Genomic DNA, 57,285 nt, shown 5'->3' on the forward strand with positions numbered 1-57,285 from the left:
GATCGCGCTCAACATGCTGTCGACGCTCGCGGCCATCCATCTCGGCCATGTGCATGACGGCTACATGGTCAACCTCACCGCCGACAACATCAAGCTGCGCGAGCGTGCCATCCGGATGGTCGCCGCCATCAGCGGGCGCAGCCGCGACGACGCGGCGCGCCTGCTCGAAGAGAGCGGCGGCGGCGTCAAGACTGCCATTCTGCTCGCCGCAGGCGCTGCCAACGCCGACGCGGCCGAGAAGATACTGGAAGGAGCCGGCCAGAAGCTAAGGCCGGCGCTTTCCGCGATCGAGGGGAGCAAGGGGCGCTAGCCGCTGTTCTCATCAGAACCGAACCTGAAAAAGGTCAACAGGGAGACTGAACATGACGACCAAACTACTGACGGCACTGCTGCTCGGCACGAGCATTCTCGGCACCACCGGGATGGCGCTCGCCGAGGATGTCACACTCAACATCGAGAGCTGGCGCGGCGACGACCTGACCATCTGGAAGGACAAGCTGATCCCGGCCTTCGAGGCCAAGAACCCCGGCATCAAGGTGGTGTTCGCGCCGTCGGCGCCGACCGAGTATGACGCCGCGCTCGGCGCCAAGCTCACCGCCGGCTCGGCTGGCGACCTGATCACCTGCCGGCCGTTCGACAAGTCGCTCGAGCTGTTCAAGAAGGGCAACCTCGCCGACCTCACTTCGCTGCCCGGCATGGAGAACTTCTCGCCGGTCGCCAAGGCGGCCTGGCAGACCGACGACGGCAAGTCGAGCTTCTGCGTGCCGATGGCCTCGGTCATCCACGGCTTCATCTACAACAAGGACGCCTTCGACAAGCTCGGCCTCAAGGTGCCGACCACGAATGAAGAGTTCTACGCCGTGCTCGACAAGATCAAGGCGGACGGCACCTACATCCCGATGGCGATGGGCACCAAGGACCTCTGGGAAGCCGCGACCATGGGCTACCAGAACATCGGCCCGAACTACTGGAAGGGCGAGGAAGGCCGCCAAGCGCTGATCAAGGGCGAGCAGAAGCTGACGGATCCGCAGTGGGTCGAGCCTTACAAGGAACTGGCCAAGTGGAAGCCCTATCTCGGTGACGGCTTCGAGGCGCAGACCTATCCGGACAGCCAGAACCTGTTCACGCTCGGCCGCGCCGCCATCTATCCGGCCGGCTCGTGGGAGATCGGCCTGTTCAACACACAGGCGCAGTTCAAGATGGGCGCCTTCCCGCCGCCGGTGCAGAAGGCCGGCGACACCTGCTACATCTCCGACCACACCGACATCGGCATGGGCCTGAACGCGGCCTCGAAGCATCCGGAAGAGGCCAAGAAGTTCCTGGCCTGGGTCGCCTCGCCGGACTTCGCCACCATCTACGCCAACGCGCTGCCGGGCTTCTTCAGCCTGAACAGCACGCCGGTGAAGATGGAAGACCCGTTGGCGCAGGAATTCGTCTCCTGGCGCGGCAAGTGCAAGTCGACGATCCGCTCGACCTATCAGATCCTGTCGCGCGGCACGCCGAACCTCGAGAACGAGACCTGGGTTGAATCGGCCAACGTGATCAACGGCACCGACACGCCGGAAGCCGCGGCCAAGAAGCTGCAGGACGGCCTCGACAGCTGGTACAAGCCGGCGAAGTAATCTTCGCTATCGAACCGGCCGGGCGCATGCCCGGCCGGCATTCGGACAGTTCCTAGATAGCGATTGTCGGCGCCGCCTCTCGGTCTTACCCTCACCCTTGCGGGAAGACGAAGCCGCACTGTCGCTGGCCTTGTCCTTCGCATTATGAGGACAGTCAGGCCGTGCATCGAGGCATCAGCTAAGCATTCATCGACCTGGAACCGAGAGACGGCGGGGACCGAACTCATGGCCGCACAAACACGACCCAAGAAACCGATCCGCTGGCATATCGGCGTCTTCCTGGCGCCGGCGGTGCTCGTCTACACGGCGATCATGATCCTGCCGCTGTTCGGCACCCTCCAACTCTCATTGTTCCGCAACATCGAGCAGTCCCAGGTGTTCGTCGGGCTCGGCAATTTCCGCACGCTGTTCGGCGACCCCAACTGGTCGGTGAATTTCTGGAACGCACTCAGGAACAACGTCTGGTTCTTCATCATCCACATGCTGGTGCAGAACCCGATCGGCGTGCTCCTCGCGGCACTTCTGTCCAGCCCGAGGCTCAGGTTTGCCGCCTTCTACCGCACGGCGATCTTCGTGCCGACGATCCTGTCCTTCGTCATCGTCGGCTTCGCCTGGAAGCTGATCCTGTCGCCGATCTGGGGCGTGGCACCGCACCTGCTCGACTTCGTCGGGCTGAAGAGCCTGTTCACGCCGTGGCTCGGCAAGGAGCAATATGCGCTGACCGCGCTCAGCCTGGTCTCGGTCTGGCAGTTCGTCGGCATCCCGATGATGCTGATCTATGCCGCACTGCTGTCGATCCCGGACGAGGTGATCGAGGCCGCCGAATGCGACGGCGTCACCGGCATGGCGCAATTCTGGAAAATCAAGCTGCCGCTGATCCTGCCGTCGATCGGCATCATCTCGATCCTGACCTTCGTCGGCAATTTCAACGCCTTCGACCTGATCTACACGGCGCAAGGCGCGCTCGCCGGACCGAACTATTCGACCGACATCCTCGGCACCTTCCTCTACCGCGCCTTCTTCGGCTTCCAGCTGCAGGTCGGCGACCCGAACATGGGCGCGGCGATCGCCACGATGATGTTCCTGATCATCCTTGCCGGCGTCTGCGTCTACCTGTTCCTCGTCCAGACGCGCCTGCGTCGCTACCAGTTCTGAGGGCGCCATGAGCACAGCCACCCGTTCCTTGCCCCGCACCATCGGCGCCCATGCCGTGCTTTTGACCTACACGGTGATCGCGCTGTTCCCGGTGATCCTGGTGGTGGTGAATTCGTTCAAATCCCGCGCCGGCATCTTCGGCGCGCCGCTGACGCCGCCGACGCCGAAGACCTTCGACCTGATCGGCTACACGACGGTGTTCGGCCAGGGTGATTTTTTCCACTATTTCCAGAACAGCCTCGTCGTCACCGTCGCCTCGCTGTTCTTCGTGCTTTTGTTCGGCGCGATGGCCGGCTTCGCGCTGTCGGAGTACCGCTTCCGCGGCAATACCATGATGGGACTCTATCTCGCGCTCGGCATTATGATCCCGATCCGCCTCGGCACCGTTGCCATCCTGCAGCTGATGGTGGCGACCGGGCTGGTCAACACGCTGACGGCGCTGATCCTGGTCTACACGGCGCAGGGCCTGCCTTTAGCCATCTTCATCTTGTCGGAATTCATGAAACAGGTCTCCGACGACTTGAAGAACGCGGGGCGCATCGACGGGCTGTCGGAATACACGATCTTCTTCCGCCTGGTGCTGCCGCTGGTCAGGCCGTCGATGGCGACGGTCGCCGTCTTCACCATGATCCCGATCTGGAACGATCTGTGGTTCCCGCTGATTCTGGCGCCATCGGAACAGACCAAGACGGTGACGCTCGGCGCGCAGCTCTTCCTCGGCCAGTTCGTCACCAACTGGAACGCGATCTTGGCGGCGCTGTCGCTGGCGATCCTGCCGGTGCTGATCCTCTACGTCATCTTCTCGCGGCAGCTGATCCGCGGCATTACTTCCGGAGCCGTCAAGTGAGCGAGGGGCGCCAATTCTCCGTAGGGCTCAGCTTCACCCTCTCAAGAAAAACTGGAGTAGTCAGGTGAGCGATAAACCCCTTCGCGTCGTCGTCGCAGGCCTCGGCAATATGGGCCGCAGTCACGCGCTCGCCTATCACACCAATCCGGGCTTCGAGATCGCGGCGCTCGTCAATCGCTCCGACGTGCCACTGCCGGACGGACTCGCCGGTTACGGCATCAGGCGCTCCTTCGAGGATGCGTTGCGCGACGAGAAGCCCGACGTTGCCGCGATCGCCACCTATTCCGACAGCCATGCCGACTATGCGGTGAGGGCATTCGAGGCGGGCTGCCATGTCTTCGTCGAGAAGCCGCTGGCGACCACAGTGGCTGACGCCAAGCGCGTCGTCGACGCGGCCAAGGCCAACGGCAAGAAGCTGGTGATCGGCTATATCCTGCGCCACCATCCGTCCTGGATGAGGCTGATCGCCGAGGCGCGCAAGCTCGGCGGTCCCTACGTGTTCCGCATGAACCTCAACCAGCAGTCCTCCGGCCACACCTGGGAGACACACAAGCAGCTGATGCAGACGACCTCGCCGATCGTCGACTGCGGCGTGCACTATCTTGACGTGATGCTGCAGATCACCGACGCCAGGCCGGTCGAGGTGCGCGGCATGGGGGTGCGGCTGACCGAGGAGGTGGCGCCCTCCATGTACAATTACGGCCATCTGCAGGTGCTGTTCGAGGACGGCTCGGTCGGCTGGTACGAGGCCGGCTGGGGTCCGATGATCTCGGAGACCGCCTTCTTTGTGAAAGACGTGATGTCGCCCAAGGGCTGCGTGTCGATCGTGATGAAGGAGGGCGTGAAGTCCGACGACATCGATACCCACACCAAGACCTCGACCATCCGCCTGCATAGTGCTGCGACCGGTCCGGACGGCAAGTTCGCCAAGCAAGACGAGCTGCTGTCGATGGAAGGCGAGCCTGGGCACCAGGAGCTCTGCGACCGCGAACAGGCCTTCCTGCTCAAGGCCATCCGCGAGGACATCGACCTCACCCGCCACATGGACGACGCGGTGAAGTCGCTCGCCGTCTGCCTTGCCGCCGACGAGAGCGTGCGCAGCGGCGCCCCAGTCAAACTCTAGAACACCTGAAACTATAAGAACGGGGACGAAGCCATGGGCTCGCTGAACATCGAGAATGTGAAGAAGGCTTTCGGGCCGGTCGAGGTGCTGAAGGGCATCGACCTCGAGGTCAATGACGGCGAGTTCGTCGTCTTCGTCGGACCTTCCGGCTGCGGGAAGTCGACGCTGCTGCGCGTGATCGCCGGGCTGGAGGATTCGACCTCCGGCCGGGTGCTGATCGACGGCGACGACGTCTCGGTCACGCCACCGGCCAAACGCGGCATCGCCATGGTGTTCCAGACCTACGCGCTCTACCCGCATCTGACGGTCAAGAACAATATGGGCCTCGGCCTGAAGCAGGCCGGCACACCCTCGGCCGAGATCGAGCGCCGCATCAAGATCGCTTCGGCCATGCTGTCGCTCGAGCCCTATCTTGAGCGCCGCCCGGCGGAACTCTCGGGCGGTCAGCGCCAGCGCGTCGCCATCGGCCGCGCCGTGGTGCGCGAGCCGAAGCTCTTTCTCTTCGACGAGCCGCTGTCGAACCTCGATGCCGCGCTGCGCGTCAACACAAGGCTGGAGATCGCGCAGTTGCACCGGCGGCTGAAGGCGACGATGATCTACGTCACCCACGACCAGGTCGAGGCGATGACGCTGGCCGACAAGATCGTCGTGCTCAACGCCGGCCGGATCGAGCAGATCGGCAGCCCGATGGAGCTCTACAATTCGCCGGCCAACGAATTCGTCGCCGGCTTCATCGGCTCGCCGAAGATGAACTTCATCGACGGCGCCAAGCTGGGCGAGACGGCGAAGACCGTCGGGGTCAGGCCAGAGCATCTGACCGTCGATGCGAAATCCGGCGCCTGGAAAGGCACGGTGGTGCATGCCGAGCATCTCGGCGCCGACACCAACCTCTATCTCGACTGCGAGAAGGCCGGCCTGCTCACCGTGCGCATCTTCGGCGTCTACAACGCCGAGCCGGGCGCTACGCTCTACGCGACGCCGGACCCGGCGAAGACATATCGGTTTGGAGCGGATGGAAGAGTGTTGAAGTAGGATCGTGACGCAGGTCGGCGCTGCCCCTCACCCTTACCCTCTCCCCGTGAAGGACGGGGAGAGGGAGGTCGCCAGCGCCGGAGCTTGTCCCTTCTCCCCGTCCTTCACGGGCAGAAGGTGCCGGCAGGCGGATGAGGGGCGGCGCAGCCCTGCGATTTGATCCGCCTATTCGTCCGCCTTGAACGTCTGCTTCTGCTGGCCCATGCCTTCGATGCCAAGCTCGACGACGTCGCCTGCTTTGAGGAATACCGGCGGCTTCATGCCGAGGCCGACGCCGGGCGGCGTGCCGGTGGAGATGATGTCGCCGGGATGCAGCGACATGAACTGGCTGAGATAGGAGACCAGATACTTCACGCCGTAGACCATGGTCTTGGTCGAGCCGTTCTGCATGGTCTTGCCGTTGACGGTCAGCCACATCTTGAGGTTCTGCGGATCGGCGATCTCGTCCGTGGTCACCAGCCACGGGCCGATCGGCCCAAACGTGTCGCAGGACTTGCCCTTGGTCCACTGGCCCTGGCGCTCGGCCTGGAAGGCGCGCTCGGACACGTCGTGCGCGACGCAATAGCCGGCAACATAATCGAGCGCGTCTTCCTCACTGACATACTTCGCCGTCTTGCCGATGACGACGCCGAGCTCGACTTCCCAGTCGGTCTTGACGGAGCCGCGCGGGATGAGCACGTCGTCATCCGGCCCGACGATGGCGGAGCTTGCCTTCATGAAGATGATCGGCTCCGGCGGCACGGTGGCGCCGGTCTCGGCGGCGTGGTCGGAATAGTTGAGGCCGATGCAGATGAATTTGCCGGTGCCGGCAACGCAGGCGCCCATGCGCGGCTTGCCGGAGACCGCCGGCAGCGATTTCGGATCGAGCTTCGACAGCATCTCCAGCGAAGCCGGATGAAGCGCGGTGCCGGCGATGTCGGCGACATAGGCCGAAAGGTCGCGGATCGTGCCATCCTGATCGAGCAGGCCGGGACGTTCGCTCCCCACCTCGCCATAGCGCAGCAACTTCATCTTCGTTCTCCTACTTGCGGCCGAAGGCCGTTTTGCAAAACTCTTCGCTCAGGCGACCGCTTCACTGCGGAAACCGGCGGACCGTATCCATCGAGCCGATCTCCGACAAGCGTGCACGGCGACCAGGGCAGCCGGCGGGAAGGATTTTTCAGACTTTCCGATCCTCTGCCGATAAACGCGGCGTTGGGCGCGATCTTCCTGTTCGTCAACGATGTTTTCCCGGCGGCGGTCAGATCGACCAGCCGCCGTCGATATTGTAGGCCTGACCCGACGTGTAGTTCGCTCCCGCCAGATAGACGGCGAGATCGGCGATCTCCTCGGGCGTGCCCAGCCTGCCCATGGGCTGACGGGCGATGAAGGCCGCGCGCGCCGCCTCATAGTCGCCCTGCGCATGCATGCGGTCTTGCAGCGACGGGCTTTCGACCGTGCCGGGACAGATGGCGTTGCAGCGGATTCCTCTTGCGACATAGTCGGCGGCGACCGCCTTGGTGAGGCCGATGACGGCCGCCTTGGTCAAACCATAGACGAAACGGTTCGGCACGCCCTTCTGCGAGCTCGCCAGCGACGCCATGTTGATGATCGAGCCGTCGCCGCGCTCCAGCATGCCTGGCAGCACGGCGCGGATGGTGCGGATCATCGAGCGGACATTGAGGTTGAGCGCGAAGTCGAGGTCCTCATCCTTCATCTCGAGGATGGAGCCCGAATGGACGAAGCCGGCGCAGTTGAACAGCACATCGACCGGGCCGATCTCGGCGAAGGCAGCCGCGACGGCCGCATCGTTCAGAACGTCGAGCTTGCGCGTCTTGATGCCGGAAGTCTTGGCGAGCTCGGCAAGGAGCGGCTCGTTGATGTCGGTGGCATGAACTATGGCGCCGGCTCTGGCAAAGGCCAGCGCGCTCGCGCGTCCGATGCCTTGCGCCGCCGCGGTGACCACAACCACCTTGCCTGCCAGATCCGCCATTCTTCTCTCCGGGTGCCGCAAGCTTTCTACCGGCAGCCAAACTAGGCGCAATGCGCCAGGCGAGCTTGGCGCCTGACCTGCCATCTGCCGAGGACCAATTGTTTTTTCTGGTTAAAGAACACGTGACGAGGCGTCAAGCCTGGAACAGGCATCGTTTCGGGTTTCGGATCTGTCTTGTCGCCCCCTTTTGAGCTCCGGCGCTGCCCCTCACCTGCCTGCCGGCATCCTCTCCCCGTATAGTGACGGGGAGAGGGGCGCTCTCATCGCCGGTTTCGCCAACCACCAACGTCGCAAAGGGGAAGCGAACATCACTTCCGTCGCAGGATTCAGTCGCCGTAAGGCACCCAGACATTCTTGACCTCGATGGCGCGGCGCAGGAAGGCCTCGCCGGCGGCTTCGCTCGAGGCCCAGTCGAGGCTGCGGCCGTTGCCGGTCCAGACGCGCTTCAGGTTGCCGATGGAGTCGGCCTCCGCCCTGGCGCAGGTTTCGGCATCGGCGAACAGCCAGAGCCCGTCGACATCGTCATGCTTGGCCAGCACGCCCGCAAGCTCGGCGCTGCGGCCGGTGACGATGTTGACGGCGCCGGCAGGCAAGTCGGAATATTCGATCACCTGGTAGAGGTCGGTGGCCAAAAGCGGGTGGCGTTCGGACGGGACGGCGACCACGGTGTTGCCCATGGCAAGCGCCGGCGCCACCAGCGAGACGAAGCCGAGCAGCGGCTGGTTGTCGGGCGCGACGATGCCGACGACACCGACCGGCTCATGCAGCGCCAATGTCACGACACGGGCCGGCGGCTGGTGGACGCGGCCCTCGAACTTGTCGGTGAGGCCGGCATAGAGGAACAGCCGCTCGATCGACTGCTCGACCTCCTCCCGCGCCGCCTTGGGAGCGACGCCGGTGAGCTGGACGAGGCGCGCGGCGAATTCGTCCGCGCGGCCGGAAAGGTTCTCGGCGAAGTAGTAAAGCACCTGGCTGCGGTTGAAGGCAGTCGCATCGGGCCAAGCCTTGCAGGCGCGCGCCGCGGCGACCGCGTCGCGGATGTCCTTGCGGTTGCCGAGGCCGACCTCGCCGGCAAGCTTGCCCTTGGCGGTGGCGATGCCAAGCGAATAATTGCCGTCGGGGCGCACCTGCTTGCCGCCGATGAACAGCTTTGCAGTGCGGTCGATCGCCGTGCCGTCGGCCTGTTCGGCTGGCTGAGCGGAGCCGGCGGTGGCCGGCTTGATAGCCGGACCGACAGGCAGCTTGGCGCTAAGATATTCGAACATGCCCTCGCGGCCGCCCTCGCGGCCGAAGCCGCTTTCGCGATAGCCGCCGAAGCCGCAGGCGGCATCGAACATGTTGGTGCCGTTGACCCAGACCACGCCGGCCTTCAATTGCGGGGCGACATGCAAGGCGAGGTTGATGTTCTCGCTCCACACGGAAGCGGCAAGGCCGTAGCGCGTGTTGTTGGCAAGCTCGATCGCTTCCTCGGTGTTTCGGAAGCTCATCGTCGCCAACACCGGTCCGAACACCTCCTCCTGCGCCAATATATTAGCCGGCGAAACCGAGGTCGCGAGCGTCGGCAGGTGATAGTAGCCCGTCGTCGGCAAGGCGGCGTCGGGCTGCCAGCAGACCGCGCCTTGCCTGGCGCCCTCGGCGATCAGGCCCTTGACGCGGTCGAGCTGGGTGCGGTCGACCAAAGGACCGATATCGGTGTTCTTGTCGAGCGGGCTGCCGACGCGCAGCCGGCTCATCCTGACCTTGACCTTGGCGATGAAGGCCTCGGCAACGCCTTCCTGCACAAGCAGGCGCGAGCCGGCGCAGCAGACCTGGCCCTGATTGAACCAGATGCCGTCGACCAGACCCTCGACGGCGCTGTCGAGATCGGCATCCTCGAAGACGACGAAGGCCGACTTGCCGCCGAGTTCCAGCGAAAGCTTCTTGCCCGACCCGGCGGTCGCCTTGCGGATGATCTTGCCGACCTCGGAAGAGCCGGTGAAGGCGATCTTCTGGACACCGGGATGATTGACGATCGCCGCACCCGCTTCCGGTCCGCCCTGGACGATGTTGACGACGCCTTTCGGCACGCCTGCCCGCTCGCAGATTTCAGCGAACAGGATCGCGGTAAGCGGCGTGAATTCGGCCGGCTTCAACACCACCGTACAGCCCGCGGCGAGTGCGGGCGCGATCTTCCAGGCCAGCATCAACAGCGGAAAGTTCCATGGGATGACCTGGCCGACGACGCCGACCGCCTTGTGGTCGGGAAAATCCTTCTCGAGCGTCTGCGCCCAGCCGGCATGATGGATGAAGTGACGGATCGCCAGCGGCACGTCGATGTCGCGGCTTTCGCGGATCGGCTTGCCGTTGTCGATCGATTCCAGCACGGCGAACAGGCGTTGATGGCGCTGCATGGCGCGGCCGATGGCATAGAGTACCTTGGCTCTGGCGTAGCCGGAACTCGCGCTCCACTTCGGCAGCGCCTTGGCGGCCGCGGCAACCGCCGCGTCGATGTCGGCGGCGCCCGCATCCGAGACCTTGGCGAGCAGCTTACCGGAGGACGGCTCGCTGGTGTCGAAAGTCTTGCCGCTCGCCGCCGCCTTCCAGGCGCCGTCGACGAACAGGGACTTGGAAAAATCGCGCGAGGCCAACCAGGCATCGGCCTCGTTGCAGGCCTCCGGCGCCGGGCCGTATTCCATGGCGTGGTAGCGTTCGAGGATATTCATGGGGCGCCTCCTTTGCCCTCCCCCTTGTGGGGAGGGTCGATCGGCAGAGCCGATCGGGGTGGGGGTAGATGGCTAGCGGATTGGTGCATTTGACAGGTTGATTTGTTTTTTCGACCCCCACCCCGCCGCTTCGCGGCGACCCTCCCCACAAGGGGGAGGGTGGGTGCTACGCCATCGCGTGGCGATGGTTGGCTGAATAGTGCCCGGTCAAATGATGCTCGAGCTGGCGTTCGATGTCGGTGAGCAGACTGGAGGCGCCGAAGCGGAACAGCTCCGGCTCGAGCCAGGGCCGGCCAAGTTCCTCCTTCATCAGCACCAGCCAGTCGAGCGATGCCTTGGCGGTGGAAATGCCGCCGGCCGGCTTGAAGCCGATGAGATAGCCCGTCTCCTCGAAATAGGCGCGGATGGCGCGCACCATGGCGAGGCCGACGGGAAGCGTGGCGTTGACGCTTTCCTTGCCGGTCGAGGTCTTGATGAAGTCGGCGCCCGCCATCATCGCCACCATCGAGGCCAGCATGACATTGCGCAGCGTGGCGAGATCGCCGGTGCCGAGGATGACTTTCAAGTGCACGTCGCCGCAGGCGGCGCGCATGGCGACGATCTCGTTGAACAGCTCGCGCCACTTGGCGCCGTAGACCAGGCCGCGCGGGATTACGACATCGATCTCGTCGGCGCCGTCGCGCACCGAGGCCTCGATCTCCTGCAGCCGGGTCGAGAGCGGCGCCAGGCCGTGCGGGAAGGCCGTTGAAACGGCGGCGACATGAATGCCGGTACCGCGCAGCGCCTCGACAGCGGTGGCGACGAAGGGGTGGTAGACGCAAACCGCCGCCGGACGGATGGTTTCACCGGCGATGCCGAGACCCTCGACGATATCCTTGCGCAGCGGATTGATCGCCTTGGCGCAAAGCCTGCGCACGCGCTCGTCGGTGTCGTTGGAGTTCAGCGTGGTGAGATCCATGCAGGCAATCGCCCGTAGCAGCCAGGCGGCCTGGTTGTCGGCCTTGATCGAGCGCCGTTTGGTGAGCGTGGCGACACGACGTTCCAGCGCCGAGCGATTGACGCTGCGCACCGATTCCAGGAAACCGAGGTCGAGCTTCATGCCTGGATTGCGGGCAATGCCGTGCTCCAGCGGCATCGGCGTGTTGGCGGCGGCACGCGCTGGCAGCGGCATGACCTTGGACGCGCCTGCGCCGGCCTCGCGGATGGTGCTGCTCATCTCCTGCCCTTTCATTCAGCTGCTTGCGCCGAAGGATAGCCCGTGCAGCGACGCTTCACGAGTCTTTCAAGGGGTCATACCGGAAAAAGGCCGGCAAGGCAGCAGGTTTTTGACCGCATGGTCAAAACATCATCCTGAGTAGGCGCTCCCGGCGTTGGAGATTGGCCGAAACGCCCATCCCTTCGTCATACTCGGGCTTGACCCGAGTATCCATGCCGTGACCTCTGCCGTAGAGTGCAACGGTGCAGAATTCTGTAACCGCCGCAAGGCCTTAGCGTAACGGCATGGATTCTAGGGTCTCCGCTACGCTTTGCGTCGCTCCGCCCTAGAATGATGGGTGGACGGCCCCTTGCGGCATCGAATGTGCCAAACTGGTCGTGTTGGAACCCAGCGGAGGAGACCGTCCGTCATGCAAGCTATCAGATTTGGAATCGATTTGGCCAAGAACGTGTTTCAGGTGCACGGCGTGGATGCAGCCGGGCAGGTGGTGGTGCAGCGCCAGCTGCGGCGCGCGCAGGTGGAGAAGTTCTTCGCCGCGCAGCCGCCGGCGCTGATCGGCATGGAGGCGTGCGGCTCGGCCCATCATTGGGCCCGCACGCTGAGCGCGCTCGGCCACGAGGTCAAGCTGATGCCGCCGGCCTATGTGAAGCCCTATGTTGCGCGCAACAAGAACGATGCCCGCGATGCGCAAGGCTGTTGCGAGGCGGTGAGCCGGCCCGACATGCGCTTCGTGCCGATCAAGACGGTCGAACAGCAATGGGCCCGAGCGCTGCATCGCACACGTGACCTTCTGGTGCGCCAGCGCACGCAACTGGCCAACGCCATGCGTGGGCAGCTCTATGAGATGGGTCTGATAGGTGCCAAGGGGGCCGCAGGCATCGAGGCCCTGCTGCAGCGCATCGAGGCAGCCGATGAAGCCATTCCCGCGGCGCTGTTGATCTGTCTGGCGCCTCTGGCCGGGCAATGGCGGGCGCTGGATGGCGAGATCGGCAAGCTGGACAAGCAGATCCTGGCTCAGGTCAGGCAGCAGCGAGCGGCCTTGCGGCTGACGACGATCCCGAGCGTCGGCCCGATCATCGCGCATGCAGCCGTCGCCACCATCGGCGATGGCCGCCAGTTCGCTTCGGCCAGGGACTTCGCCGCCTGGCTGGGCCTGACCCGCAAGAGCCATGACACCGGCGGCAAGCACAGCTTGACGGGCCATATCAGCCGCGCCGGCGACAGGGACCTGCGAAGGCTGCTCATTCTGGGCGCCAGTTCCTGGTTGCGCCAGGTCAGGGCCAAACCCGACAAGGGCTCACCCTGGGTTCGCGGCCTGCTGGCCAGGCGGCCGGTCAAGGTCGCCGTCGTCGCCCAGGCGGCCAAGACCGCCCGCATCATCTGGGCAATGCTGCAATCGGGACAGGAATACAGGGCGCCGACTGCGGCATAAACGCAAATCGAGGCCCTCAACAAGCGTAAGGAGCAAAAAGCAGCACGGCAAAATGGTCAGGACCTGGGTCGAGACACTCCGCCTTCGTCATCGCGATACAAAGCGCGCTAGAATGATTGGAACTCGATCCGCGTAACCCTTGCGGGCCAGCGGTCTTCGAAATCGACCGCACTAAAGGCCGAATACATGACCGCTCCAGACCTGCGCCGTCGTTGCCATTTTTCCTCTTGCCCAAAAGGGGCCGTCCATACATGACGAAGCACGAATGTCGTCGGTAAATCTCAGTGGCTTCCGACAGAGCTGGCGGGTGCGATACGCTCAGCCGACGAAGGCGCGCTCCACGACGAAGCTTGCCGGATGGCTGAGCGAGCCTTCCTGGAAGCCGAGGCTTTCGGCGAGTTCCTTGACGTCCTTCAACATGTGCATCGAACCGCAGATCATGATGCGGTCGGTCTCGGGATTGAGCTTGTCGATGCCGAGGTCGGAATAGAACTTGCCCGAGCCGATCAGCGCGGTGATGCGGCCCATGCGCGCCGATTCCTCGCGGGTCGTCGAATTGTAGAGCGTGACACGGCCGCCGGTCAGCTCGCCGATCAGCGGATCGTTTTCCAGAGCCGCCACCAGCTCCTGGCCGTAGACAAGCTCGGCTTTGTCGCGACAGGTGTGGGTCAGGAAGACGTGGTCGAACTTTTCATAAGTCTCGGGATCGCGCAGCAAGCTGGCGAAGGGCGCGATGCCGGTGCCGGTCGAGATCATGAACAGGCGTTTTGCGGGCGTAAGGGCGTCGAGCACCAGCGTCCCGGTCGCCTTCTGGCGCATGATGACGGTGTCGCCGACCTTTATCTTCTGCAGCTCGGAGGTCAATGGACCGTCCGGCACCTTGATCGAGAAGAATTCAAGCTCGTCGTCCCAAGCGGGGCTGGCGACGGAATAGGCACGGAAGATCGGCTTCTCGGCATTGGGCAGGCCGATCATGACGAACTCGCCGGAGCGGAAGCGCAGCGACTGCGGGCGGGTGATGCGGAAGGAGAACAGCCGATCGGTGTAATGCTTCACCGATACCACCGTCTCGGCATAGACATTGGCCGGGATCGGGAACTGGACCGGCCTGGCGCCGGCGATGTTGACCGCGGATGTCGTGTTCATCAAACCCAACTTTCCGGCCCAGACGCGAGGTTCTGGCGCCAAACTTTTCCGTGCACGTCCGGACGGTCGGGTTCCGACGTGCTTCTCACACACTGCCAGCAGTAAGCCCTTGTGTTGGAAACTTATTAGTATACAAACGATCTTGGGGTCAAGATCGAGGCATAAAACACCTTTCCAAACTGGGACATGTCCGTAGTTTTAGCATTTCGGGTTTCGACAATGGATGAGAAATTTTCGGCGTCGGCGGGAAATGTTGTCGCAGGCATCGATGTCGGCGGAACCTTCACCGACCTGCTGCTGATCGACGGCAAGGCAGGCGGAAAGGTGCATATCGCCAAGACGCCGACCACGGTGGAGAACCAGGCATTCGGCGTGGTCGCCGCACTTGCCGCCACCGGCTTTCCGGTCGACGGTATCGACCTCATCGTCCATGGCACGACGACGACCACCAACGCCGTGCTGGAACGCCGGCTGGCCAGGACCGGCATGATCACCACGCGCGGCTTTCGCGACGTGATCGAGCTTGGCCGGCGCACCCGGCCGCAAGCCTATGGCATGACGGGCACCTTCGTGCCGGTCATTCCGCGCGATCTGCGACTCGAGGTCTCGGAGCGCGTCGAGGCGTCCGGCGCCGTTCGCGTCCCGCTCGACGAGGCGGAGATGCGCGATGCGGTGAAGCGGCTGCTCGCCGCCGGCTGCGAGTCGCTCGTCATCCATTTCCTGCATTCCTACGCCAACCCGGCGCATGAACGCCGCGCGGCGGAGATCGCGGCGGAACTCTGGCCGAACGGCCATATCACCACCGGCCATGCGCTGCTTTCGGAAGCGCGCGAGTTCGAGCGCGGCGTGACGGCGGCGGTCAACGCCTCGGTGCAGCCGATCCTGGAGCGCTATGTCGAGCGGCTGCGCAAGGAGCTGGCGGCGAAAGGCTATGCGCGCGACTTCCTGATCATGAACGGCAATGGCGGCATGATCTCGGCCCGCTTCGTCACGCAGGAATCGGCCAAGACCGTGATGTCGGGCCCAGCATCGGGCGTGATCGCGGCAGCCTATACCGGAAAACGCGCCGGCTTCGGCAATGTCGTCACCTACGACATGGGCGGCACCTCGACCGACGTGGCGCTTATCCGCAACGCCGAGCCCGCCGTCTCGAACGAGATCGAGATCGAGTATGCAATGCCGATCCATGTGCCGATGGTGGCGGTGCACACCGTCGGCGCCGGCGGCGGCTCGATCGCGCGCGTCGACGCGGCCGGCCTGATCCAGATCGGCCCGGAAAGCGCCGGCGCCAATCCCGGCCCGATCTGCTACGGGCGCGGCGGCACCGAACCGACCATCACCGACGCCAATCTGGTGCTGGGCCGGTTGGCGCCGAAGAAGCTGCTCGCCGTCGACAATCCGGTCACCGTCGAGCGCGTGACCGCGATCTTCGAGGACAAGATCGGCAAGCGCACCGGCCTTTCCGGCGTCGAAGCGGCGGGCGCGATCCTGAGGCTCGGCAACATGAAGATGGCGGGCGCCATCCGCATGGTGTCTGTGTCGCGCGGCCACGATCCGCGCGATTTCGCGCTGTTCGCCTTCGGCGGCGCCGGGCCATTGCACGCGACAGCACTCGCCCGCGAGCTCGGCCTGCCACGTGTGCTGGTGCCGGCGCGCCCCGGCATCACCAATGCGCTCGGCTGCGTCGTCGCCGATCTCAGGCACGATTTCGTCAACACGATCAACCAGCCGGTGGCGAGCCTCGACGAAGCGAAGCTTCGCGAGGTATTGGAACGGCACCGGAACGAAGGCGAGGCGCTGATCGCCAAGGAAGCGGTGAAGCCGGACGCGATCCGCGTCACTCATTCCGCCGACATGCAGTTCGTTGGCCAGACGCACATCATCAACGTGCCGCTGCCGTCCTCATCGGTGACGCGCGCGACGCTGCAGCAACTCTTCGAAAAGGCCTATTTCGCGCGCTTCAAGGTCGAGCTGCCCGAGATCCGCGCCAATCTCGTCAACCTCAATACCTCGGTCACCGGCGTGCGGCCGCAAATCGATCTGTCGAAGCTGATCGACCCGGCGGGGCGCGCGGCGACGCTCGAGGAGGCGCTGCGCGAAATCCGGCCGGTCTGGTACAGTGGGCACTGGCACGACACTCCGGTCTATGACCGCGAAAAACTGCCGCTCGATGCAACAATCGAAGGGCCGGCGATCCTGGAGCAGATGGACGCAACCACGGTGCTGGAACCCGGCGACCATGCGCGTTCCGACGCCGACGGCAACATCATCATCGACATCGGCGAGGCCTGACAATGCCAGTGCAAGGGGCAAAGCTCGACACGATCACGCTTTCGGTGCTGCAGGCGGCGCTGCAGCAGGTCTGCGACGAGATGGATCTGACGTTTTCCCGCGCGGCCTTCTCGCCGGTCATCGCCGAGGCCAACGATCGCTCGGATGGCATCTATTCGGCGGCCGACGGCTCGCTGATCGCGCAAGGCAGCCAGGGCCTGCCGGTGTTCGTCGGCGTCATGCAATATTCGACCAAGACGGTGATCGAGATGATCGCCGACGGCCGTTGCCTGGCGCCGGAGCCCGGCGACATCTATATCGTCAACGACCCCTATCTCGGCGGCACGCATCTGATGGATGTGCGTTTCGTCATGCCGGTCTATCGAAACGGCAAGATTTTCTGCTGGCTTTCCAACACGGGTCATTGGCCTGATATCGGCGGCTCTGTGCCGGGCGGCTTCTCGGCGTCGGCCACCGCAGTCGAGCAGGAAGGCTTGCGCCTGCCGCCGGTAAAACTGTTCAAGAAGGGCGTGCTCGACCCGGAAATCTACGCCATCATCTGCTCGAACATCCGCGTCGCCGACCAGCGCATCGGCGATATTCGCGCGCAGGCTGCCGCGTTGCTGATCGGCCAGGACAGGCTAAACGAAATACTGGATCGTTACGGAGACGAAACCGTCATCGAAGCGATCGCCGAATTGCGCCGACGCGCCGCCGACCAGATGCGCGCCTCGATCGCGGTGATACCGGACGGCGTCTATCGCTCGCAGGCCTTCGTCGATTCCGACGGCGTGGTGAACGAGCCGCTGACCATAAATCTGGCCATCGAGAAGAAGGGCGACACGCTGACCTTCGATTTCGCCGGTTCGTCAAAGCCCTGCGCCGGACCGATGAACAGCGTGCTGGCGACGACCCTGTCGTCGGTCTATCTCGCCATGCGCCATATCTTTCCCGAGGTGCCGATCAGCGCCGGCGCCTTCGAGCCGCTGAACGTCGAGCGGCCGGAAGGCACCTTCCTCGACGCGAAATATCCGCGCCCCGTATCGGGCTGCGCGGCGGAGGTCTCGCAGCGCATCGCGGAAGCGGTGTTCGCGGCGATGGTGCAGGCGCTGCCGGAGAAGGTGACGGCGGCACCCGCCGGCTCCAGCGGCAATTTCGCGCTCGGCGGCAACGATCCGGCGCGCGGGCGCGACTACGTGATGTACCAGATCTCGGGTGGCGGCTATGGCGGCAATGCCGGCCATGACGGCCTGAGCAACGGCTGCTCTACCATCGGCATTTCGAAATCGCCGCCGGTCGAGATCATGGAGCAGGCTTTTCCGGTTCTCTACCGGCACTACGCGCTGCGCGAGGGCTCGGGCGGCGCCGGCAAGCATCGCGGCGGCTTCGGCCTTGCCTATGAGGTGGAGATATTGCGGGGCGAAGCCCGCGCCTCCTTCGTCATGGATCACGGCCGCTTCGGGCCGCAGGGCGCGCTCGGTGGCAAGGACGGCGCGCCGAACAGCGTGACCGTATTTCGGGGCGGCGAAGCGCATGTGCCACCACATCTTTCCAAGGAGCAGGACATCGCGCTTAGGGCCGGCGACCGCGTACGCGTCGGCACGCCGGGCGGCGGCGGCTATGGCGATCCGCGCCAACGCGACCCGAGGCTGATCGCCGAGGATGTCCGGCTCGGCTATTATACGCCCGAACAGGCGCAGGAGATGTTCGGCGTGGATTGACGAACCGTCGGCCGGCTTGCAGGTATCGCGCCATTATATTCGATTTTATCTAAATCACATATTTCTAAAATACGAAGATTGGGCGGCGACTTTTAGAAAAGTCATGCTCAAGGAACAAGATAAAGCGTGATGGCAGTTCGAAGAAAGGTCATCTTGCCCCTCAAACCGACCCAACTGGATAAGAATATATTAAGCCCGCAACTATAAATAGAACCCCGGCGGAGCAGGGGCGTTCATGGGCTTGTCCGACGGGGTGCTTGAGGATGCGAGTTTGCAGAGCCTGCCGCGATCGCGGTCTGGCCAGCCGGCGGATGTCGCAAAACTAGACGGTGTTTCGCGTAAACTGCTCGCGCTCTGCCTCTTCTATATCCTCGGAGCGGCCCTGATCTGGCCGTCGATGTACTCGGACGTTGCGCAAATCTATCTGTCGGAACTCGTTGTCGGGGGTCCGATCTGTTTCTTCGCCGTGATGATCCCGGCGGCAATAATCATTTCGCCAAAAGCGCCGATCGGATTCATCGCGACTCTGGTTCGAGCGAACGGGATGCGAGCCGCACTCGTCGTGGCGGTCTTCATCCTGCTGCTTGCCGCATACACGACCTGCAAGGTGAACATCCCGGACATCGTGCCTTTCTATAGCGACAAAGCCTTGGCCGACCTCGACGAGCTCCTGCATGGTCAGGCGCCGTGGCAAATCGCGCATGCATTCGATTCCGACACTTTGGCGCTGCTCATAGGAACGGCCTATTCCAAGATCTGGTTTCTCGAATGGTTCGGCATGGTGTTCTTTGCGGCGCTGTGCTCCAATCAGCTGGTGCACCTGCGCTATCTCACCGCCCTTGCGCTCGTCACAATGGTGGTCGGAACGCTTCTGGCAACGCTGTTCTCCTCCGTCGGGCCTATCTTTTACGACGAATTCTTGGGCGGCGACCGCTATGCGGAGCTTCTGAAGGTGGTGAGGCAGCACAACGAGCTTGCGCTGCAATATTCCCACTACCTTCTTGCCAGCTACAAGGCCGATATGCCCGCGCTTGGCTCTGGGATTTCGGCCATGCCCAGCATGCACGTGGCGATCGCCACGCTGAACGCTTTCTACCTCGCACGACTCAACCGCTGGCTCGGCGCGGCAGGCTGGGCGTTCGCGATCTTCATCCTGTTCGGTTCCTTCTATACCGGCTGGCACTATGCCGTTGACGGTTACATCGCGATGCTGGTCGTCGCCGTGATCTGGCGACGCACCGCCGGCATCGCCGAAATCAAAATCGGCGCCTCCGGTACGACCGTGGATGCATCGGGCAGGCAGCCTTAAAGCTGCGTCGCGTCGAAACGGATTCGAGCGACGACGCTTTAAGCCAGCTTCGCCAGCAGCCGCAGGAAGGTCGCGGCCTCCTTGGCTGTCAGCGGCGCAAGGGTCTCCTCGGTGATCGTGCGGGCGAGCGGGATCAGCCGCTCGATCGCCTCGCGGCCTTCCGGCGTCAGATTGACCAGCAGCCGCCGCTTGTCGACCTCGTGCTTGGAAAGCTCGACCAGCCCGCGCGCCTTCAGCCGGTCGATGACGCCCTTCACGGTGGCGGCGTCCATGGCGATCAAGGCACCCAGCTGGTTCTGCGAGGTCTCACCGATATCGTAAAGCTTGGCCAAGGCAGCGAATTGCGGCGGCGTCAGATCGGCGATGTGCGAGGCGAAGATCGCGACATGACGCTGATGCGCCTTGCGCAGGATGAAGCCGACCTGGTCCTGCAGATGGTAGTTGTTTTCGTCCGGTTCTTCGCCTTCGACCAGGCGCAGCAGATTGTCCTCACCGCTCATCTCAGGCCGTCCCATGCCTTGATGTCCTCTGCCGCGAGGCCGCCCATGCGGTTATGAACGCGCGGACCGCAAGTCATGGCGAGGCAGAACAGGATCTCGTCGGGGCGCGGCCCGTCGCTGACGCCGACCTCCATGGCATCGAAATGGCTGCGCACATAGGCGGCGTTGATGTGGCCGAGCGGCACGTCGAGCCGCGCGCCGAAGGCGCCGACCTTCTTGGCCGAGGGCACGATGGCCTTGGCGTCGCCGAGGCGCTCGCGCATGGCATAGCCGCCCGGCACATGCCACAGCGCGCCGTGCTCGAGCTCGCCGGCCGTGCCGACGATGGCGCCCTTGCCGTAGCCGTCGATCTTTTTCACGTCGCCGCCAAGTGCCGCGATCAGCTTGTCGGAAAGCAGGAGCCCAAGCGGCTTCAGGTCCTCCATCGCGCCTTGCAGGTCCTCGACATAGCGGCCGGCGAACGGGTTCTTGACCACTGCGAGAGCGGCAGCGCGGCGGCGCGGCTCTTTGGCCACAGGGCCGCCGTCATGAAAAATCTCTTCGGTCAGAACCGCGACCTTACGGATCGGAAAGTCAGGCATGGGCAGTTTCCTTCGCATTATGCTTGTTGGGCGCGGCCAGCGCCACGGAACCACTGATACGGGACTGGCCCGCCAGGAACAGCGCCGCTGCGGCAATCAGGCCGCGCCGGCGAAAATCCTCGGCGACGGCAAGGCCATTGTCCAGCGCCTGCGCCACCTCGCCAGGTGCAAGCGCACCAACGCCTTGCGTCACCAGCCGATCGCCGAGATCGCTGTCGGGCGCGAGATCGCGCGCGGACACACGATGGATTGCCGGATGGAAAGGCAGGTCGACGGCGTTGGCAATCAGCGTCGCCGCAGCGTCCGCCTCGGCACCGCTCCGCGCGAGCACGGTGACGGCATCGGCGATGCCCAGCGAAAAGGAGCGGCCGCGCCAGCCGCTGGTGGCGACGCCGCGCACGCCGTCTTCGGCGCGGATGGTGATGCGGTCGGCCATGCCATGGCCGGTGCCGGCGATCGCCAGCACCATCGACTGGCCCCTGCCAAGATAGATGGCGCTGTCGCCGCCATTGTTGACATAAGCGCGATCGAGCCGGCGTCCGGCAAGCAACGAGCCGAGAACTTCGTCGGCTACGGAACCGGCAACGGCGGCCATCGGCGTGATGAAGCTTTCCGCCAACAGCGAAACAGCCACCTCCATACGCTGCGCCGTCGGGCCGGCGAAAGTACGCGGCCGCAGGGACGCCGGACGGCGCAACTCGGGAAGTTCTTCCACCAGCTCGTTCAAGATCGTCTGGAAGCGTTCGACAGCCTGGGAATAGGCGGCGCGGCGTTCACCCGCCTCGCCGAAGGCTTCGACGATCAGGTCTATCGGCCCATGATTGAGATGGAGCCGCCGGCCGTCGGCGAGCCAATGCGCCTGCGGGCCGTTCATCCCTCGGCTCCGTTGGCCCGGCCGCGGCGCAACTGCGCCAGCGGCGGCCAGGGATTGCCGGCAGGCGCGCCGGCGCCACGGCGCGGATTGAGGTATTCGCCGCCCTTGGCGAGGACGTCCTCGACGCTGCGGATCTCGCTTTCATAGCCGCCGAGCCGGACATAGTCGTCGCGGCGCATGGTGAACTCGATGGGGGCGACCAGCGCCGGCGTCGGTACATAGCCGAAGGCGCCTTCCGGCACACGGGTGACGTCGACCATCAGTGTGATGCCGCCGCCCGGCCAGACATAGACCGGCGCGCCGCCCACCGTCACATAGGTTTTCAGGCCCTGCACCGAGCGGGTGAGGTTGACCGGGTTCTCGGTGACGCCGGCGCGCAACGAGCCGCCGGCGCCGCCGATGAAGAGCACGGTGCATAGCGCCGGCTCGCAATTGTCCTCGATCAGGCCGACGGATTTCTGCAGCCGTTCCGGGAACGGCTTTTCGACCGGCCTCAGCTGCTCGTCGAGCTCGTAATAGGCGAACTGCTCGCCGGTGGTCGACACCATCATGAGCGACAGGCCGGGACGGGCACCTTTTTTGGCGTTCCAGTCGCCAAGGATCGACAGCGGATCGGAGATCGTGGTGCCGCCCCAGCCGAGACCTGGCTCCGACACCTTGAAATAGCGGCCGGGGGTCGAGCGGCGACCGATGATTTTTATCCCCGTATCTTCCCAGCCGAGCACCTTGCCGGCCTGGTGCTCGGAGACGACGCCGGTGATGTGGTCGTCGACCACCACCACCTCGTCGACCAGCCCGCGCCATTGCGTGGCGAACATGCCGATGGTGGCCGAGCCGCAGCCGACGCGCATGCGATGCTCGACCTTGCCGTCGATGACCGGCGCCTTGCCGGCCTCGACGATGACGGTGGCGCCGCCATCGATGGTGAGCTCGACGGGCTTCCTGTTGCAGAGATTGAGCAGCGCATCGCAGGTGGCGCGGCCCTCCGCCTTCGAGCCGCCGGTCAGATGATGGACGCCACCGAGCGACAGCATCTGCGAGCCGTACTCGCCCGTCGTCACATGGCCGATCGCCTCGCCTTCCGAACGCACGGTCGCCGTCTCGTCGCCGATGTGGCGATCGGTGTCGATCTTCACCTTGACGCCGCAGTAGGAGAAGATGCCTTCGGTGACGACGGTGACGAGATCGACGCCCTCGACCTCCTGGCTGACGATGAAGGGCGCCGGCTTGTAGTCGGGATAGGTGGTGCCGGCGCCGATCGCGGTGACGAAGCGGCGCCCGGTGTTGACCAGTTCGCCGTCCCACTCCTCGCCCTCGGCGATGAATGGCACGACCGCGCCGCCGGCCTCGGCCGCGTGGTCGAGGATGGTCAGCGGGTCCATGCGCACGATGCGACCGCCGACATTGCCGTAGCGATCGCAGGCGCCGGTGCGGCCGTCGGCGATGTAGCACATGACCGGGCAGGCATCGCAGCGGATTTTTTCCGCCACCTGCTTCTCGCCGGGATCATGGGTTTCGAAACGTTCGGCAAGCTCGCTCATAGGCGCGCCTCCTTTTCAAGGATCGCCGCCAGGATGCGGCTCGGCGTCGCCGGCACCTTGGTGATCAAGACGCCTGTGGCATGGCGGATGGCGTTGAGGATCGCCGGCGCCGTCGGGATCAGCACATGCTCGCCCAGACCCTTGGCGCCGAAAGGTCCTTCCGGATCCGGAATCTCGACCAGAATGTGCTCGATCGGCGGCACGTCGCCGATGGTGGGGATCAGATAGTCATGCAGGTTCTCGGTGCGGCCGGGGATGTATTCCTCCATCAGCGCCATGCCGATGCCCTGCGCGATGCCGCCCTCGATCTGGCCCTCGACCAGCATCGGGTTGATCGCCTTGCCGACGTCATGCGCGGCCGTGATCTTGATCAGCTTGACGGTGCCCAGCCTGAGATCGACCTCGAGCTCGGCGATCTGCGCGCCATAGCCATAGACGGCATAAGGCTTGCCCTGCCCTCTAGCGTCGAGCGGCAGCGTCGGCGGGTCATAGGTTTCTTCTGCTACGAACACCAAGCCGTCGGCATCGGCCTTCAGCGCCGACAGATCGACCCGCCGCGCCGCGTCGCCTTCGTGGATGGAGATATTCGCGCCATCGAGCGCGATCGTCGCCTGATCGGACACATTGGCAAAGCGCAGGATCTTTTCGCGCAGCGCGCGGCCTGCCTTTTCGGCGGCCTTGCCGGTCACAAAAGTCTGGCGCGAGGCAGATGTTTTGCCGGCGTCGGGCGTGATGGCGGTGTCGGCGCTCTTCAGCCGGAATTTCTCCAGCGGCAGGCCGAGCGCGTCGGCGCAGATCTGGGTGATGACCGTGTTGGAGCCCTGGCCGATGTCGACCGCGCCCTGGTGCAGGATGACCTCACCGGAGCCCGAGATGCCGACCTTGATGGTCGATGGATTGGGCAGCGAGGTGTTGCCGCAGCCATACCAGCAGGAGGCGACGCCGACGCCGCGTTTGCTTGCCGTGTTGGTCGCATTGAAGGCTTCCGCTTCGGCAAGCGCGCGCGACCAGTGCGGTTGGAGCGCTTCCAGGCATTCGCCAATGCCGACGCCCGACTCCAATCGCTGACCGGTGACCGTTTCGGAGCCGTTCCGAAGACAGTTCTTCAAGCGAAAATCAAGTCGGTCCATGCCCAGCTTGCCGGCGAGCTCGTCATAGAGCGTCTCCTGCATGATCGTCGCCTGCGGCACGCCGAAGCCGCGGAAGGCGCCGGCGATCGGGCCGTTGGTGTGGATCGCGTAACCCGTCGCCCGGTAGTTCGGCGTCAGATAGGGGCCGGAGGCGTGCACCGGCACGCGGTTGGCGACCGTCGGGCCCCAGCTGGCGTAAGCGCCGGTATTGAAATCGCCGGAGAACACCATGCCGGTGACGCGGCCTTCGGCATCGGCGCCGATGGTCGCCTGCATCTCGGCGGGATGGCGCTTGGTGGTCGACATCATCGATTCGTTGCGCGTGTAGGCGAGCGCCGCCGGCCGGCCAGTCTTCATCGCCACAAGGCCGATGAGGGGCTGCAGCGAGACGTCGAGTTTCGAGCCGAAGCCACCACCCGTGGCGGTCGGCACGATGCGCACCTTGTCGACTGGCAGGCCGAGCACCTTGGCCGTGTCATCGCGGTCCATATAGGGAGCCTGGGTACAGGCGACGACAACGAGCGTGTCACCGTCCATGTAAGCATAGCCGGCTTCGGGCTCGATATAAGCGTGCTCGACGAAGGAGGTTTCAATGGTGCCGGACGCGGTCACGGCGGCGCCGGCGAGCGCGCCGTCTGGATCGCCGCGTTCGACATAGCCGGAGGTGAGCAGGTTTGCCGGGCGGTGCTTGTGGATCAGCGCAGCGCCGTCGGCCCTCGCCTCGCGTGGATGCAGCAGATGCGGCAGCTCCGTCCAGGCGATGGGGAAATCCGTCAGGTCGAGATCGAGGATCGCCTCGCGCTCGCCCGCCACCAGCGCCACCGCCTCGCCACGGAAGCGCGCGAAGCCCTCGGCAAGCGCCGGCTGGTCGGCAAAGGGCCCGATGACGCCGAAGCAGTTCTTGCCCGGAACATCGGCGGCGGTGAAGACACCGGCGATGCCGGGATGCGCGTCCGCCCATGCCCACAGGTCACCGAAGCTGAAGCGGGCATGATAGTGCGGCGAGCGAACCACAAGCACGGCAAGCGCATCGGCCGGGAAGCTGTCGCCGCCAAATCTTTCGCCGCCGGTGACCTTCGGCACGCCGTCGAGGCGGATCGGCGAGGCGCCGACAGCGTGGCCGACGTCGGGCGAGCGATAATCAAGATCTCGGTCCAGCCGGCAAGGTTGGCGCTGCCCCTCACCCTTACCCTCTCCCCGTGAAGGACGGGGAGAGGGGAGCGTCAGCGCTGGAGCGCTTCCCTTCTCCCCGTCACTATACGGGGAGAAGGTGCCGGCAGGCGGATGAGGGGCGGCGCTGACCTTCGGCGGTTCGCCATCGAAGCTCGCAGCATCCATCACCGCGGCGATGATCTTTCTGTACCCGGTGCAGCGGCAGAGCACGCCGCCCAGCGCATCCTGCGTCTCGGCCTCGCTCGGCGTCGGGTTGCGCTCCAGAAGCGCAGTGGCCGCCACCAGCAGGCCCGGCGTGCAGATACCGCACTGCGCGGCGCCGTGCTCCAGGAACGAGGCCTGCAGGGCGGACAGCCTGCCGTTGGCGAGGCCCTCGACCGTGGTGACGGACGCTCCGGAGACGGAGGCCGCCGGCACCAAACAGGCGCAGACGGGATCGCCGTCGAGCAGCACCGTGCAGGCGCCGCAATCGCCGGCATCGCAGCCGACCTTGGTGCCCGTCAGCCGCAATTCGTCGCGCAGAACCTGCGACAGCCGCCGCACCGGCGGCACCGAGACGCTGACGGCGGCGCCGTTGACTTCGAAGGCGATGTCGGCGCGCTGCATAGCAGGCTGGACCATGCCGGGCTGGGCCATGCTCATGCCGCCACCTTGCTTTCGCCGAGGCCGACGGCGGCGCGCACGGCACGCGCAACGATCTCGCGCCCCGCACCCTGCCGATATTCGGCGCTGCCGCGCACGTCACCGATTGGCGACAGTTCGTCGATCGGCGCGGACAGCACTGCATCGGCAAGCGCGGCTGTCGCGGGTTGGCCGCGAAGGACCGTCTCGACGCCGGCAAGACGGCGGGCAACGGCCGAGCAGGCGCCGACGGCGATCGCCGCATCGGCGACCGCGCCGTCCGCGATCACGAGGCGAGCTGCCGCCATGGCGATCGAGATGACGAGATAGCGCCGCGCGCCGAGCTTGACGAAGGCCGACGCGCCGGCGGCGGAAGGCTTCGGGACACGGATGGCGGTGACCATCTCGCCGGGCCGCAGCGCCGTGCGGCGATTGCCAAGGATGAATTCGCCGAGCGGCAGATGGCGGGTCGCCTTCGCCGAGCGCAATTCGACTTCCGCCTCGAGCACCAGCAGCGCCGGCACGCCATCGGCGGCGGGCGAGGCATTGCAGAGATTGCCGGCGACGGACGCGACATTCTGGATCTGAACGGAGCCGACTTCGCGCGCGGCCGCCTTCAGCGCATCGAACGCCGCCGGCAGCGGGTGGCGCACGATGTCGGTCCAGGTAGTGCGGGCGCCGATCCGCCAATGATCGTCCGTCTCGACGATGCCGCGCAGCGCGGCCAGGCTATTGATATCGAGGACATTGTCGCGCAAAGGTTTGGCGCCCTGCGCCGGATAGAAATCCGTGCCGCCGGCAAGAATGCGCCAGCGGTCCTCGCCAAGAAGAGCGAGCGCCTCGTCGACCGTGGTGGGTTTCGCGTAACGGATCACGCCTTGCCTTCCCGAAAAGGGGCCTTTCCGAGGGAACCTGCCGGCGCCGAGCGTGGGCAAATTCATTCGTATGCAAATGATATCAACTTCGCCGCAATTGTCAAAGCGGAGGCTCTCGCCACGGCTTTGTTATGCCTGTAGAGGTTGACGCAGCCAGCCATCTGGTCGAGGGTCTGCCTCCGGTCGCGTCAGCGGCATCTGATTGGAGCCCGAGCCGAACCGAAGGGGAGCCCATGGCCGACGAAGCGCTCATCGTCATCGATCTGCAGAACGATTTTTGCCCCGGCGGCGCGCTGGCGGTTTCCGGCGGCGACGAGATCGTGCCGCTGGTCAACGACCTGATCCGGCGGACCGAGCATGTCGTGCTGACGCAGGACTGGCATCCCGCCGGCCATTCGAGCTTCGCTTCCAGCCATCCCGGCAAGCAGCCCTTCGAATCGATCGAGATGCCCTACGGGCCGCAGACGCTTTGGCCGGATCACTGCATCCAGGGCAGCCTCGGTTCCGATTTCCATTCGGGCCTAGCATGGACCAAGGCGGAACTGGTAATCCGCAAGGGTTTCCGCACGGCCATCGACTCCTATTCGGCCTTCTTCGAGAACGATCATACGACGCCGACCGGCCTCGCCGGCTATCTCAAGGAACGCGGCATCGATGCCGTCACGCTGGTTGGGCTCGCCACCGATTACTGCGTCGCCTATTCGGCGCTCGACGCAGTAAAGCAGGGCTTCAGGACGACCGTGCGGCTCGACGCGTGCCGCGGCATCGACCTCAACGGCTCGCTCGACACGATGATCGCGCTCATGCGCGAGGCCGGCGTGACGCTCGAAGACCATTTGGCGGACTGATCCGCCGGTGGGGCAGGCGAGGATACCTTCCGCGTGGGGCGAGGATGTCGCCAGTTTGCTGCGCCGGGATGCGGGCTCCCCCTTCTCCCCTTGTGGGAGAAGGTGTCGCCGAAGGCGACGGATGAGGGGTGTTCCAGGGAACGCCAGCGTCTCACTCCGCTGGGGCACCCCTCATCCGTCTCGGCGCTGCGTGCCGATCCATCTTCTCCCACAAGGGGAGAAGGGAAAGGCGCGCGACGGCCGGATGAGGGGGTTTTTCGCATTCGTTTCGCTTGCCATGGCGCTGCTGCTTCCAGCGCAGGCACTGGCCGCCGAAATCCACGAATTGCCCGGCGCCGCGATGTCGCTCTGGTGGGCGCTGCCTTTTACGGGCCTGCTTTTGTCGATCGCGACCGGGCCGCTGCTTTTCCCGCATGTGTGGGAGCACCACTATGGCAAGATCACCGCCGCCTGGGCGACTTTTGTCGTGGTTCCGCTGGCGGTCGCCTTCGGCATTCCGGCGGCTGGTGAAGCGGTGCTGCACACGCTGCTCACCGAGTATCTCTCCTTTATCATCTTGTTGTTCGCGCTGTTCACCATTTCCGGCGGCATCCTCGTTGCCGGCAACATACACGGCACGCCGCTGGTCAATGCCGGCCTGCTGCTCATCGGCGCGATCCTTGCCTCGATCATCGGAACCACCGGCGCCTCGATGATCCTGATCCGGCCGATCCTGCGCGCCAACGACAACCGGCCGTTCAACGCCCATGTGGTGATCTTCTTCATCTTCCTGGTGTCCAATATCGGCGGCTCGCTGACGCCGCTCGGCGACCCGCCGCTGTTTGTCGGCTTCCTGCGCGGCGTCGATTTTTTCTGGACGACGATACACATCCTGCCCGACACGCTGTTCGTCGGGGGACTGGTGCTGCTCATCTTCCTCATGCTCGACATCGTCCTGCATCGCCGCGAGGCCGGCATGCCGAAAATCAAGGACCCGACGCCGGACACGAAGGTGCGCCTGCGCGGGCTGGCCAACCTGCCGCTGCTTGCCGGCGTGATCGGCGCGATTCTGCTTTCGGCGAGCTGGAAGCCCGGCGTGAGCCTTTCCGTCTTCGGCGTCGGCCTGGAACTGCAGAACCTGGTGCGCGACGCCATCATCCTGGCGCTGGCCTTTTTGTCGCTCAAAGTCTCGTACAAGAGCCACCGCGAAGCGAACGGGTTCAGTTGGGGCCCCATCGCCGAAGTGGCGAAACTCTTTGCCGGCATCTTCATCTGCATCGTGCCGGTCGTCGCCATGCTGAGGGCCGGGCACGACGGCGCGATGGCGCCGCTGGTCGCGCTGGTCACCTCGGCCGACGGCCAGCCCAACGACCTCGCCTATTTCTGGCTGACCGGCGCGCTGTCGTCCTTCCTCGACAACGCGCCGACCTATCTGGTGTTCTTCGAGCTTGCCGGCGGCGATGCGAAGCACCTGATGACGGAGGCCGCCTCGACGCTCGCCGCGATCTCGGCGGGCGCCGTGTTCATGGGCGCCAATACCTATATCGGCAACGCGCCGAACTTCATGGTCTTTGCCATCGCCAGGCATCGCGGCTTCAAGATGCCGGGCTTCTTCGGCTACATGGCATGGTCGGGCCTGGTGCTGATCCCGACTTTTTTGATCGCGGGATTTTTGTTCTTCGGGTGAAGCGAAGCACTATCCGCGTCGGCGCTGCCCCTCATCCGCCTGCCGGCACCTTCTCCCCGTGAAGGACGGGGAGAAGGGACAAGCTCCAGCGCCAGCGCCCTCCTCTCCCCGTCCTTCACGGGAGAGGGTAAGGGTGAGGGGCAGCGCCAACGTCCGGCTGGTGAACCCGACCTTCCTCTCGTCACCCAACCCCCACATATCGCCGCACCGCTGACGGGTCGGCGCGCAATTCCTCGACATCGACCGTCTCGCGGTTGCGGCCATTCTCGATGAATGAGACGCGGTCGGCGACCGAAAGGACGGCGTCGACGCGCTGCTCGACCAGGATGGTTGAAACGCCGAGGTCGCGCAGCTTCGCCACCGTCTCGCGGATCCTGGCGATCATCGACGGCATCAACCCTTCGGTCGGCTCGTCGAGCAACAGCACCTGCGGCTCGAGGCAGAGCGCGCGCGCCATCGCCAGCATCTGCTGCTCGCCGCCCGAAAGCGTGCCTGAGCGCTGCTTCAGCCGCTCTCGCAGCAGCGGGAAGAGGTCGAGGACGTTCTCGCGCGTCTGCTTGTCCCTGCCCCGCGCCATCAAGCCGATCTCGATGTTTTCCGCCACCGTCATGTCGGCAAACAATCGCCTGCCCTGCGGCACATAGGCGACGCCGGCCTTCGGCACGTCATGCGCGGCGAGGCCGGTCAATTCCTTGCCATCCAGCGCGATCGAGCCGGCCGCCGCCGGCACCAGCCCCATGATCGCCTTCAGCGTCGTCGTCTTGCCGGCGCCGTTGCGGCCGAACAGGCAAAGCACCTCGCCCTTGTTCAGCACGAGGTCGAGCCCGTAGAGCACCTGCACCTCGCCATAAAAGCAGTCGAGGCCGGAAATGGCGAGCAGGCTTCGATCGACCACGAGCGGATCAGCCATGGGTCGCTCCGAGATAGGCGTCTTGCACCTCGGCGTTGGCGCGGATCTGTTCCGGCGTGCCTTCGGCGAGGATCTTTCCCGAATTGAAGACGGTGATGCGGTCGGCAAGCTGCATGACCACCGGCATGTTGTGCTCGATAAGCAGCACCGTAGCGTCCTTGGCGATCTCGCGTACCAGCGCGGTGAAATTGTCGATCTCGCTGTCGGCCAGGCCTTGCGTCGGCTCGTCGAGGATCAGCAGGCGCGGCTTCAGCGCCAAGCCCATGGCCACTTCGAGCAGACGCTGATGGCCGTAGGAAAGGTGCGCGGCCAGCGTGCCTGCCCGGTCGGCGAGGCCGGTGCGCCCCAGCGCCGCCATGACGCCGGCCCTCACCTGTCCCCTCGAGCGGCCGTCGGTCAGCGTGCGCTGCACCGGCAGCGCGACATTGTCGAATGCCGTGAGATTGGCGAAGACGCTGGTGATCTGGAAGGTGTAGGCGACGCCGAGGCGAACCCTTTTGTAAGCCGGCATGGTCGTGATATCGGCGCCATCGAAGACGATCATGCCGGCCGACGGCCGGATGCGGCCGCTGAGCAGGCTGACGAAGGTAGTCTTGCCGGCGCCGTTGGGGCCGATGATGGCGCGGATCTCGCCCGGGATCAGCGCGAAATCGACGCCGTCGACGGCGCGCAGGCCGCCGAAATGACGCGACAGGCCCTTGGTGGTGAGCAGCGGCGTCATGGCAGCCACCCCAGCCAATGCTGGCGGATGCTGCCCAGAATCCCCTTTGGGAAGAACAGCACCAGCAGGATGAGCGCCACGCCGACGATCAGCAGATAGGCGGAGGTGAAGCCGCTGGTGATGTCGGTGACATAATACATGAACAGCGTGCCGACGAGCGGCCCGAGCGTGGTCGCGGCGCCGCCGAGCAGCACCCAGAGCAGCGGCAGGATCGAATACTGCACCGATGCGAAGCTCGATCCGACATAGCCGAACAGCAGCGCATAGGCGGCACCAGATGCGGCGCAAATGGCGCCGGAGGCAACGACGGCGGCGAGCTTGTTGGCGACCGTGTCGTAGCCCAGCATCCTGGTGCGTTCCTCATTCTCGCGAATGGCGACCAGCACGCGGCCGAAGCGGGAGCGGACGACGGCAAGCGTGATGAACAGCACGACCGAGAACAGCGCCAGAGCGCTCATGTAGCGCACGGTCGGATTGGTCAAGTCGAGCGACGCGCCGCCGAGGTTGAGCGTGCGCGACGCCTGCTGAACGACCAGGCCCTGGTCGCCGCCGGTCCAGGCGGCGAAATAGAGGATGAGCAGATAGAAAACCTGCGCGAACATCATGGTGACGATCATGAAGGCCACACCTGAAGTGCGCAGCGCCAGCAGGCCGATGACCAGGGCGAGCAGGGCGCCGCAGACGATGCCGACAAGGAAAGCTTCCGGCACACCCCAGCCGAGATGATAGACGGTGAGCCCGGCGCCATAGAGGCCGGCCGAAAAGAACATCGCATGGCCGAGGCTGAGCAGGCCGACATAGCCAAAGAGCAGATTGTAGCCCATGGCGAAGACGGCCAACGCCATGATGCGGGCGAAAAGCCCCTGATGGTAGTCGGGCAGGATGAAGTTCAGCACGAACAGAAGCGCGATGACGCCGATATGCAGCGCGTAGGTCTTTGCCGGGGAAGCATCCCTCATCGCTGGGTGGTCCCGAACAGGCCCTGCGGCCGGAACACCAGCACCATGGCGACCACCAGCGTGGCGATGATCTTGGCCAAAGTCGGCGAGAAGAACATCGAGACGATGCCGTCGGAGAGGCCGATCAGGATGGCGGCGACGACGGTGCCGCGCAGCGATCCCAGCCCGCCGATGATGACGACGATGAAGGACAACAGGAGCGGGTCCTGCCCCATCAGGTAATGCGCCTGGCTGATCGGCACGATCAGCACGGCGGCGATCGCCGCCAGCATGGCGCCGACGGCGAAGACGCCGGCATAGACGCGCTCGACCGGGATGCCGAAGGCCTGGGCCGTCTCGCGGTCATATTGCGTGGCGCGCATGATCAGGCCGATCTTGGTCCGTGTCAGCACCAGCCAGGTGATCACCAGCAGAGCGGCGGAGGCCGCGACCACCGAGAGCTTGTAGCCGGAATAGCCGAACCACGGCAAAAGAATGCGGTAGCTGAAGGGCGGTTCCACGGGGCGCGCTTCCGGTCCGTAGAAGGTCAGCGCAAGCTGCTGGATGATGTAAAGCATGCCGATGGTGGCGACGATGGTGCTTTCGGGATTGTAGTTCAGCCGACGCAACACCAGCCATTCAGAAAGAAACGCGACCAGTCCGACCAGCAAGGGCGCGATCACCAGCGCTGCGACGAAGCCGATCGCCGGATGGCCGGAGATCGCGGTCGAGATCGCCCAGGCAAGGACCGCGCCCAACATGAAGAACTCGCCATGGGCGACGTTGACGATGCGCATGACGCCGAACACCAGTGACAGGCCAAGCGCAGTCAGCGCCAATACGGCCGAGGTGACGAGGCCTTCGAGGGCGGCGAGCAGGAGATGGGGTCCGAAGTGCATTACACGCGTACGGATGCGCGAGGCACCCCCCTCTGCCCTGCCGGGCATCTCCCCCTCAAGTGGGGAGATTGGCAGTTCCTGCGAAGGCGACCATCTGCCGTCGTTGGTGGTTGGCGAAACCCGCGGCGAAATCCGATCTCCCCCCTTGAGGGGGAGATGTCCGGTAGGACAAAGGGGGGTGGCTTGGCGGCCACGCTCGTCAGGATGGCCAAGCCTAAAGCGCCTGCGTCGTGTAGTCCCCTTCCGGCTCGTAGAGGCCGTCCTCGATCTTGGTCTTGTGGACGACATTCAACCTGCCGCCTTCGACCTTGGAGATGTTCTGGATGCCAAAGCACTGGTGGATCTTGCCGTTGAACGTCTTGGGGCCTTGCGGATGTTCCGGGCCTTCGGCAAATTCCTTCAGCGCCTCGGTCGCCTCGACCAGCTTGGCGCGGTCTTCCGGTCCCTTGTAGCCGGCATCCTCCATCGCCTTCTTGACGACGTAGAGCGTCTCCCAGCAGCCGAACATGTGGGCGGCGGTGGAGACGTCCTTGGGGTCGCCGACAGCGGCGCCGTTATCGTCGATGCCGACGGCGGCGCGATAGGCTTTCTGGGCGGCTGAATCGTCAGGCTGCGCATAGCGCGGCGAGCCTTCCCAGAAATGGCTGCCGTCGAGGAATTCGAGGCCGGGACTGTTGATGTCGACGGCTTCGAGCGAGTCGATGAAGCCGAAAAGCTGTGGCCTTTGCGAGCCATAGAACTCACCGAGCTCCTTGACGAAAGTAAGCACGGCCGGGCCGACCATGACATGGTAGATGACTTCCGTCTCGGCCGGGATCTGGGGGAAGTATTTGGTGAAGGACGACTCCGTCGGCGGAATGGCGATCTGCGCGATCACGTCGGCGCCTTGCGCCTTCAGCGCCGGCGGCAGGTAGTCGCGATGGTCGTAGCCGAAGGCGAAATCGGGGAAGATCTGCGTCACCTTCTTGCCGGCGTTGGCCGCGATCCACGGCGCCATCGCCTGGATCTGGCTCTTCACGTCGGTGATGCCGGGCTGGAAGACGTAGCGGTTGAGCTTGGTCGAAGCGACGTGGTGGCCTTCGCTGACGACGAAATAGGGGATCTTGTTCTCGCCGGCGGCCGGCGCCGAGCCGATCACGACGTGCGAGAACAGCGTGCCGAAGACGATGTCGGTCTTATGCTGCTTGGCGAACTTGCCGACCACCTCGGCGCCGCGGGCAGGATCGGTGCCGTCGTCCTCGATGACCAACTCGACCTTGCGGCCGCCGATGCCGCCGGCGTCGTTGATCGCCTTGACGGCGGCGGCGCTCGTCTTCTCGTACCAGCGGCCATAGGCGGCGCCGATGCCGGTGCGGTGCGACTGGAAGCCGATCTTGATCGGCGCCGAGCTCTGCGCCTGGCTGTAGCGGACGAAGCCGGGCGCCAGTGCCAGGCCGGCGCCGGCGGCCATGCCCTTCAGCGCGGCGCGGCGCGAAAGCGTGGTCTTGGAGAGGTCGAAAAATCCGTTCTTGTCAGCCATGTCCGTTCCCCTGTTTTTTCAGTTTTGACCAGCGATAAGGCGGCTCGATCCTCCTCGCTCGGAGGACGCGAAAATTGCATGTGTACAAACTAAATCACCAAAGCCATGACGTGGCAAGCGAGCTTCCCCGACGGCAAGCAATTCCAGGAAAAGTGTGTAGCGGCTTCCGTCCGGAGTTGCGTAGCAAGAGGCGCCCTTGTCTCATCCCGCCGTCGGCGTGGCAAGCAGCCATAGACCGAATATCGTGTAGGCGATCATCAGAAGCGTCAGCGGGAACTGGCTCAGCGCGGCTCGCGACGGTTGCGGGTGAAGACGCCAGGCAAGGCCATGTGCAACCAGGACAGCGAGCACATGGCCGGCGATGATGACGCCGGCCTGCAGGTTCCACAGCCACCAGGCCGACTCGGCGCCGGCGACGACGCCCGCCTCGACCATCCTATCGGCGGTGCCGAACAGGTTCCAGCCGAGCGCGAAGGGATCGGACGAGGCGACCAGCGCGTACTGGCCGTCGACGAGCAGCACCGTCAGGTAATGCGCGATGTGGTAGGCGAGCGCGATCGGCACGATCGACCACACCAGCAGGCCGGCAGTTTCCCGGAATGAATGTTCGTCGCCGGCAAGACGCTGGCCGAGAAAGATGACAAGGGCGAACACGGCCGCAAGCAGGACGAAGGAGAGCACGAGGCCGAGGCTGCCGATGCCGATCAGTGCGGTGCGGCCCGGAAATTCCAGCGGATTGATGCCGAACAGGCCCAGCCAGAAGAAGGTCTTCGACAGGCCGTCGAAGGATACGGAGGACAGCGCAAGCAAGAGGAAGACCGTTCCGCTTGGCGGCAACGGCTCGGCAGAGAGCAGTTTCGCTCCGGGCCAGCAGAGCCTCAGCCGGCCTTCGCTACGCTCGAAAAGTGCGAAACGGGCGACCATCGAGAAGAAGACGCTCAGGAATTCGCCGCGCCGGTTCCAGTCGCCGTAGCCGAAAAGGAGCATGGCGAGGAAGCTGATCAGCCAGTAGAGGCCGGCGGCCGCAGCCAATCGCGCGGGATCGTCGGGCGCCGGGTCAATCAGCTCGAACCAGGCGAAGGCGAAGAACAGCACGAAGGCCGGCCAGAAGCCGAGCCATCGCGGCAGGCGCGAGGGCCAGGTTTCGCTCCCGCGTTTGCCGGCAAGCCGGCTCACGACGCGCCAAGGTCCGTACCACGGATTGAGCCAAGACCAGAGATCGCCGAAGATTCCGTGCAGCAGCGTGAAGCCGGCCCAGAGCAGCGTCCAGACGACGAGCGGCAGCGGGTTGGACAGTGGGTCGCGGCTGCCGAACAGGCCGGCGGCGATCAGCAGGGCGAAGCCGGCAAAGGAAAATAGGCTGACGATGGTGCGCGGACCGTCGCCGAAGGCGAACAGGGATAGGCGCTTGCGCCAGAAGCGGTCGAGGGCAGCGGGCGGCAGCAGCGCCAGCGCTAGGAAGCTGACGGCCACGGCAAGAGCGCCGCCGGCGATATAGTAGCCCGTCGGAAGAAGCAGCACGTGGCCGCGGTCGGAGGCATGGGCGAAGGCGGCGGTGGGGTGGAGGGCGAGGATGGTGGCTGCTAAGGCTAACCCCCAAGGTAGGCGCTCTACGGCGCCCCCCTCTGTCCTGCCGGACATCTCCCCCACTTGGGGGGAGATTGGCGGTTTCGGCGCCGGCGCTTTTCTTGCAACGTTGGAGATTGGCGAAAGCGATGAAGAGGGCTCAATCTCCCCCCTTGTGGGGGAGATGTCCGGCAGGACAGAGGGGGGCGCGAAGGAACTCGACTTATCCAGGCTCGCCGTCATGCAGAACGAAGCCGGATCAGCAGAAGCCACCGTTTTTTCTCACACCTTCACCAACTGCTCCACCCGCCCCTTCTCGCCGAAGATGCGCAAATAGCGTTTGATCTCCTTCTCGTCCCCCGTGGCCTTGGCCGGGTTGTCGGAGAGCTTCACAGCCGGGCGGCCATTGGCCTCGCTGACCTTGCAGACCAGCGAGATGGCGTCGAGGCTCTTGGTCTCGGTCGGCGCGCAGCCTTCGAAATCGTTGGTGAGGTTGGTGCCCCAGCCGAAGGACATGCGCACCTTGCCCCTGAAGTGACGATAGGCCTCCTCGATGGTCTCGACCTCGAGCCCGTCGGAGAAGATGAGCAGCTTCTGCTTCGGGTCCTTGCCCTTCTCGCGCCACCAGGAGAGGATCTTCTCGCCGCCTTCGATCGGCGGCGCGCTGTCGGGGCGAAAGCCGGTCCAGTCGGCGATCCAGTCCGGCGCATCGCGCAGGAACGCAGCGGTGCCGAAGGTGTCGGGCAGCACGATCAAGAGATTGCCGCCATAGTAGCGCTGCCAGTCCTGCAGCACCTTGTAAGGCGCCTGCCGCAGCTCTTCCTCGGAATTGGCGAGTGCCGCGAACACCATCGGCAGTTCATGCGCGTTGGTGCCGAGCGCCTCGAGGTCGTTGTCCATGGCCAGAAGCACGTTGGAGGTGCCGGTGAAGGCGTCGCCGATGCCTTCCTTCAGCGCCTCGACGCACCAGCGCTGCCACAGGAAAGAGTGGCGGCGGCGCGTACCGAAATCGGAAATGCGGATGCCGGGCAGCGCTTTCAGCCGCTCGGTCTTGTCCCACATCTTGGCCTTGGCGCGGGCGTAGAGCACGTCGAGCGCGAACGGGCCGAAGGAGCGCAGCGCGGCGCGCGAGCGCAACTCGTTGATGATGGCTAAAGCCGGGATCTCCCAGAGCGTGGTGTACATCCAGGGACCGGGGAAGGACAGTTCGTACTGGCCGTCGCGCTTGGTGAGCTCGTAGTCGGGCAGCCGGAAATCCTCCAGCCATGCCAGGAATTCCGGCTCGAAGATCTGCTTGCGGCCATAAAAGGTGTTGCCGCCCAGCCAGATCATTTCCTTCTTGGTGAAACGCAAGGTGCGGGCGTGGTCGAGCTGCTCGCGCAATTCGCCTTCGTCGATCTCGTCGGCCAGGCGCACCGAAGAGGTGCGGTTGATCAGCGTGAAAGTGGCGTCGACCTTGGGGTACATGCCCCAGATCATCTGCAGCATCAGAAGCTTGTAGAAATCGGTGTCCAGCAGGCTGCGGACGATCGGGTCGAGCTTCCAGGTGTGGTTGTAGACGCGCCGCGCTATATCGGTCTTTGCCATACTTGCTGCCGCCTTCGCTGCTTGCTCCGAAAGGGTCGCGCCGAAACCGCTTCAGGCGACATTCTTCCGGCCTTCGTTTTAAGCCGACTGCCTCATAGCATTGAATTTTTGCAAGCGCTGCCCGCTTTGCAAGCTGGCCCGACAAAAAGAAGCGGCCTGCGGCAAGTGTCGCGATCCGAACGCGATTGATTTTTCGGATAGGCTACCGGACACTTCCGCCAGACAAGAGACAGGAGTATCCGGACATGGGCTACGATCGCGGCAAGCTTGAAGCGTTGCGCCGCAAATATGGCGAGAGCCATGGCGGCGAGATGTTCGACCCGAAATTCCGCAAGGTCGCCGACAAGATCTTTTCGAAGAGCGGCACGCGCCTCGCCCCTTATTCCGGCATCCCGACCTTCCTTGCGGCGCCCTACCGGCAGGTGGCCGCCGACAATCCGGATTTCGGCGACCTGCAGGTGGCGATGATCGGCGTGCCGATGGATCTCGGCGTCACCAACCGTCCCGGCGCGCGCTTCGGGCCACGAGCGCTGCGCGCCATCGAGCGCATCGGCCCCTACAATCACGTGCTGGAATGCGCGCCGACGCACGAGCTGCGCGTCGCCGACATCGGCGACACGCCGTTCCGCAGCCGCTACCGGCTGGAAATCAGCCACGAGGACATCGAGCGCCGCACCAACCAGATCGTCGACGCCGGCGTGCTGCCGCTTTCGGTCGGCGGCGACCACTCGATCAGCCATCCGATCCTGAAGGCCGTCGGCAAAAAGGCGCCGGTAGGCATGATCCATATCGACGCCCATTGCGACACAAGCGGGCTGTTCGACATGACCAAGTTCCACCACGGCGGACCGTTCCGCAACGCGGTGCTGGACGGCGTGCTCGATCCCACCCGCACCATCCAGATCGGCATTCGCGGTTCGGCCGAATATCTGTGGGAGTTCACCTACGAATCCGGCATGACGGTGGTCCATGCCGAGGAGGTGACCGGCCTCGGCATCCCAGCCATCATCGAGAAGGCGCGGAAAATCGTCGGCGACGGCCCGACCTACATCTCCTTCGACGTCGACAGCATCGATCCGGCCTTCGCGCCGGGCACCGGCACGCCGGAAGTCGGCGGACTGACGACGCGCGAGGTGCTCGAGCTGCTGCGCGGCCTGAAAGGCCTCAACATCGTCGGCGGCGACGTCGTCGAGGTGGCGCCGCAATATGACGCGACCACCAACACCGCCCATGTCGGGGCGCAGGTCCTGTTCGAGATTCTGAGCCTGATGGTGTTCAGTCCGGCGATCAAGAAGGGCTGAGGCAGGCATACAACGCGGCCGCCGGCTAGACCGGTTCACCGTTTCACGGAAACGGCGAACCGCTCTATCTTTTTGTTTTCACGCAATTCCGGGAGGAAAACCGCTTCACACTTTTCCTGGAATTGCTCTAACCGGCGGCCTTTTGCTCAATGACTGAACGACAGCGCCGGCGCGATGCGGTCGCGCCGCACCCAGCGCGCGAGCAGAAGCGCCGCCACCACGGCCAGCCCGGACGCCAGGCCGATCCAAATGCCGACGCCGTTGAAGCCGAAATGGAAGGCAAGCAGCACGCCGAGCGGCAGACCGACGCCCCAATAGCCGATGGCAGCGTAGATCATCGGCACCTTGGTGTCGTGCAGGCCGCGCAGCATGCCGGCGGCGACCGCCTGCGCGCCGTCGAAAATCTGGAACAGCGCGGCGAACACCAGGAACGACACGGCAAGCGTGATCACCCTGGCGTTGCCCGGATCGGCAAGATCGATGAAGGCGCTGATCAGAAGATGCGGCCAGAGGATCATCACCAGCCCCATCAGCGCCATGAAGGAGACGCCGATGACAAAGGCGGTCCAGCCGGCGCGCGAGACGCCTTCCGGATTGCCGGCGCCATGCGCAAGGCCGACACGCACCGTGACCGCCTGGTTGAGGCCGAGCGGCACCATGAAGGAGATCGAGGCAATCTGGATGGCAATCGCATGAGCAGCCAGCGAATCCGCGTCGATAAGGCCCATCAGCAGCGCCGCCGCGTTGAAGATCGTCACCTCGAAGGCGAGGATGCCGGCGATCGGCAGGCCGAGCCTGAGCAGGCCGCGAAAGCGCGGCCAGTCGGAGCGCCAGAAGCGGCCGAACAGGCGATAGCGACGGAACTTCTTCTCCAGCAGCACCACGGCCGCCAAGCCGGCAAACATAAGAGTACTGGAAAGCGACGTGGCGAGGCCCGATCCGGCGATGCCCATGGCCGACACGCCGAGATTGCCGAACATGAACACCCAGTTGAAGAAGGCGTTGCAGGCCACGGCCACGAACACGATGATCAGCGCCCAGCCCGGCCGCTCCAGCGCCGAGATGAAGGAACGCAGTACGATATAGCCATAGAAGGGCAGCACCGCCCATTGCAGCCAGTGCAGGTAAATGCCGGCCTGATGCGCGAGGTCCGGCTTCTGGCCCATGGCCAAAAGCACTTCCTCGCCGTGCCAGAGGAACAGCCAGATCGGGATCGAGACGAGGACCGCAAGCCATAGGCCCTGGCGCACGGTGCGACGCAGGTCGCGCACGGAATGGCGGCGACGGCCGAGCTCGGTCGCCATCATCGGCGAGGTCGCCAGCATCAGGCCGAGACCGAAGATCAGCGGCATGAAATAGAGGTTGGAACCGAGCGCACCGGCGGCCAGCGTGTCGGGCCCCAAACGGCCCATCATCATGACGTCGGTCGCGGTCATGGCGGTCTGGCCGAGATTGGTGAGCACCATCGGCCAGGCGAGCGCCAGCGTCGCCCTGATTTCCTGACGCCAAAGATTTTCCGGCGCGCGAGCGCCGGCTTCGATCGCAGACATTTTCCGCTCTTTCAGATCGCGGCGCGTCGGGACCAATCCCGGAAGCCGCACGCAACGGCGCAAAATGGCGCCGTTTGCGCCGTCTTGTGAACGAAATGCGACATATTGGCAAGGGAGGAGGCGCGGCCAGTCATTGATCCAGCAGGCCGGACCGGCGGCACGTTCACTTGCCGGCCGGGGGCTGCTACGGATGTCCGAAGACACACAGCCGGCGAGAGATGCCGGGAGGAATGGGATGCCGTTCAGGCGCAGAAAGAACACGGCCGCGATCCCGCGAACTGTGCCCGCCTTCGAGCACATCGTCACCGAGGCGAGCGAGAGCTTCCTGTGGCGGCTGGACGACTATCCGTGGGAACGCAACGTCTGGAATTTTCACCCCGAATACGAGATCCATCTGCTCAGGAAATCGTCAGGCGTGGTGCTGGTCGGCGACCATATCGGCGAGTTCGGGCCAGGCTATCTGACAATCGTCGGCGGCGGGCTGCCGCATGACTGGGTGACGGCGGTGCAGCCAGGCGAGTTGATCGAGGGCCGCGATATCGTGCTGCAGTTCGACCCGGAGCGGCTGCGCGGCTCGGCGGAGCTGCTGCCGGAGTTGCGCGAGCTGGAGCCGTTCCTGGAGCGCTCGCTGCGCGGCATGGCCTTCCATGGCCGCACCGCGATCGACGGCGCCGCGCTGATGGAGCGGATGGGCACCGTGCACGGGCTCACCCGCTTCCGGTTGTTCCTCGAACTGGTGGATTTGCTGGCCAAGACCGATGAATACGAGCTTTTGTCGTCACCGGATTTCTCGCCGGTGCTCGACGCCGCCTCGCTGGACATCATCCAGCGTACGCTGACCTATCTTTTCCAGCACTTCGCCGAAGATTTGAAGCTGCCGGAAGTGGCAGCACTTGCAGGGATGAGCGAAAGCACGTTTTCGCGCTTCTTCCAGAAAAACACCGGTAACAGCTTCAGCGACCACGTTGCCAAGCTGAGACTTTGGCAAGCCTGCAAGCTGCTCGCCGATACCGACATCCCGATCACCGACATCTGTTTCCAGGTCGGTTACATGAACATCTCCAACTTCAACCGCGCCTTCCTGCGCAAGCACAAGATGACGCCGTCATCCTACCGCAAGCTGTCGCGGCAGCGGCTGACACTGCGGGCCTGACCAGCTTGAAACCAGCTACTCCCAACGACTGATACTCATGTGACAGACAGACTCTGCTTGTGCCATTTTTTGCGCCGCACAATGCATAAAAGTACAGGTTTGCCGCAACAAGGCTTCTAGCCTCGTCCCGTCCAACTCCTCATTTTGGCGACGGGTGGCAGGTCGCCCGGGCGACGGTGAAGATCGCCTGGCCCGAGGACCTCCGCTTCCCGCGAATGTTCCTGGAGGAGAAAAATCAATGAAATCAAATCGGCTCGCTGCCAGCCTCGGCGCAGCGTTCGTGCTTACCGCTTCCGTATCCACCGCGGCACTCGCGCAGGCGCCGGTCTGCTCGGCACCGGTCAAGGTGCTGGCGCAGCCGCGCGACGGGCTTACGCTTCTGGAGGACTCCAAGGACGAGTTCAAGAAGCTCTCCGGCGCCGGCTTCCAGATCGATTACCTCAACGAGAATGACCGCCGCGCCAAGTCGCGCGCCGACGCCTCCACGGTCGGCAACTACAACGTCTACTATGTCGACGAGGCCAATGTCGCGCTGTTCGCCTCGTCCGGCTGGATCGCGCCGCTGGCCGATTATTATCCGGCCGAGTACGACTTCGCCGACTTCGACCCGGGCCGCCAGAAGGTGGCAACCTATGACGGCAAGGTCTGGTTCGCGCCGCTGACCGGCGGCGGCGACCTGATGGTCTACCGCAAGGACGTGCTGGAGGCCGCCGGCATCCAGCCGCCGAAGACGCTCGATGAACTCATCGCCGACGTGGCGAAGCTGAACGATCCGGACAAGGGCATGTACGGCATCGCGCTGCGCGGCGCGCGCGGCTCGGGCGCCAATGTCTGGCGCTGGATGCCTTTCTTCAAAGCCTATGGCGGCAAATGGTTCGACGGCGACAAGCCGGCTTTCAATTCGGACGCGGCTGTGAAGGCGACCGAGACTTATCTCAAGCTGTTCAAGGACTCGGCTCCCGGCACGCAGACCGGCAGCTGGGATGAATCGACCGGCGCCTTCCTCTCCGGCCAGGTCGCCATCCTCGTCGAATCGACGCCGCTGTCGGGCATGGCGGTCGATCCGAAGACCTCGCAGGTGGTCGGCAAGGTCGGCTTCCTGCCGCCGCCTTCGCCGCTGCCTGGCGGTGGCTACGGTCACGGCCTCGCCATCGGCACCAAGGCCAATCCGGACGACGCTTCGAAGAAGTGCGCCGGCCTGTTCATCGCCTGGGCGACGTCGAAAGAGAACGAGAAGCGCAGGCTCGACGCGCACCAGTTCGGCGAGCTCAACCGCACCAGCATCCTCTCCAGCAAGGAATTCGCCGACATCTACGGCGCCGATCTCGGCCAGGCGCTGGCCGACACCGGCAAGGTCACGGCGGTGAACTTCTGGCAGGATCCGCGCTGGCCCGATCTCGGCGACCGCTGGGGCATCATCCTCGAGGAGCTGGTCACCGGCACCCGCACCGACATCAAGGGCGGTCTCGACGAGCTCGAGGCCTATGCCGACGAGCTGGTGAAGAAGAAGTAATCCTCCCGCCCGTGGCGCGCGGTCACCGGCATTCGTCGGAATGCCGGGACCCCGTGCGCCACGGGTTCACGCCAGCGATTCCTGATGCATCCGCGATACCCGAGGATAGGCAATGCGCCGACGCTCTTCCCTGCCCGTCACCTTTCTCGTTCCCACATTCGTCATCCTGCTCGTGCTGTCGATGGTGCCGACGCTCTACGCCATCGTGATTGCCCTGCAGAACCGCGAATTGAGCGCGCCTGGCTATTCCTGGGTCTGGTTCTCGAACTTCGCCGACCTCTTTCTCGACCGCCGCTTCCTCAACGCCGTGTGGGTTTCGGTGAAGTGGGAGATCGTCACCGTCGCGGCGACGATGGTGGTGGCGATCGGGCTCGGCGTGCTGATGTTCGAAGTTGCCTCGCCACGCCTGCGCAACGTCTACTGCCTGCTGTTCATCATTCCGGTGCTGTTGCCGCGTGTCTCGGCGGCTTTCGTGTGGAAGTTCGCCTATCACCCGCTTTACGGCATCGCCACCTATCCCTACCGGCTGATCACCGGCGGGCTGATCTTCGACCCGCTCTCCAAGGCCTCGACGGCGCTGTTCGCCGTCGCCTCGGTCGACGTCTGGCAATGGGGCCTGTTCTTCGCCGTCATCGTGCTGAAGCTGCTGGAGACCTTGCCGCCACAGCCGATCGAGGCGGCGCGGCTCGACCATGCGAAGCGCTGGCAGATCCATGCCTACGTGACCTTGCCGATGCTCAAGGCGCCGCTGATCAGCCTGATGTTCGTCAAGATGATCGAATCGCTGCGCTCCTTCGACCTCATCTATGTGATGACGCGCGGCGGACCGGGCGTCGCGACGGAGACACTCGACATGTACGCCTTCTCGCAGGGCTTCATCGAGTCCGGCAAGGTCTCCTATGCCTCGGCCATGGCGGTGCTGATGATGATTGCGACCGTCATCACCTTCACCTTCCTGTGGAAGCGGGTGCAGGCATGAGGCCATATCCGATACGACCGGGCCGCCTGATCGCCAAGGCCATCCTGGCGCTGGCAGGATTCCTGGCAGTGTTCCCGCTTGTCTGGACGGCGCTCAACGCGCTGAAGAACAATGTCGACATCATCACGCGGGTTCCGCGCCTGGTGTTCACGCCGACGCTTGCCAACATCGGTTACATCCTCGGCCGCGACAGCGTGCTGACCGGGCTCTACAACTCCGTCGTCGCCTGCGGCTCGGCCGTGCTGATCGGCGTCGCGCTCGGCCTACCGGCGGCCTATGCGGTGGCGCGCTATCCCAACCGCTTCGCCGGCGACATCCAGTTCTTCGTGCTGTCGCTGCGCTTCCTGCCGCCGGTGGCGGTGGCCATCCCATTGATGGTGATCTGGCTTCAGGTCGGTCTCTACGACACTTTGCCGGCGCTCATCGTCACCTATTCGCTGCTCACCATCTCGGTGATCATGTGGCTGGCGATCCCCGCCTTCCAGGGTGTGCCCAAGGAGATCGAGGAAGCGGCCTTCGTGGATGGCTATGGCGCCTACTCGGTGTTCTGGCGGATTGCGCTTCCCGTCGCGGCGCGCTCGCTCGCCGGCGCCATCGCGTTCAGCTTCGTGCTGGTGTGGAACGAGTTCCTGATCGCGCTGATGCTGTCGAGTTCCAACGCCAAGACCCTGCCGATCGTCGCCTCGGAGCTGTCGCAGCAAGGCATGAACGTGCCGTGGGGCATCCTCAACGCTTCGGTCGTGCTTCTGTCGCTGCCGCCGTTGCTGTTCCTCGGCGTGCTGAGCGGCTTCCTGAATTCTGTTTTCCGGCAAAAGAAAAGTTGATGCGAGGATTACCTGATGCGGGCACTGGTGCTTGAGAAAAAAGGCGAACTGTCGCTGCGCGAGATCGCGCTGCCGCTGGAGGTCGGGCCGGGCGACGTCAGGATCGCCATCCACACCGTCGGCGTCTGCGGCAGCGATGTGCATTACTACACTCATGGCGCGATCGGCAGCTATATCGTGCGCGAGCCGATGGTGCTCGGCCACGAGGCGTCGGGAACGATCGTCGAGATCGGCGCCAATGTCACTAGCCTGAAGGTCGGCGACCGCGTCTGCATGGAGCCCGGCGTGCCGAACCTGTCGTCACGCGCGACGAAGCTCGGCATCTACAATGTCGACCCTGACGTGCGCTTCTGGGCGACGCCGCCGGTGCATGGGGTGCTTGCCCCTTATGCCGTGCATCCGGCGGCCTTCACCTACAAGCTGCCGGACAATGTGTCCTTCGCCGAGGGTGCGATGGTCGAGCCTTTCGCCATCGGCATGCAGGCGGCCGCACGGGCACGCATCGTTCCAGGCGATGTCGCCGTCGTCGTCGGCTGCGGCCCTATCGGCATCATGATCGCGCTGGCTGCCTTGGCGGGCGGCTGCTCGAAAGTGCTGATCTCCGACTTCTCCGCGCCCAAGCTCAAGATCGCCGCCCAGTATCCGGGCATCGTGCCGGTCAATATCGGCGAGCAGTCGCTGGTCGATGCGGTGCGGGCAGCGACCGATGGTTGGGGCGCCGATATCGTGTTCGAGGCGAGCGGCAGTCCCAAGGCCTTCGCCAATCTGTTCGACGTCGTGCGGCCAGGCGGCGCCGTGGTGCTGGTCGGACTGCCGGTCGAGCCGGTCAGCCTCGACGTGCCGGCGGCGATCTCGAGGGAAGTGCGCATCGAGACGGTGTTCCGCTACGCCAACATCTTCGATCGCGCCCTGCAGCTCATTGCTTCCGGCAAGGTCGACCTCAAGCCGCTGATCACCGGCACTTATGATTTTCCAGACAGCATCAAGGCATTCGAGCGGGCGGCGCAGGGCAACCCGCAGGACGTCAAGCTGCAGATCCTGCTCACCGGCGAGAAGGGCTGACCCATGTCCGCGATTACCTGCTCCCATGTCGACAAGGCCTATGGCGCCACGACCGTCATCCGCGACCTCAACCTTGCGATCGAGGAGCACGAATTCGTCGTGTTCCTGGGGCCTTCCGGCTGCGGCAAGTCCACTCTGCTGCGGATGCTGGCCGGCCTGGAAGACATCAGCGGCGGCGAAGTGTCGATCGGCGGCAAGGTGGTGAACGACCTCGAGCCCGGCGACCGCGGTATCGCCATGGTGTTCCAGAACTATGCGCTCTATCCGCATATGACGATCTTCGACAACATCGCCTTCGGCTTGCGACGGCAGAAGGTGCCGGCGGCCGATATCCAGAAGCGGGTCGAGGCAGTGTCCAAAACGCTCGGGCTGGAACCCTATCTTGGCCGCAGGCCCACCGAACTCTCCGGCGGCCAGCAGCAGCGGGTGGCGATCGCGCGCGCCATGATCAAGACGCCGAAGGTGTTCCTGTTCGACGAGCCGCTGTCCAACCTCGACGCCAAGCTGCGCAATCATATGCGCGTCGAGATCGCCCGCCTGCACCAATCGCTGAAGACGACGACCGTCTATGTCACGCATGACCAGCTCGAAGCGATGACGCTTGCCGACCGCATCGTGCTGCTCAAGGACGGCGTAATCGAGCAGATCGGATCGCCGGCGGAAATCTATCGCTGCCCCGGCAACATGTTCGTGGCCGGTTTCATCGGCACGCCGACCATGAATTTCATCGAGGTGACGGTCGAACGCAGCCGAACCGGCTGGGTGCTGACCGGCGCCGGAACGGTGCTTGGAGTGGACGGTTCGGGTTTCCATCTGAACCATGGCGATCGCGCCGTGCTCGGCATCCGGCCGCCCGACCTGAAGACGGCGGGTGCCGGCGCCGGCAATGCATTGCAAGGCACGGCCGACCTCATCGAATTCCACGGCAATGACGCGCTGGTGACGTTCGGCTCCGGCGGCAAGGAGATCAGCGCGCTGGTTCCGGCCCGCGAATGCCCGGATCTGCGCGCGCCTGTCCGCTATACGTTCGAGGAGGAGAGCATCCACCTCTTCAACGCATCGACAGGCGCGTCGCTGCGCACGCAATAGCTCGAAGGTCTATCGTATCGCGTCGAGCGCCTGGCGCTGGCGGTGCATTTCGAGGAAGATCCGGTAGTCGCGGTCGAAGCGGGCGCCGGCGGCGGGGTTCGAGGGACGCGTCCTGCCGCCCTGCTGCATGGCCACGCAGGCGGCGTTGAGGTCGGGGTAAAGCCCGGCGGCGGTCGCCGCCACCATGCCGGTGCCAAGCAGCACCGCCTCGTCGGCCAGCGGCTCGATAACCGTGCAGCCGGTGGCGTCGGCATAGAGCTCCATCAAGAGCGGATTCTTGGTGTGGCCGCCGGTGACGTGCAGCGTGTCAATCAGATAGCCATTCTCGTTCAGCGCCTCCAGCACATGGCGCACGCCGAGCGCGATGCCGACGGCGGTGCGCCAGTAGAGCTTGCACAGACTGTCGAAGGAGGAATCGAGCGTCAGCCCGCTGACGACGCCGACCGCGTGCGGGTCGGCGAGCGGCGAGCGGTTGCCGTGGAAATCCGGCAGGACATGCAGCCGCGCCGCCAGCGCGTCGCCCTCGGCGGCGCGCAGCTCGGCGACGCGCCTGGCGATCCTGGCATGCATGGCCGCATCCGGCTCGCCGCCGGCGCCATGCCAGCGGATGATGTGGTCGAGCAGCGCGCCGGTGGCCGACTGGCCGCCTTCCGACAGCCATAGCTTCGGCAACGCCGCGCCATAATAGGGGCCCCAGACGCCGGCAAAGGGTTGCGGATCCCGCGACATCGCCATGACACAGGACGAGGTGCCGGCAATCAGCGCGAGGTGCCGGCTGATGTCCGTCTCGTCGCCGGCAAAGCCGCCGAGAACGCCGAGCGCGCCCGCATAGGCGTCGATGACGCCGGCGCCGACGCGGCATTTTTCGGTCAGGCCGAGATCGGCAGCCGCTTGCGCCGTCAGCGGGCCGATATCGGCGCCGACCGGGCTTGCCTTTTCCGGAAGATTGCCGTGCTCGAAGAGATCGCCGAGGCCGACGAGCTTGAAGAAATCGCGCCGCCAGCTTGTCTCCTCATGCGCCAGATAGGTCCATTTGGCCGTCAGCGTGCATTGCGAGCGGGCGAGCGAGCCGGTCGCCTTCCAGGTCAGGAAATCGGCGAGATCGAACAGATAGCCGGCTTCGTTCCACGTTCCAGGCAGATAGCGCTTCAGCCACATCAGCTTCGGCGTTTCCATTTCCGGCGACATCACACCGCCGATATAGTCGAGCACGGCATGGCCGCTTCTGGTGCATTCGTCGGCCTCGGCGATGGCGCGATGATCGAGCCAGACGATGGTGTCCCAGCGCTTCTCGCCGGTGACCGAGACGCTGAGCTGGCCGCCTTGCCTGTCGCGCACGACAAGCGAGCAGGTGGCGTCGAAGGAAATGCCGACGATATCCGCCTCGGCGACGCCTGCCTTTTCACGCGCGGCGCGCACGGCGGCGCAGACGGCCGACCAGATGTTTTCCGAATCATGCTCGGCGTGATCGGGCCTGGGCTGGTGCATGGCGATCGGCCGCTCGGCGCGGCCGAGCAGATTGCCATCGGAGTCGAGAATGCCCGCGCGAGCGCTCCCGGTGCCGACATCGACCGCGCAAACGAAACTCGTCGTCAAGATGCTTCTACTCTCGCTCCCAGGCCTGCAATCAGATCGGGCAATTGCAGCATGTCAGCGAATATAAAGTCCGGTTCGGTTGACGCAAGCCGCGCCTTCAGCGCGGGGTTGTCCGCGTGCGATCCGCCGGTGAAGGCAAAGACGCGCATGCCCGCCGCCCGCGCCGCGGCGACGCCGGCCGGGCTGTCCTCGATGACCAGGCATTTGCGCGGATGGGCCCGCATGCTGGCGGCGGCGTGGAGGAACAGGTCCGGCGCCGGCTTGCCGCGCGTGACCATGGCGGCGCTGAAGAGATGCGGCTCCAGCAGAGCCAGAAGGCCGGTGACGTCGAGCGCGTAGCGGATGCGCTCCAGCGTGCCGGAAGAGGCGACGCAATAAGGCAATCCCAGCCTCGGCAGGATCTCCTTGATGCCGGGGATCGGCTTCAGCTCTTCGCGGAACTTGCGCATCAGGTCGACGCGCATGGCGGTGAGATGCTGGTCGCTGATCTCCAGGCGGAACTCGCGGCCGAGGATCTCGCGCACGCTCTTCATGCTCTTGCCGAGGAAATGCTCATAGGCGGCGTCCTCGCTGACGGTGCCGCCGGCAAGCTCGATCATGCCGAGAAGCGCCGAGACCGAGAGCGCCTCGCTGTCGACCAGGACGCCGTCACAGTCGAAGATGACCAGCTCGGGCGTCATGCCAGCTGCTTCCAGTGGCCTCAGAGCTTGCCGGCGAGGTAGCGCGTCAAGGTTTCGCGCGCACCGTTCGCCCACAGCACGTTGAGCGCATGGGCAAAGGCTTGCGCGAAAACGGGCGAGCGGCCGACATCGCCATAGATGTCGTCCATGGCAAGCCAGGCGCCGGGCGTGTCCTTCGCGGCCTTCGCGGTCGCCTGCATCCGGTCCCAGTTCGGATCGTTCGGCTCGATGACGGCGCCGCTGTCGGTGGTGCCGAAGCAGTAGCGGCACCAGAGCGCGGATTCCAGCGCGAGACCCGCCACGCCTTTGCCCGCCTTCAGCCGGTCGGCGATGGTCGGGATGATGAATTTCGGCTGCCGGTTGGAGCCATCGAGGCAGAGCCGGCGGATGGTGTCGCCGATCTTGGGGTTGGAGAAGCGGCGCTCGATGAGCTGGTAGTAATCCTCCAGCACCGTGTCCGGCACCGGCGGCACGGTCGGGATGATCTCGTCGCGCTCCAGCTTGGCGAGGAAGCCGCGCACCAGCGGCTCCTGCATCGCCTCGTGCACGAAATGGATGTCCATCAGGCCTGCCGGATAGGCGATGGTGGCGTGGCCGCCGTTGAGGATGCGGATCTTCATCAGCTCGTAAGGCGAGACATCCTTGACGAACTGCACGCCGGCCTTTTCGAGCGGCGGCCGGCCAGCGGTGAAATGATCCTCCAGCACCCATTGCTTGAACGGCTCGCAGAAGACCGGCCAGTTGTCTTCCAGCCCGAAATCATTGGCCAGGATACCGCGCTCGCGGTCGGTGGTGGCCGGCGTGATGCGGTCGACCATGCCGTTCGGGAAGGCGACGTTGTCCCTCACCCAACCGGCCAGATTCTCATCGATCAGCCGGGCCAGGCCGATGACGCCGTCGGAGGTGACGTGGCCATTGTGGGGGATGTTGTCGCAGGACATGACGGTGAACGGCACGATGCCGTCGGCGCGCCGGCGCACCAGACCGGCAAGGATGATGCCGAAGACCGTTTTCGGCGCCGCGCCCGGCTGAGCGTCGGCGACGATATCGGGATGCGCCGGGTTGAACTTGCCCGAGGCCGGGTCGATGAAATAGCCGCCTTCGGTGATGGTCAACGACACGATCTTGATCGCCGGGTCGGCGAGCTGCTCGATGATCGCGGCAGCATCGCCCGGCATCAGGAAATCGACCATCGCGCCGGTGACGCGGGCGCTCATATGGCCCTGGTCTTGCTCGACCACGGTGGTCAGCCAATCCTGCTCCTGAAGCCTGGCGCGGCCGGCCTTCTCGCCCTCGAACACGCCGGCACCGATCAGCGCCCAGTCATGGCCGAGCCCGGAATTGAACAGGTCGTCGAGATAGACGGCCTGGTGCGAGCGGTGGAAGTTGCCGACGCCGAAATGCACGATGCCGGCTTTCAGGGAGGAGCGGTCGTATTTCGGGCCGGAAACCTTCGAGGGAAGCGTTGCGAGGTTCGAGGAAGAGAGTTTCACGGTCATCTTACTTACCCTTCGGCCGATATGCAGCCCAACAATTCCGCCTCGTTCGGGAGAGCGGTGAGGGGCAGCGCTTGTTTTTGCGGTCCCGCCCCTCACCTGCCCCTCGGCGCGTCCTCCCCGGAGGACGGGAGGCGCGCCTTCCCCCTCAACTCATCCCCATCAACTCATCCATTGACCGCCGTCGACGTTGTAGGTCTGGGCGACAATGTATTCGGCCTCGTCGCTGGCAAGGAAAACCGCCATGCCGGTCAGGTCTTCCGCTCGGCCCATGCGGCCATAGGGCACGCTTTCGCCAACGAGCCGCTTCTTCTCGCCTTTCGGCCGGTTCTCGTATTTGGCGAACAGCGAATCGACGTGATCCCAGTGCTCGCCGTCGACGACGCCGGGCGCGATGGCGTTGACGTTGATGCGGTGCTTGATCAGGTCGAGCCCGGCCGACTGGGTCAGCGAAATGACGGCAGCCTTGGTGGCGCAATAGACCGCGACCAGCGGCTCGCCGCGACGCCCGGCCTGACTCGCCATGTTGATGATCCTGCCGCCTTTGCCACGCGCGATCATCGAGCGGGCGGCCGCCTGCAGCATGAACAGCGTGCCGGCGACGTTGACAGAGAACAGTCTGTCGTAGCTCGCGCGGCTGATCTCGACGATAGGCGCCAGGTCGAACAGCGCGGCATTGTTGATCAGGATGTCGAGACCGCCGGCCTTGGCCTCGACCGCCTTCACGGCGGCCTCGATCGAGAACGGGTCGGTGACGTCAAGCCGGATCGCGTAAGCGGCAGAGCCGATATGCTTCGCGGTCGCTTCGGCCGCTTCGAGGTTGATGTCGGCGATCGCTACCGTGGCGCCTTCGCGCGCATAGGCTTCGGCGAAGGCCCGGCCGATGCCGCGCGCCGATCCGGTGATCAGCGCCGATTTGCCCTTCAGCCTCACTGCGCCAGCGCCCTGCCGTCGGCGCCGAAGCGATGCAGCTTGGTCTTGTCTGGCGTCAGATAGACGGTGTCGCCATGCTTGACCGCGACCTCGCCGTCGGCGCGGACATTGATCGTGCCGATGCCGTCCGTCTGGACATGCAGGAAGGTGTCGGAGCCGAGATGCTCGGCAACGCCCACCGTCGCCTTCCAGTCGCCGGCCGTGGTCGAGATGTTGATGTGCTCGGGCCGGATGCCGATGGTCTTGGCGCCGTATTTGTCGGCCGGCGCGCCTTCGATGAGGTTCATCTTGGGCGAGCCGATGAAGCCGGCGACGAAGAGGTTCTTCGGCGTGCGGTAGAGCTCCATGGGCGAGCCGACCTGCTCGATATTGCCGGCGTTGAGCACGACGATCTTGTCGGCCATGGTCATGGCCTCGACCTGGTCGTGGGTGACGTAGATCATCGTCGTCTTGAGCTGATGGTGCAGCTCGCTGATCTCCAGCCGCATGGTGCCGCGCAGCGCCGCGTCGAGGTTGGACAGCGGCTCGTCGAACAGGAAGGCCGAAGGCTGGCGCACGATGGCGCGGCCGATGGCGACGCGCTGGCGCTGGCCGCCGGAGAGCTGGCCCGGACGACGCTCGAGATAGTTGGTGAGGTTCAGCACACGCGCTGCGTCCTTCACCTTCTTGTCGATGGTCGCCTGGTCCTCGCCCGCCATCTTCAGCGGGAAGGCGATGTTCTTGGCGACCGTCATATGCGGGTAGAGCGCATAGGACTGGAAGACCATGGCAAGCTTGCGCTTGGCCGGCGCCTCCTGGGTCACGTCGCGGCCGTCGATGCTGATGGTGCCGCCGCTGGTGTCCTCCAGCCCGGCGATCAGCCTGAGCAGCGTGGACTTGCCGCAACCCGACGGGCCGACGAACACGACGAACTCGCCGTCCTCGATATTGAGGTCGATGTTCGGAATGATCGTCGTCGACCCGAACGACTTGGAGACGTTCTTGAGCGTGATGTTTCCCATGGTTTCCTCCCGGGGATTTCGTCGTCCGCCGCTTGCGGCTCTTACTTCACGGCGCCAAAAGTCAGGCCGCGCACCAGCTGCTTCTGGCTGAACCAGCCCATGATCAGGATCGGGGCGATCGCCAGTGTCGAGGCCGCCGAGAGCTTGGCCCAGAACAGGCCTTGCGGGCTTGAGAAAGAGCTGATGAAGGCGGTAAGCGGCGCGGCGTCGGTGGTGGTCAAACGGATCGTCCAGAACGCCTCGTTCCAGGCCAGGATGATGTTCAACAGCATGGTCGAGGCGATACCCGGCACCGCCATCGGCGTCAGCACGTAGATGATCTCGTTCCACAGCGAGGCGCCGTCCATGCGCGCCGCTTCGAGGATCTCGCCCGGAATCTCGCGGAAGTAGGTGTAGAGCATCCAGATCACGATCGGCAGGTTGATCAGCATCAGCATGACGGTCAGGCCGATGCGGCTGTCGAGCAGCCCGCTGTCGCGGAAGATCAGGTAGATCGGGAACAGCACCGCGACGGCCGGCATCATCTTGGTGGAGAGCATCCACATCAGGATGTCCTTGGTGCGCTTGGTCGGCGAGAAGGCCATCGACCATGCCGCCGGGATGGCGATGATGAGCGCAAGGACGGTCGAGCCGACCGACAGGATCACTGAATTCAGGAAGAACTTGAAGTAGCCGCTCTGCGCCTGCACTTCCGAATAGCTTTCCGTGGTGCCGGACGGGATCAGGGCGAAGCCCTGGATCGCCTCCTGCTCCGACTTGAAGGAGGTGATGATCGTGTAAAGGATCGGAAAGAAGATCAACAAGGCGACGATCCAGGCCGCGGCGGTGGCGATCGTCTTGTGCTGGGTGGTGACTGCGCGTGCCATGGTCAGGTCCTCCCGTATCGGCGATGTTGGCGGCAGGGTCGACCCCCACTCCGGTTTGCTGCGCAAACCACCTCTCCCCCGATCGACGGGCTAGAGGAAGGGCGAGGCTTCGATGCAGGCGTTTCCTCTCCCCCGGGCAGGGGAGAGGTGTCCCGCGCAGCGGGACGGAGTGGGGGTGGTTCAGCGCACTTGGCATCGTCTCCCCCTTACTTGTCCAGGTTCTTGCCGACGGCGCGCATGACGAAGAAGGCGACGATGTTGGCGAGAATGACCGCGATGACGCCACCCGCGGAGGCCTGACCGATTTTGAACTCCAGCAGCGCCTTCTGATAGACGAGGAAGGGCAGGTTGGTGGAGGCGTAGCCCGGGCCGCCATTGGTGGTGACCAGGATCTCGGCATAGATCGAAAGCAGGAAGATCGTCTGGATCAGGATGACGACGGTGATGGCGCGCGACATGTGCGGCAGCGTCAGATACCAGAAGCGGCTGAGGAAGCCGGCGCCGTCCATCTCGGCCGCCTCCTTCTGCTCGCCGTCGAGCGACTGCAGGGAGGTGAGCAGGATCAGCGTCGCGAAGGGCAGCCACTGCCAGGCGACGATGAGGATGACCGCCGTCAGCGGGTGCTGGCCGAACCAGTCGATGGGGTTGGCGCCGAAGAAACGGGCAATATCGGCGAAGACGCCGTATTGCGGGTGCATGATCATGTTCTTCCAGACAAGGGCTGCGACCGGCGGCATGACGAAGAAGGGCGAGATCACGAGGATGCGCACGATCCCCTGACCCCAGATCGGCTGGTCGAGGAGCATGGCCAAAAGGATGCCGCCCACCACGGTGATGACCAGCACGCTGACCACGATGGTGAGCGTGTTGAGAATCGACTGCAGGAAGGCCGGGTTGGAGTAGAAGAGCTTGTAATTGGAGAACCAGACGAACCCGTCACGGATCGGGTTCAGCGGGTTGTACTGGAGGAACGAGAACCAGATCGTGAAGACCAGCGGCACGATCATCCAGATGAACAGCAGGATGACCGATGGCGCCATCATGAAACGGGCAAGCGAACGGGTTTGCTGAGTAGCCATGACGGTCACCCTCCAAATGTCAGCCGGATCTTATAGTCGTGCCACAATTTTCCTGATTGTGAAGGTGGCCGCCCGAACTGGGTTTCGGGCGGCCATTGCCGGTCATGATGCGCTACCGGCGCTCGGCACCGGGAGGAGCCTTACTTGATGTAGCCGCCTTCGGTCATCGCCGCGGTCGCCGCGTCCTGGGCCTGCTTCAGCGCGTCGTCGACGCTCGACTGGCCGGCAAGAGCGGCGGAGAAGAGCTGGCCGACCGTGGTGCCGAGACCCTGGAATTCAGGGATGGCGACGAACTGCACGCCGACATAGGGCACCGGCTTGACGGTCGGATGCGTCGGATCGGCGGCGTTGATGGAGTCCAGCGTCATCTTGGCGAAGGGCGCCGCCTTCTGGTACTCCGGATTGGCGTAGAGCGAGGAGCGCGTGCCCGGAGGAACGTTGGCCCAGCCCTCCTTCGAGGCGACCAGCTCCGCATAGTGCTTGCTGGTAGCCCACGACACGAACTTCTCGGCGGCGTCGGCCTTTTGCGTGCCGGCGGGGATCGCCAGCGACCAGGCCCACAGCCAGTTGCCGCGCTTGCCGAGGCCGTTATCGGGCGCCAGCGCATAGCCGACCTTGTCGGCGACCTGCGAGGCCTTCGGATCGGAGACGAAGGAAGCGGCGACGGTGGCGTCGATCCACATGCCGCACTTGCCCTGCTGGAACAGCGCCAGGTTCTCGTTGAAGCCGTTGGAGGAAGCACCTTCCGGGCCGTCGGCCTTCATCAGGTCGACATAGAACTGCAGCGTGTTCTTCCATTCCGGCTGGTCGAATTGCGGCTTCCAGTTCTCGTCGAACCAGCGGGCGCCGAAGGAGTTCGACATGGCGGTGAGGAAGGCCATGTTCTCGCCCCAGCCGGCCTTGCCGCGCAGGCACACGCCGTTCACGCCGTTGGCGCGGTCGGTCATCTTGTCGGCCGCCTGCTTGATGAAGTCCCAGGTCGGCGCGTCGGGCATCTTGAGCCCGGCCTTCTCCATCAGGTCCTTGCGGTACATGACGAAGGAACTCTCGCCGTAGAATGGCGCTGCATAGAGCTTGCCGTCGACCGAAAGGCCGCCGGCGATGGCCGGGATGATGTCCTTGACGTCGTAGTCGTCGCCGAGCTTGTCAAGCGGCAAGAGCCAGCTCTGCTTCGCCCAGATCGGGACCTCGTAGGTGCCGATGGTCATGACGTCGTACTGGCCGCCCTTGGTGGCGATATCGGTGGTGACGCGCTCGCGCAGCACGTTCTCCTCAAGCGTGACCCAGTTGAGCTTGATGTCGGGGTTGGCCTTCGTGAAGTCGTCCGTCAGCTTCTGCATGCGGACCATGTCGCCGTTGTTAACAGTGGCGATGGTGATGGATTCGGCATGCGCGGCGAAAGCGAGAGCGCTGGCCGACAACAGGCCCAGGGTGAGCGTGCGAAGTTTCATCAATTCCTCCCATAAACCAAGATGAGCATTTGCCTTGGCTGTGGGCAATTACTCACCAAGCGTGAATTATGTCAAGCCGGAATCGATGCTGCAACGCAGCACAAATCGAAGCCGCCACCTGTCGGGGCAGCGGCGAAGGTCCGGCTTGGAGGCTGTTGTCGTGTCCGGCTACTGGCAGGCGATCTCGGCGAGGATCCAGTCGCGGAAGGCGCGGATTTTCGGCACGTTGCGCCGGGCGGTGGGATAGACCAGCCAATAGGCATGGCCGTCGTCGCCGACCAGGTCGAAGGGCTGGACCAGCCGGCCATCGGCGAGTTCGTTCTTGAACAGCGCCCTGGTCAGGATCGCCACGCCGTGGCCGGCCATGGCGGCATTCGCCTCGTAGGCCTGCGCGCCCATGCTGGAGCCCGGCCGCTTGGCGAGGTCGTGTCCAGCGACACCGGCGGCCTCGAACCATTGCGTCCACCAGACATCGCCGGGATCGAGGATCGGCAGCCGCAAAAGGTCCGCCGGCTCCTTGACGCCGCCGATGCTCGCCGCAAGCTTCGGGCTCAGCATCGGCGTGAAATCGGCGTCGAGCAGTTTGTGCGCCTCCAGGCCCGGCCATTTGCCGCCGCCCGAGCGGATGGCGATATCGACATCCTCGCGTGCGAAATCGGTCAGGCGGCTCGACGTATCGAGCCGCACGGCAATTGCTGGATGGGCAAGCTGGAACGAGCCCAGATGCTGCGCCAGCCAGTTCGAGGCAAAAGTCAGCACGGTGGTTACGCACAGCAAGCCGTCGGCGCCGCCACGCGCGGCGGCGTAGGCCTGACCCAGAATGGCAAAGGCCTCGCTGACGGCAGGCGCCAGGCGCCGGCCTGGCTCGGTGAGTTCGATCTGCTTGGGACGGCGCAGGAACAACGGCGCGCCGATGCGCTCCTCGAGCAGCTTGATCTGGTAGCTCGCGGCGGCCTGAGTCATGCCGAGTTCCTGCGCTGCCCTGGTGAAGGAGAGATGCCGGGCCACCGCTTCGAACACCCGAATCGCCTGCAGCGGCGGTAGCGGCGCGAGCTGTGGGGAGCTCAGATCGGGCATAAAACCTCCTTATGGGTCATGATCGAGGTTTAATTGGAAGCGCGAAGCCGCCAACCCGATATTTGGGGTCGACGATCAATCCAGTTCAAGCATGGCGAAGGCTGACGATCATGACCACGATGCAGGAAAAAATCGTTT

Annotated in this window: 48 protein-coding genes (2 of these 48 only partly in view); 20 read left to right on the plus strand and 28 right to left on the minus strand. The window is 64.6% G+C overall.

Going from position 1 to position 57,285, the window contains the following annotated elements; translation table 11 throughout:
- The 6 genes from QAZ22_RS02060 to QAZ22_RS02085 all read left to right on the plus strand — a co-directional run.
- On the plus strand, positions 1-310 hold the end of the coding sequence (locus QAZ22_RS02060; protein WP_278205325.1) for an N-acetylmuramic acid 6-phosphate etherase. Its footprint begins 599 nt before the window's first position; only the last 310 of its 909 coding nucleotides appear in the window; its start codon lies off the left edge, out of view; the stop codon is at positions 308-310.
- 52 nt (positions 311-362) lie between these two features.
- Complete coding sequence (locus tag QAZ22_RS02065) at positions 363-1,622, plus strand: ABC transporter substrate-binding protein (RefSeq protein WP_278205326.1); 1,260 nt, start codon at positions 363-365, stop codon at positions 1,620-1,622.
- 225 nt (positions 1,623-1,847) lie between these two features.
- On the plus strand, positions 1,848-2,777 hold the full coding sequence (locus QAZ22_RS02070; RefSeq protein ID WP_278075076.1) for a sugar ABC transporter permease: 930 nt from the start codon (positions 1,848-1,850) through the stop codon (positions 2,775-2,777).
- Between the two features lie 7 nt (positions 2,778-2,784).
- Positions 2,785-3,624: a carbohydrate ABC transporter permease gene (locus tag QAZ22_RS02075; protein ID WP_278205327.1), complete on the plus strand. Its 840-nt coding sequence runs from the start codon at positions 2,785-2,787 to the stop codon at positions 3,622-3,624.
- A 109-nt stretch (positions 3,625-3,733) separates the two neighbouring features.
- The gene (locus tag QAZ22_RS02080; protein WP_278207767.1) at positions 3,734-4,747 is read left to right on the plus strand and encodes a Gfo/Idh/MocA family oxidoreductase; all 1,014 of its coding nucleotides are present in this window, start codon (positions 3,734-3,736) and stop codon (positions 4,745-4,747) included.
- Positions 4,748-4,780: 33 nt separating this feature from the next.
- Positions 4,781-5,779, plus strand: coding sequence for an ABC transporter ATP-binding protein (locus QAZ22_RS02085; protein ID WP_278205328.1), 999 nt, complete (start codon positions 4,781-4,783; stop codon positions 5,777-5,779).
- Between the two features lie 165 nt (positions 5,780-5,944).
- Here QAZ22_RS02085 and QAZ22_RS02090 read toward each other — a convergent pair whose 3' ends face one another.
- The 4 genes from QAZ22_RS02090 to deoC all read right to left on the minus strand — a co-directional run bounded on the left by QAZ22_RS02090 (position 5,945) and on the right by deoC (position 11,669).
- Positions 5,945-6,790 carry a fumarylacetoacetate hydrolase family protein gene (locus tag QAZ22_RS02090; RefSeq protein WP_278205329.1) on the minus strand — a complete coding sequence of 282 codons (846 nt, stop codon included), beginning with the start codon at positions 6,788-6,790 and terminating at the stop codon, positions 5,945-5,947.
- A gap of 229 nt (positions 6,791-7,019) precedes the next feature.
- Complete coding sequence (locus QAZ22_RS02095; RefSeq protein WP_278205330.1) at positions 7,020-7,751, minus strand: SDR family oxidoreductase; 732 nt, start codon at positions 7,749-7,751, stop codon at positions 7,020-7,022.
- A 326-nt stretch (positions 7,752-8,077) separates the two neighbouring features.
- Complete coding sequence (locus QAZ22_RS02100) at positions 8,078-10,453, minus strand: aldehyde dehydrogenase family protein (RefSeq protein WP_278205331.1); 2,376 nt, start codon at positions 10,451-10,453, stop codon at positions 8,078-8,080.
- Between the two features lie 166 nt (positions 10,454-10,619).
- Positions 10,620-11,669, minus strand: coding sequence for a deoxyribose-phosphate aldolase (gene deoC, locus QAZ22_RS02105; RefSeq protein WP_278205332.1), 1,050 nt, complete (start codon positions 11,667-11,669; stop codon positions 10,620-10,622).
- Between the two features lie 409 nt (positions 11,670-12,078).
- Here deoC and QAZ22_RS02110 point away from each other — a divergent pair, with 409 nt between their 5' ends.
- Positions 12,079-13,101 carry an IS110 family transposase gene (locus QAZ22_RS02110; protein WP_278201928.1) on the plus strand — a complete coding sequence of 341 codons (1,023 nt, stop codon included), beginning with the start codon at positions 12,079-12,081 and terminating at the stop codon, positions 13,099-13,101.
- Positions 13,102-13,419: 318 nt separating this feature from the next.
- Here QAZ22_RS02110 and QAZ22_RS02115 read toward each other — a convergent pair whose 3' ends face one another.
- Positions 13,420-14,247 (minus strand): ferredoxin--NADP reductase, encoded by an 828-nt coding sequence (locus tag QAZ22_RS02115; RefSeq protein WP_278075068.1) that lies wholly within the window; start codon positions 14,245-14,247, stop codon positions 13,420-13,422.
- 219 nt (positions 14,248-14,466) lie between these two features.
- Here QAZ22_RS02115 and QAZ22_RS02120 point away from each other — a divergent pair, with 219 nt between their 5' ends.
- The 3 genes from QAZ22_RS02120 (at position 14,467) to QAZ22_RS02130 (ending at position 19,548) form a co-directional block, all read left to right on the plus strand.
- A complete protein-coding gene (locus QAZ22_RS02120) occupies positions 14,467-16,539 on the plus strand; it encodes a hydantoinase/oxoprolinase family protein (protein WP_278205334.1) in 2,073 nt (690 codons plus the stop codon).
- Between the two features lie 2 nt (positions 16,540-16,541).
- The gene (locus tag QAZ22_RS02125; RefSeq protein WP_278205335.1) at positions 16,542-18,239 is read left to right on the plus strand and encodes a hydantoinase B/oxoprolinase family protein; all 1,698 of its coding nucleotides are present in this window, start codon (positions 16,542-16,544) and stop codon (positions 18,237-18,239) included.
- A 544-nt stretch (positions 18,240-18,783) separates the two neighbouring features.
- Positions 18,784-19,548, plus strand: a complete 765-nt coding sequence (locus tag QAZ22_RS02130) for a phosphatase PAP2 family protein (RefSeq protein WP_278205336.1) — start codon at positions 18,784-18,786, stop codon at positions 19,546-19,548.
- Between the two features lie 38 nt (positions 19,549-19,586).
- Here QAZ22_RS02130 and QAZ22_RS02135 read toward each other — a convergent pair whose 3' ends face one another.
- The 6 genes from QAZ22_RS02135 to QAZ22_RS02160 are packed head-to-tail and all read right to left on the minus strand — an operon-like array spanning position 19,587 to position 26,843.
- Positions 19,587-20,048 (minus strand): MarR family transcriptional regulator, encoded by a 462-nt coding sequence (locus QAZ22_RS02135; RefSeq protein WP_278207768.1) that lies wholly within the window; start codon positions 20,046-20,048, stop codon positions 19,587-19,589.
- Complete coding sequence (locus tag QAZ22_RS02140) at positions 20,045-20,629, minus strand: amino acid synthesis family protein (RefSeq protein ID WP_278205338.1); 585 nt, start codon at positions 20,627-20,629, stop codon at positions 20,045-20,047. Before QAZ22_RS02140 ends, QAZ22_RS02135 begins: the two co-directional genes overlap by 4 nt.
- A complete protein-coding gene (locus tag QAZ22_RS02145; RefSeq protein WP_278205339.1) occupies positions 20,622-21,503 on the minus strand; it encodes a UPF0280 family protein in 882 nt (293 codons plus the stop codon). Before QAZ22_RS02145 ends, QAZ22_RS02140 begins: the two co-directional genes overlap by 8 nt.
- Positions 21,500-23,044, minus strand: a complete 1,545-nt coding sequence (locus QAZ22_RS02150; RefSeq protein WP_278205341.1) for a 6-hydroxynicotinate reductase — start codon at positions 23,042-23,044, stop codon at positions 21,500-21,502. Before QAZ22_RS02150 ends, QAZ22_RS02145 begins: the two co-directional genes overlap by 4 nt.
- Positions 23,041-25,989 carry a molybdopterin-dependent oxidoreductase gene (locus QAZ22_RS02155; protein WP_278205342.1) on the minus strand — a complete coding sequence of 983 codons (2,949 nt, stop codon included), beginning with the start codon at positions 25,987-25,989 and terminating at the stop codon, positions 23,041-23,043. The genes QAZ22_RS02150 and QAZ22_RS02155 overlap by 4 nt, the downstream gene beginning before the upstream one ends.
- Positions 25,986-26,843 carry a xanthine dehydrogenase family protein subunit M gene (locus QAZ22_RS02160; protein WP_278205343.1) on the minus strand — a complete coding sequence of 286 codons (858 nt, stop codon included), beginning with the start codon at positions 26,841-26,843 and terminating at the stop codon, positions 25,986-25,988. Before QAZ22_RS02160 ends, QAZ22_RS02155 begins: the two co-directional genes overlap by 4 nt.
- Positions 26,844-27,076: 233 nt before the next feature.
- On the opposite strand from QAZ22_RS02160, the gene pncA reads away from it, so the two are divergent.
- Together pncA and QAZ22_RS02170 are read left to right on the plus strand one after the other, a co-directional pair.
- Entirely contained in the window at positions 27,077-27,691 is a 615-nt protein-coding gene (pncA, locus tag QAZ22_RS02165; RefSeq protein ID WP_278205344.1) for a bifunctional nicotinamidase/pyrazinamidase, read from the plus strand.
- A 244-nt stretch (positions 27,692-27,935) separates the two neighbouring features.
- Positions 27,936-29,357: a sodium:proton antiporter gene (locus tag QAZ22_RS02170; RefSeq protein WP_278205345.1), complete on the plus strand. Its 1,422-nt coding sequence runs from the start codon at positions 27,936-27,938 to the stop codon at positions 29,355-29,357.
- Between the two features lie 181 nt (positions 29,358-29,538).
- Here the strand turns inward: QAZ22_RS02170 and QAZ22_RS02175 are convergent, their stop codons facing one another.
- The 7 genes from QAZ22_RS02175 to pncB form a co-directional block, all read right to left on the minus strand.
- On the minus strand, positions 29,539-30,267 hold the full coding sequence (locus QAZ22_RS02175) for an ABC transporter ATP-binding protein (RefSeq protein ID WP_278205346.1): 729 nt from the start codon (positions 30,265-30,267) through the stop codon (positions 29,539-29,541).
- On the minus strand, positions 30,260-30,988 hold the full coding sequence (locus QAZ22_RS02180; protein ID WP_278205347.1) for an ABC transporter ATP-binding protein: 729 nt from the start codon (positions 30,986-30,988) through the stop codon (positions 30,260-30,262). Before QAZ22_RS02180 ends, QAZ22_RS02175 begins: the two co-directional genes overlap by 8 nt.
- Positions 30,985-31,947 (minus strand): branched-chain amino acid ABC transporter permease, encoded by a 963-nt coding sequence (locus tag QAZ22_RS02185; RefSeq protein WP_278205348.1) that lies wholly within the window; start codon positions 31,945-31,947, stop codon positions 30,985-30,987. Before QAZ22_RS02185 ends, QAZ22_RS02180 begins: the two co-directional genes overlap by 4 nt.
- The gene (locus QAZ22_RS02190) at positions 31,944-32,825 is read right to left on the minus strand and encodes a branched-chain amino acid ABC transporter permease (protein ID WP_278205349.1); all 882 of its coding nucleotides are present in this window, start codon (positions 32,823-32,825) and stop codon (positions 31,944-31,946) included. The genes QAZ22_RS02185 and QAZ22_RS02190 overlap by 4 nt, the downstream gene beginning before the upstream one ends.
- A gap of 214 nt (positions 32,826-33,039) precedes the next feature.
- A complete protein-coding gene (locus QAZ22_RS02195) occupies positions 33,040-34,344 on the minus strand; it encodes an ABC transporter substrate-binding protein (RefSeq protein WP_278205351.1) in 1,305 nt (434 codons plus the stop codon).
- 201 nt (positions 34,345-34,545) lie between these two features.
- Positions 34,546-35,985 carry a hypothetical protein gene (locus tag QAZ22_RS02200; RefSeq protein WP_278205352.1) on the minus strand — a complete coding sequence of 480 codons (1,440 nt, stop codon included), beginning with the start codon at positions 35,983-35,985 and terminating at the stop codon, positions 34,546-34,548.
- A 207-nt stretch (positions 35,986-36,192) separates the two neighbouring features.
- Complete coding sequence (gene pncB, locus QAZ22_RS02205; protein WP_278205353.1) at positions 36,193-37,497, minus strand: nicotinate phosphoribosyltransferase; 1,305 nt, start codon at positions 37,495-37,497, stop codon at positions 36,193-36,195.
- 245 nt (positions 37,498-37,742) lie between these two features.
- Between pncB and speB the strand changes: the two genes are divergently transcribed.
- The gene (speB, locus tag QAZ22_RS02210) at positions 37,743-38,798 is read left to right on the plus strand and encodes an agmatinase (RefSeq protein WP_278205355.1); all 1,056 of its coding nucleotides are present in this window, start codon (positions 37,743-37,745) and stop codon (positions 38,796-38,798) included.
- A 146-nt stretch (positions 38,799-38,944) separates the two neighbouring features.
- On the opposite strand, the gene QAZ22_RS02215 is transcribed toward speB, so the two are convergent.
- Positions 38,945-40,348, minus strand: coding sequence for an MATE family efflux transporter (locus tag QAZ22_RS02215; RefSeq protein ID WP_278205357.1), 1,404 nt, complete (start codon positions 40,346-40,348; stop codon positions 38,945-38,947).
- A 235-nt stretch (positions 40,349-40,583) separates the two neighbouring features.
- Here QAZ22_RS02215 and QAZ22_RS02220 point away from each other — a divergent pair, with 235 nt between their 5' ends.
- The 6 genes from QAZ22_RS02220 to ugpC all read left to right on the plus strand — a co-directional run bounded on the left by QAZ22_RS02220 (position 40,584) and on the right by ugpC (position 46,968).
- A complete protein-coding gene (locus QAZ22_RS02220; RefSeq protein ID WP_278205358.1) occupies positions 40,584-41,501 on the plus strand; it encodes an AraC family transcriptional regulator in 918 nt (305 codons plus the stop codon).
- A 238-nt stretch (positions 41,502-41,739) separates the two neighbouring features.
- On the plus strand, positions 41,740-43,014 hold the full coding sequence (locus tag QAZ22_RS02225; RefSeq protein ID WP_278205359.1) for an extracellular solute-binding protein: 1,275 nt from the start codon (positions 41,740-41,742) through the stop codon (positions 43,012-43,014).
- Between the two features lie 112 nt (positions 43,015-43,126).
- Complete coding sequence (locus QAZ22_RS02230) at positions 43,127-43,993, plus strand: sugar ABC transporter permease (protein WP_278205360.1); 867 nt, start codon at positions 43,127-43,129, stop codon at positions 43,991-43,993.
- A complete protein-coding gene (locus QAZ22_RS02235) occupies positions 43,990-44,817 on the plus strand; it encodes a carbohydrate ABC transporter permease (RefSeq protein WP_278205362.1) in 828 nt (275 codons plus the stop codon). Before QAZ22_RS02230 ends, QAZ22_RS02235 begins: the two co-directional genes overlap by 4 nt.
- Positions 44,818-44,832: 15 nt before the next feature.
- Positions 44,833-45,879, plus strand: a complete 1,047-nt coding sequence (locus QAZ22_RS02240; protein ID WP_278205363.1) for an NAD(P)-dependent alcohol dehydrogenase — start codon at positions 44,833-44,835, stop codon at positions 45,877-45,879.
- A gap of 3 nt (positions 45,880-45,882) precedes the next feature.
- Positions 45,883-46,968 carry a sn-glycerol-3-phosphate ABC transporter ATP-binding protein UgpC gene (gene ugpC / locus QAZ22_RS02245; RefSeq protein WP_278205364.1) on the plus strand — a complete coding sequence of 362 codons (1,086 nt, stop codon included), beginning with the start codon at positions 45,883-45,885 and terminating at the stop codon, positions 46,966-46,968.
- Positions 46,969-46,977: 9 nt separating this feature from the next.
- Here ugpC and QAZ22_RS02250 read toward each other — a convergent pair whose 3' ends face one another.
- The 9 genes from QAZ22_RS02250 to gcvA form a co-directional block, all read right to left on the minus strand.
- Entirely contained in the window at positions 46,978-48,564 is a 1,587-nt protein-coding gene (locus QAZ22_RS02250) for an FGGY-family carbohydrate kinase (protein WP_278205365.1), read from the minus strand.
- Complete coding sequence (locus QAZ22_RS02255) at positions 48,561-49,244, minus strand: HAD-IA family hydrolase (protein ID WP_278205366.1); 684 nt, start codon at positions 49,242-49,244, stop codon at positions 48,561-48,563. Before QAZ22_RS02255 ends, QAZ22_RS02250 begins: the two co-directional genes overlap by 4 nt.
- 20 nt (positions 49,245-49,264) lie before the next feature.
- Positions 49,265-50,743 (minus strand): mannitol dehydrogenase family protein, encoded by a 1,479-nt coding sequence (locus tag QAZ22_RS02260; protein WP_278205368.1) that lies wholly within the window; start codon positions 50,741-50,743, stop codon positions 49,265-49,267.
- A 159-nt stretch (positions 50,744-50,902) separates the two neighbouring features.
- Entirely contained in the window at positions 50,903-51,673 is a 771-nt protein-coding gene (locus QAZ22_RS02265; protein WP_278205369.1) for an L-iditol 2-dehydrogenase, read from the minus strand.
- Positions 51,670-52,674 (minus strand): ABC transporter ATP-binding protein, encoded by a 1,005-nt coding sequence (locus tag QAZ22_RS02270; protein ID WP_278205372.1) that lies wholly within the window; start codon positions 52,672-52,674, stop codon positions 51,670-51,672. The genes QAZ22_RS02265 and QAZ22_RS02270 overlap by 4 nt, the downstream gene beginning before the upstream one ends.
- Positions 52,675-52,715: 41 nt before the next feature.
- Positions 52,716-53,540 carry a carbohydrate ABC transporter permease gene (locus tag QAZ22_RS02275; protein ID WP_278205374.1) on the minus strand — a complete coding sequence of 275 codons (825 nt, stop codon included), beginning with the start codon at positions 53,538-53,540 and terminating at the stop codon, positions 52,716-52,718.
- Positions 53,541-53,746: 206 nt separating this feature from the next.
- A complete protein-coding gene (locus tag QAZ22_RS02280) occupies positions 53,747-54,619 on the minus strand; it encodes a sugar ABC transporter permease (protein ID WP_278205375.1) in 873 nt (290 codons plus the stop codon).
- Positions 54,620-54,759: 140 nt separating this feature from the next.
- Positions 54,760-56,070, minus strand: coding sequence for a sugar ABC transporter substrate-binding protein (locus QAZ22_RS02285; protein WP_126090732.1), 1,311 nt, complete (start codon positions 56,068-56,070; stop codon positions 54,760-54,762).
- A 168-nt stretch (positions 56,071-56,238) separates the two neighbouring features.
- Positions 56,239-57,147 (minus strand): transcriptional regulator GcvA, encoded by a 909-nt coding sequence (gcvA, locus tag QAZ22_RS02290; RefSeq protein ID WP_278205378.1) that lies wholly within the window; start codon positions 57,145-57,147, stop codon positions 56,239-56,241.
- A 110-nt stretch (positions 57,148-57,257) separates the two neighbouring features.
- Between gcvA and QAZ22_RS02295 the strand changes: the two genes are divergently transcribed.
- Positions 57,258-57,285: the start of a hypothetical protein gene (locus QAZ22_RS02295; RefSeq protein ID WP_278075033.1), read on the plus strand. 158 nt of this gene lie beyond the right edge of the window; the window shows 28 of its 186 coding nt (coding positions 1-28); it begins with the start codon at positions 57,258-57,260; its stop codon lies off the right edge, out of view.

The sequence above is a fragment of the Mesorhizobium sp. WSM4906 genome (genome assembly GCF_029674625.1).
Lineage (GTDB): Bacteria > Pseudomonadota > Alphaproteobacteria > Rhizobiales > Rhizobiaceae > Mesorhizobium.

Excerpts from the sequence above, each read along its gene's own strand:
- QAZ22_RS02065 (WP_278205326.1), top strand. The coding sequence starts at position 363 with ATGACGACCAAACTACTGACGGCACTGCTGCTCGGCACGAGCATTCTC.
- QAZ22_RS02070 (WP_278075076.1), top strand. The coding sequence starts at position 1,848 with ATGGCCGCACAAACACGACCCAAGAAACCGATCCGCTGGCATATCGGC.
- QAZ22_RS02075 (WP_278205327.1), top strand. The coding sequence starts at position 2,785 with ATGAGCACAGCCACCCGTTCCTTGCCCCGCACCATCGGCGCCCATGCC.
- QAZ22_RS02080 (WP_278207767.1), top strand. The coding sequence starts at position 3,734 with ATGGGCCGCAGTCACGCGCTCGCCTATCACACCAATCCGGGCTTCGAG.
- QAZ22_RS02085 (WP_278205328.1), top strand. The coding sequence starts at position 4,781 with ATGGGCTCGCTGAACATCGAGAATGTGAAGAAGGCTTTCGGGCCGGTC.
- QAZ22_RS02090 (WP_278205329.1), bottom strand. The coding sequence starts at position 6,790 with ATGAAGTTGCTGCGCTATGGCGAGGTGGGGAGCGAACGTCCCGGCCTG.
- QAZ22_RS02095 (WP_278205330.1), bottom strand. The coding sequence starts at position 7,751 with ATGGCGGATCTGGCAGGCAAGGTGGTTGTGGTCACCGCGGCGGCGCAA.
- QAZ22_RS02100 (WP_278205331.1), bottom strand. The coding sequence starts at position 10,453 with ATGAATATCCTCGAACGCTACCACGCCATGGAATACGGCCCGGCGCCG.
- deoC (WP_278205332.1), bottom strand. The coding sequence starts at position 11,669 with ATGAGCAGCACCATCCGCGAGGCCGGCGCAGGCGCGTCCAAGGTCATG.
- QAZ22_RS02110 (WP_278201928.1), top strand. The coding sequence starts at position 12,079 with ATGCAAGCTATCAGATTTGGAATCGATTTGGCCAAGAACGTGTTTCAG.
- QAZ22_RS02115 (WP_278075068.1), bottom strand. The coding sequence starts at position 14,247 with ATGAACACGACATCCGCGGTCAACATCGCCGGCGCCAGGCCGGTCCAG.
- QAZ22_RS02120 (WP_278205334.1), top strand. The coding sequence starts at position 14,467 with ATGGATGAGAAATTTTCGGCGTCGGCGGGAAATGTTGTCGCAGGCATC.
- QAZ22_RS02125 (WP_278205335.1), top strand. The coding sequence starts at position 16,542 with ATGCCAGTGCAAGGGGCAAAGCTCGACACGATCACGCTTTCGGTGCTG.
- QAZ22_RS02130 (WP_278205336.1), top strand. The coding sequence starts at position 18,784 with ATGCGAGCCGCACTCGTCGTGGCGGTCTTCATCCTGCTGCTTGCCGCA.
- QAZ22_RS02135 (WP_278207768.1), bottom strand. The coding sequence starts at position 20,048 with ATGAGCGGTGAGGACAATCTGCTGCGCCTGGTCGAAGGCGAAGAACCG.
- QAZ22_RS02140 (WP_278205338.1), bottom strand. The coding sequence starts at position 20,629 with ATGCCTGACTTTCCGATCCGTAAGGTCGCGGTTCTGACCGAAGAGATT.
- QAZ22_RS02145 (WP_278205339.1), bottom strand. The coding sequence starts at position 21,503 with ATGAACGGCCCGCAGGCGCATTGGCTCGCCGACGGCCGGCGGCTCCAT.
- QAZ22_RS02150 (WP_278205341.1), bottom strand. The coding sequence starts at position 23,044 with ATGAGCGAGCTTGCCGAACGTTTCGAAACCCATGATCCCGGCGAGAAG.
- QAZ22_RS02155 (WP_278205342.1), bottom strand. The coding sequence starts at position 25,989 with ATGAGCATGGCCCAGCCCGGCATGGTCCAGCCTGCTATGCAGCGCGCC.
- pncA (WP_278205344.1), top strand. The coding sequence starts at position 27,077 with ATGGCCGACGAAGCGCTCATCGTCATCGATCTGCAGAACGATTTTTGC.
- QAZ22_RS02170 (WP_278205345.1), top strand. The coding sequence starts at position 27,936 with ATGAGGGGGTTTTTCGCATTCGTTTCGCTTGCCATGGCGCTGCTGCTT.
- QAZ22_RS02175 (WP_278205346.1), bottom strand. The coding sequence starts at position 30,267 with ATGGCTGATCCGCTCGTGGTCGATCGAAGCCTGCTCGCCATTTCCGGC.
- QAZ22_RS02180 (WP_278205347.1), bottom strand. The coding sequence starts at position 30,988 with ATGACGCCGCTGCTCACCACCAAGGGCCTGTCGCGTCATTTCGGCGGC.
- QAZ22_RS02185 (WP_278205348.1), bottom strand. The coding sequence starts at position 31,947 with ATGAGGGATGCTTCCCCGGCAAAGACCTACGCGCTGCATATCGGCGTC.
- QAZ22_RS02190 (WP_278205349.1), bottom strand. The coding sequence starts at position 32,825 with ATGCACTTCGGACCCCATCTCCTGCTCGCCGCCCTCGAAGGCCTCGTC.
- QAZ22_RS02195 (WP_278205351.1), bottom strand. The coding sequence starts at position 34,344 with ATGGCTGACAAGAACGGATTTTTCGACCTCTCCAAGACCACGCTTTCG.
- QAZ22_RS02200 (WP_278205352.1), bottom strand. The coding sequence starts at position 35,985 with ATGTCCGGCAGGACAGAGGGGGGCGCCGTAGAGCGCCTACCTTGGGGG.
- pncB (WP_278205353.1), bottom strand. The coding sequence starts at position 37,497 with ATGGCAAAGACCGATATAGCGCGGCGCGTCTACAACCACACCTGGAAG.
- speB (WP_278205355.1), top strand. The coding sequence starts at position 37,743 with ATGGGCTACGATCGCGGCAAGCTTGAAGCGTTGCGCCGCAAATATGGC.
- QAZ22_RS02215 (WP_278205357.1), bottom strand. The coding sequence starts at position 40,348 with ATGTCTGCGATCGAAGCCGGCGCTCGCGCGCCGGAAAATCTTTGGCGT.
- QAZ22_RS02220 (WP_278205358.1), top strand. The coding sequence starts at position 40,584 with ATGCCGTTCAGGCGCAGAAAGAACACGGCCGCGATCCCGCGAACTGTG.
- QAZ22_RS02225 (WP_278205359.1), top strand. The coding sequence starts at position 41,740 with ATGAAATCAAATCGGCTCGCTGCCAGCCTCGGCGCAGCGTTCGTGCTT.
- QAZ22_RS02230 (WP_278205360.1), top strand. The coding sequence starts at position 43,127 with ATGCGCCGACGCTCTTCCCTGCCCGTCACCTTTCTCGTTCCCACATTC.
- QAZ22_RS02235 (WP_278205362.1), top strand. The coding sequence starts at position 43,990 with ATGAGGCCATATCCGATACGACCGGGCCGCCTGATCGCCAAGGCCATC.
- QAZ22_RS02240 (WP_278205363.1), top strand. The coding sequence starts at position 44,833 with ATGCGGGCACTGGTGCTTGAGAAAAAAGGCGAACTGTCGCTGCGCGAG.
- ugpC (WP_278205364.1), top strand. The coding sequence starts at position 45,883 with ATGTCCGCGATTACCTGCTCCCATGTCGACAAGGCCTATGGCGCCACG.
- QAZ22_RS02255 (WP_278205366.1), bottom strand. The coding sequence starts at position 49,244 with ATGACGCCCGAGCTGGTCATCTTCGACTGTGACGGCGTCCTGGTCGAC.
- QAZ22_RS02260 (WP_278205368.1), bottom strand. The coding sequence starts at position 50,743 with ATGACCGTGAAACTCTCTTCCTCGAACCTCGCAACGCTTCCCTCGAAG.
- QAZ22_RS02270 (WP_278205372.1), bottom strand. The coding sequence starts at position 52,674 with ATGGGAAACATCACGCTCAAGAACGTCTCCAAGTCGTTCGGGTCGACG.
- QAZ22_RS02275 (WP_278205374.1), bottom strand. The coding sequence starts at position 53,540 with ATGGCACGCGCAGTCACCACCCAGCACAAGACGATCGCCACCGCCGCG.
- QAZ22_RS02280 (WP_278205375.1), bottom strand. The coding sequence starts at position 54,619 with ATGGCTACTCAGCAAACCCGTTCGCTTGCCCGTTTCATGATGGCGCCA.
- QAZ22_RS02285 (WP_126090732.1), bottom strand. The coding sequence starts at position 56,070 with ATGAAACTTCGCACGCTCACCCTGGGCCTGTTGTCGGCCAGCGCTCTC.
- gcvA (WP_278205378.1), bottom strand. The coding sequence starts at position 57,147 with ATGCCCGATCTGAGCTCCCCACAGCTCGCGCCGCTACCGCCGCTGCAG.